The sequence below is a fragment of the Streptomyces minutiscleroticus genome, from assembly GCF_014650875.1.
GTDB classification, from domain to species: domain Bacteria; phylum Actinomycetota; class Actinomycetes; order Streptomycetales; family Streptomycetaceae; genus Streptomyces; species Streptomyces minutiscleroticus.
On sequence record NZ_BMVU01000001.1, the window covers coordinates 403701 to 461371 of the forward strand.

The following is a 57671-nucleotide window of genomic DNA, read 5'->3' on the forward strand; positions in this document are numbered from 1 at the left end:
TTGGGCCCGACCAGGGCGAGCACCTCGCCCGCGCGGGCCGCCACGTCCACCCCGGACAGCACCGCGCGGGAGCCGAGCCGGACGTGCAGCCCGGCCGCCTCGGTCAGCGGATCGCCGGGGGACACCGGCTCCGGCAGCGCGGGTCCCACGCGCAGCCACCCCGTGCCCGGCCACTTCATGCCCAGCCTCCCTGCTTGCGACGGGTCCTGCGCAGCAGCCAGAAGAAGAACGGGCTGCCGAGCAGTGCCGTGAGCACCCCGAGCGGCAGCTCGGCGGGCACGGCGACGGTACGGGCGGTCAGGTCGCCCGCGAGCAGCACCAGCGCACCGCCGAGCGCGCTGCCCGGGACGAGGAAGCGGTGCCGGGGCCCCGCCGTCATGCGCAGCAGGTGCGGCACGACCAGGCCGACGAAGCCGATGACGCCGGAGACGGAGACCGCGGCGGCGGTGAGCAGCGCGATGACCAGGACAAGGACGATCCGCAGCCGCTCCACGTCCACGCCCAGGTGCCGGGCCGGGCGCTCGCCGAGCGCGAGCAGGTCCAGGCGCCGGGCGTGGAACGGCGCGGCGATCAGGCCGACCGCGGCGCACGGCAGCACCGCGAGCACCTTGGGCCAGGTCGCCTGGGAGAGCGAGCCGAGCTGCCAGAAGGTGATCTGGTTGACGGCGGCGGTGTCGGCGAGGAAGAGGAACAGGCCGATCAGCGCGCCCGCGAAGGCGTTCACGGCGATGCCCGTGAGGATCAGCGTGACGACCTCCGTACGGCCGCCGGAGCGCGACATCACGTACACCAGCAGCACCGTGGCCAGGCCCGAGACGAAGGCGAGCGCGGGGACGGTCCAGGTGCCCAGGAAGTTCAGGCCGAGGGAGATCGCGGCGACCGCGCCGACCGCCGCGCCGGACGAGACGCCGATGACGCCCGGTTCGGCGAGCGGGTTGCCGAACACCCCCTGCATCAGCGCGCCCGCGCAGCCCAGCGAGGCGCCGACGAGCAGCGCCAGCACGATCCGCGGGAAGCGCACGTTCCACAGCACGGACTCGGGGACCCGGTCCAGCGCCGCGCCGCCGAGGCCCGCGCGGTGGGCCACCGAGGCCAGGACGTCCGTGGTGGGCACGGAGTACGCGCCGACCCCGGCGGCGACCGGCACCAGCACGAGCAGGGCCACGACCAGCCCGGCGATCAGCAGCCGGCCGGTGCGGTGCCGCGTTTGGGGTGCGGCGTCCTCGCGCGGTGCGCCGTCCTTCCGCGGCGCCCCGGCGCTCCCGTCGGGTCCGCCGGACTCGCCGGTTCCGTCGGTTCTGTCCAGCAAGGTCACTCGGTGCCCCCGTGCAACTGGTCGGTCGGGGACCGCGGTACGCGATCCGCGCGCGGGCCGCGGGCGGGCGGCGCGCCGTCCCCGGCGGTCGCCCTGCCGTCCACCGGCCGCGCGGTGGCCGGCAGTCCGGGCCCGGGCGCGCCTTCGGGCGGCCGGATCCTGTCGGCCGCCGCGGCCGTTCCGGCCGGACCCGCGGCCGACCGGGCGGCGGGGTCCGACGGGCCTCTGCCGCCCGCCGCGGTCAGGGGGAGGGGGGCCGCCACCTGGGCTCCCGCCGCTCGTCCGTGCAAGCGTCGCACCGCCGTGTCGTTCCTCTCCGCCTCGTGTGTCCCGACGGGTCCCTTCCGGAACCGGTGCCGCACAGCTTAGGTTAGCCTTACCTTTCTCGCTAGATCCGATCGGGTCGGGCCGCGCTCCCGCGTTCCGGAGGGCGACCGCACCCTGGCCCCCGCCTCCCCGTGCCGCCGTCCTCGCACTCCTCGCCCCGCGCCGGTGGCGGGCCGTCCGGCCTCGGACGACACGCGGTGCGCCCGCGCCGCGTCCGCCTCCCGGGCGGCAGCGGGTCCAGGCACCCGGTGATGTTTCAATGCCCGCGTGACGGATTACGACGTGCTGCGCGTCTTCTGCGGCCCGCGCGGCGGATACGGCGACGAACTGGGGGTCGTGCGGAACGGCGCGCTGGTCCCGGAGCCGGACGACCGGCAGGCGTTCGCGGCGGAACTCGGCTTCGGCGAGACGGTGTTCGTCGACGACCCCGAGCGCGGGGTCGTCGACGTCTACACGCCGACGCTGCGCCTGCCGTTCGCCGGGCGCGCGTGCGTCGGCACGGCCTGGCTGCTGGACGTGCCCGAGCTGGTCACGCCCGCCGGGGCGGTGGGCGCCCGGGCCGACGGGGAGTTCAGCTGGATCGAGGCCCGCCCGGAGTGGGCGCCGCCGTGCACGCTGCGGCAGTACGGCTCGGCGGCCGAGGTCGAGGAGCTGGCGGTGCCGCCGGCGGGCGTGGGAGCCCCTCCCGCGCCTTCCGGGCGGCGGGGAAGGCTCTACGCATGGGCCTGGGAGGACGAGGCCGCGGGGCGGGTGCGCGCCCGTTCCTTCCCGGGGCGGGCCGACGAGCGCGGCGACAGCCGCTCCGGCGGAGCCGATGCCCGCATCGGGGGCACCGACGAGGACGAGGCGACGGGGGCGGCGGCCCTGCTGCTCACCGAGCGGTTGGGCCGCGCCCTCAACATCGTCCAGGGCGGCGGCTCGCAGATCCTCACGGCGCCGCAGCCGGAGGGGTGGGTGGAGATCGGGGGGCGGGTGGTCCTGGAGCGCTGAGGGCCGTACGGCCGCGCGGGAGGGCGCGTGCGGCCGGTGGAGCCGCGGGGCCCGGCACCGGCTGCGTCACCCCCGCCGCACGCCGGGTGCGGCCGCGCCCGGACCGGTCCACCGGTTCCGCGGCGGTCCACCCGTTCCGGGGCGGTCGCCCTCCGTCGGCCCCGGTCGCCCCGGGCCGCCTCAGGCGCTCAGCGGGAACTCCTCGCCCAGCTCCCGGAAGACCGCCGTGTTCAGTGCGAACGCCCGCTTGCACTCGGCGACCACGCGCTGCTTCTCCAGGTCGTCCGCCCGCAGCCCGTCGAGCAGTTCGCGGTACTCCCGCTTGAACGCCGCCGGGTTGGCGATCTCCTCGAAGACGTAGAACCGCACGCCGTCGCCCTTGCGGGCGAAGCCCCAGGTCCGCTCGGCACGGTCGCGGATGATCTGGCCGCCGGAGAGGTCGCCGAGGTAGCGGGTGTAGTGGTGCGCCACGTAGCCGCCGGGCCAGGTCGCGGCGCACTCGGCGACCCGGGCCGCGTACTCCTCGGTGGCCGGCAGGGCGCTCAGTCCCGCGCGCCAGTCCGCGCCCCGCAGGTGCGCCAGGTCCCGCTCCAGTGCGGCGAGCCGCATCAGTTCGGGGCGCACGAACGGGCCCGCCACCGGGTCGCCGGCCAGCCGCGGCGCGGCCTCCTCCAGCGCCCGGTACACGAACCACAGCTGCTCGGTGTAGCGCGCGTAGGCCTCGACGCCGAGCCCGCCGCCGAGGAGGTCGCTCATGAACGTCGAGGTCTCCGCCTCCGTGTGCTGTTCGTGCGACGCGGTGCGGATGAGCGTCGAGAACGACGTGCTCGCCGGGTTCATGGTGGACCTCCGGGGCCGAAGGGGACGAGAGTCGACTCGATCTTCTATGGTTAGGCTTACCTAAGTCAACTGCTTTCCGACAGCCTGTCGGCAACACGCTACTCCGCCTCCCGGCCGGTTTCCCGGGAAACGAAGAGCCCGCTTCCGCCGGCGGACGCGTCGGCTGAAGCGGGCGGGGTGTCCGGAGGTGTCCGAAAGTCCTCGGTGCCGGTGCCGGTGCCGGTGCCGGTGCCGGTGCCGGTGCCGGTGCCGGTCCGATGCCGGTTCCGGTGCGGGTCCGGGGCTACGGCCTCAGGGCAGGGTGAGGATGTCGGCGCCGGTGTCCGTGACGACCAGCGTGTGCTCGAACTGGGCGGTGCGCTTGCGGTCCTTGGTGACGACCGTCCAGCCGTCGTCCCACATCTCGTACTCGTGCGTGCCGAGCGTCAGCATGGGCTCGATCGTGAAGGTCATGCCGGGCCGCATCACCGTCGTGGCGTGCGGGCTGTCGTAGTGCGGAATGATCAGGCCGGAGTGGAACGAGGAGTTGATCCCGTGCCCGGTGAAGTCGCGCACGACCCCGTACCCGAAGCGCTTGGCGTACGACTCGATGACGCGCCCGATGATGTTGATCTGCCGACCGGGCCTGACCGCCTTGATGGCGCGGTTCAGCGACTCGCGGGTGCGCTCGACGAGCAGCCGCGACTCCTCGTCCACGTCGCCCACCAGGTACGTCGCGTTGTTGTCGCCGTGGACGCCGTGGATGTACGCGGTGACGTCGAGGTTGATGATGTCGCCGTCCCGCAGCACCGTGGAGTCGGGGATGCCGTGGCAGATGACCTCGTTGACCGAGCTGCACAGCGACTTGGGGAAGCCGCGGTAGCCGAGCGTGGAGGGGTAGGCGCCGTGGTCGCACATGTACTCGTGGGCGACCCGGTCGAGCGCGTCGGTGGTGACGCCCGGGGCGATCAGCTTGGCGGCCTCCTCCATGGCCCGCGCCGCGATCCGTCCGGCGACGCGCATCGCCTCGATCGTCTCCGGGGTCTGGACCTCCGGCCCCGTGTACGGCTTCGGGGCGGGCTTGCCCACGTACTCGGGGCGTCTGATGTTTCCGGGTACGGAACGGGTGGGAGAGAGCTCCCCTGGTACGAGCAGCGACTGGCCAGACATGCCTGCGAGTCTATCCAGCGGGCATGGGAGACCATGTCCGAGGCGAAAGGAGCCGGTCATGGCCCTGTTCAAGAAGCGCGCGGCCGGGAAGCCGGGCGAGTGGTACTACTGCCTGGAGCACAAGAAGGTCGAGGAGGGGCCGGAGTGCCCCGCCAAGGAGCGGCTCGGGCCGTACGCCACCCGCGAGGAGGCCCAGCGGGCGGTGGAGACCGCGGCGGAGCGCACCGCGCAGTGGGAGAACGACCCCCGCTGGAGCGACTCCGGCAGGTCCGGCGCGCAGGACGACTGATCCCGGTGGGGTGGACCGGTCCCGGTGAGGTGAGCCGCGCGGCTCCGGGCGCCGGGTCCGCGCGAGGGCCCGCACGGGCGTCCCGAACCGCACGGCACCGTATGACGCCGCTCCGCCCCCGCCCCGTCGGCCGCTCCGCCTCCGGCCCCGCTACCAGCGGGCCGGAGGCGGAGCCGTCAGATGGTCCGTGAGGCGGGCGAGGCGGTCGCGGAAGCGGCGGCGGCCGCGCGGCGACGGCAGGGCGTTCTCGCCCGCCGCCGCGCTCACCAGGTGCTGGACCGTGTCCAGGTCCAGCACCGGCTCCTCGGGCACCGTCAGCGCCTCGTGCGCCAGCGCCTGGAGATCGCGGTCGCCCGCGTCGAGCGCCATGACCGTGGCCCCGGCCCGCCGGGCGTCGTGGATGCGTTCCAGGAGCGTGCCGTCGGGCGCGTCCGGCGCCACCACCAGCAGTGTCTCGCCGCGCCGCGCCGCCGCCAGCCGCCCCGGCCCCACCGACAGGTGCGGTGGGTCCTCCGGCCGCGCCCCGTGCCGCACCAGCGTCGGCGCCAGCTCGGGCGTCCCCGACCAGGCCGCCTCGTCCGCGAGGTGCGCCGCCAGGTGCCACGGCTCGTACTCCGGCGTGCCCACCAGCAGCAGCCCGCCGCCGTGCGACACGACCGAGCCCCGCATCGCCCGCGCGAACCGCCGCGTGGCGACCGGCCACTCGGTCCCGGCCAGCACTTCCCGCAGCAACGCGACCCGTACGGCATCCATGGGGCCGCATCCTGCCGCACCCCCCGGCCCGACAGCCGCGGTTCACCTCGAATTCGCCCGGAGCGGGCAGGAGGCGGAACCGACCGTGCACGCACAGGGCGGATCCGGGCTCGAAAGGGACAACGAACGCCCGCCAGCGGCCCTGAAGCGTGCGGAACCGATCACGAGCCGTAGAGGGCGCCGGCGATGACAGCACCGAGCCCGGGGACGGACCCGGCGGCAGGCCCGGAGACAGGTCCGGCGGCGGGTCCTGGGACAGGCCAGGGAGCCGGCACGGCGGCGGGTCCGGCGGGTCCGGCGGGTCCGGCAACGTCGACGAGACCACCGCCGCCGAACTCCCCGACGGGCGCGTCTGCTTCGACACCCGCAACGACGCGCCGTCCCCGGGCACCCGCGCCGACGCCCGCTCCCGCGACGGCGGCCGCACCCTCGTCAAGCCGTTCCGCCCGCAGGCCGGCCTCGTCGCCCCCGTCGTCGAGTGCAGCGTGCTCCAGCTGCGCGACCCCGACGTGCTGCTCCTCTCCGGCCCCGCCGACCCCGGCTTCCGCGCCCCGATGACGCTGCGCGCGAGCACCGACGGCGGCACCACCTGGCAGCCGGTCCGCACCGTGGACGGACTGCCCGCCGCCTACTCCGACCTCGTCCGCGTCGACGCGCGGACGGTCGGGCTCCTCCACGGGGCGGGCGACTTCGGCGTCTACGGGACGATCACCTTCCGGCGGGTTCCGGTGACGCGGCTCACCCGTTCCCTGCCCGGTGCCCCGGCGGACGTACAGTCGGCCCATGACCTCTAGCGACAGTGTGCAGAAGGCGCCCGCGAAGGACCCCTGGGACCTGCCCGACGTGTCCGGGCTCGTCGTCGGCGTGATCGGCGGGACCGGCCCGCAGGGCAAGGGGCTGGCCTACCGGTTCGCCCGGGCCGGCCAGAAGGTGGTCCTCGGCTCCCGGGCCGCCGAGCGGGCCCGGGCCGCGGCGGAGGAGCTCGGCCACGGCGTCGAGGGCGCCGACAACGCCGAGTGCGCGCGGCGCAGCGACGTCGTCATCGTGGCGGTCCCGTGGGAGGGGCACGGCGAGACGCTGGCGGCCCTGCGCGAGGAGCTGGCCGGCAAGATCGTCGTCGACTGCGTCAACCCGCTCGGCTTCGACAAGAAGGGCGCGTACGCCCTGCGGCCGGAGGAGGGCAGCGCCGCGCAGCAGGCCGCCGCCCTGCTCCCGGACTCGCGGGTCACGGCGGCCTTCCACCACCTCTCGGCGGTGCTGCTGCAGGACCCGGGGATCGAGGAGATCGACACCGACGTGATGGTGCTCGGCGAGGAGCGCGCGGACGTGGAGACCGTCCAGGCGCTGGCGAGCCGCATCCCCGGCATGCGCGGCGTCTTCGCGGGCCGGCTGCGCAACGCCCACCAGGTCGAGTCCCTGGTCGCCAACCTGATCTCCGTCAACCGCCGCTACAAGGCCCACGCCGGCCTGCGCCTGACCGACGTGTAGGGCGCGCGGGGCACGGGACGCGCAGGACACGCGGAGGACGTACGGACGGACGGGTGCGGGGAGCACTGCGCGCGTGGGGGACACTGGAGGCGCAAGACCCGCAGTGTCCCCCGACAGGAGCCGACCCCATGCCTCCCGTGCCCCAGCCCGCCCAGCACCGGCGCCTCGCCGGCTACGCCCTCGCCGTCTGCGTACTCGCCGTCGTGGCGGCCGTCGTCTCCTTCGTCCAGGGCAGCTGGCTGGGCGTCGTGTGGGTGCTGCTGGCCGGGCTGTCGTCCAACATGGCCTGGTACTACCTGCGCCGCGGACGCCCCGCCCGGAACGCCGTCGGCCACTGACCGGCGACCGGCCGGCCACTGACCGGCGACCGGCGGGAGCGCCGCGCGGGAGCGGGGTGCTCCCGCCGGAGCACCGGACCGGTTCCGTGGACCGGGTCCGCCGGTCCCGTGGACCAGGCCCGTGGATTCCGCGGACCGGATCCGCCGGTCCTGCCGGTCGGGCCCTCGGATTCCGCCGGGCCGGGTGCCGCGGGTCCCGTCGGGCCGGCCCTCAGGGCCCTCCCGCTCCTCCCGGCCCGGCCGTCACTGCGCGACGCAGAACTCCGGCGTCCCCTGCCAGAAGCGGTACAGCCACTGCCCGCAGTCGGCCTGGAACCCCTCGACGCCCAGGCCGCCCAGGACCGCTTCGACCGCGTCGAAGAACCAGCCGTTGACCTCGGGGATCCACAGCACCGCGAACACGGCGATCAGCCCGAACGGGGCGAACGGCTCCACCTGCCGCCTGACCTTGTACGACAGCCACGGCTCGATGACGCCGTAGCCGTCCAGGCCCGGCACCGGCAGGAAGTTCAGGATCGCCGCCGTCACCTGGAGCAGCGCGAGGAACGCCAGCGCGTACCGGAAGACGGGCGGCACGCCGTCCAGCGCGCCCAGCCAGAAGGGCGCCGTGCAGACGACCGCGAACAGCGCGTTCGTCAGCGGGCCCGCGGCCGAGATCAGGCTGTGCTTCCAGCGGCCCCGGATCCGGCCGCGCTCGATGAAGACCGCGCCGCCCGGCAGGCCGATCCCGCCCATGATCACGAACAGCACCGGCAGCACGATGCTCAGCAGCGCGTGCGTGTACTTCAGCGGGTTCAGCGTCAGGTAGCCCTTCGAGCCGATCGAGATGTCGCCGCTGTGCAGGGCGGTGCGCGCGTGCGCGTACTCGTGCAGGCAGAGCGAGACGATCCAGGCGGCCGTCACGAAGAGGAAGACGGCCACGCCGGGCTGCTCGGCGAAGCCGGTCCAGGTGGCCCAGCCGGTCACCGCCGCGACGGCCACGATCCCGACGAAGACGGGGCTGATCCTCCGGTCACTGTGCCGTGAGGCGGCGGTGGTCATGCGGGCGGACTCCCTGAGCTGTGCGTGCGGACCGGACTGCGGCGTACGGGTGGTGCGGGTAGACCGTAACCCGGGGTGGGGGAGAACGTCCGGGGAGTGGCACGGGTTCCGTCCGCGGGGTCCCGAAACCCGGAGGCGGTGTGTGCGGGCCGCCGGGGAGAATGGGGTCCGTGCGCTACCGCATCCTCGGCACCACCCAGGCACTCCGCTCCGACGGCACGCCCGTCACCGTCGGCGGGGCGCGGCTGCGCGCCCTGCTGACCGTGCTCGCCCTGCGGCCCGGGCGCACCGTCCCCGCCGCCGTCCTGGCCGACGAGGTGTGGGGCGCCGACCCGCCCGCCGACGCCACGGGCGCGCTGCAGGCGCTCGTCGGACGGCTGCGCCGGGCGCTCGGCGCGGACGCCGTCGCCTCGGCCGAGGGCGGCTACCGGCTCACCGCGGGCGCCGACGACGTGGACCTGCACCGCTTCGACCGGCTCGCCGGCGAGGGCACCCGGGCGCTCGCCGACGGCGACGCGGAGAAGGCCGCCGTCCTCCTCGACGACGCCCTCGCGCTGTGGCGGGGGCCGGCCCTGGCCGACCTCCCGGACGGCGCCGCCGAGGCGGCCCGCTGGGAGACCCGGCGCCTGGACGCGCGCCGCGCCCGCCTCGCCGCGGACCTCGCCCTCGGCCGCGCCGGGCAGGCCCTGCCGGAGCTCACCGCCCTGTGCGACGGCCACCCGCTGGACGAGTCCCTGCAGCTCCTGCGGTTGCGGGCGCTGCGCGACGCGGGCCGCCCGGCCGAGGCCCTGGCCGCGTACGAGTCCGTGCGCCGGACGCTGGCCGACCGGCTCGGCTCCGACCCCGGACCGGAACTGCGGGCGCTGCACGCCGAGTTGCTGAGACCGGCCGACGGCCCGGCACCCGCTCCCCCCTCGGGCGCCGGGCCGTCCGCCGGACACGGGGGGAGCGCGTACCGCCACCGCCCCGCGGCACCGGACCCGGCGTCCCCGGGGGCGGCGCCGGTCCCGTCCCCCGGCAACCTCCGCGCCCGCCTCACCTCCTTCGTCGGGCGGGCCGCCGACATCGAGGCCATCGGCGAGGACCTCGCGGGCGCCCGGCTCGTCACACTGCTCGGGCCCGGCGGGGCCGGGAAGACGCGGCTGTCGCAGGAGGCCGCCGAGGCGGTCCTGCACACCGTCCCGGACGGCGTGTGGCTGGCCGAACTGGCGCCGGTCGACGACCCCCAGGCCGTGCCGGAGGCGGTGCTCACCGCCCTCGGCGCGCGCGAGACCGTGCTGCGCGGCGCCGGCGCCGAGGAACTGCGGGTGGCCTCCGAACGGCACGACGACCCCCTCGTACGCCTCGCCGAGCACTGCGCCAAGCGCCGCATGCTGCTGATCCTCGACAACTGCGAGCACGTCGTGGACGCGGCGGCCCGCCTGGTCGAGCAGCTCCTTCAGCGCTGCCCCGGCCTGACGGTGCTGGCGACCAGCCGCGAACCCCTCGGCGTGCCGGGGGAGGTGCTGCGGCCCGTGGAGCCGCTGCCGGAGCCGTCCGCGCTGCGGCTGCTGGCCGACCGGGGCGCCGCCGCCCGGCCCGGCTTCCGGGTCGAGGACGACCCCGCGGCCGCCGCCGAGATCTGCCGCCGCCTCGACGGGCTGCCCCTCGCCATCGAACTGGCCGCCGCCCGGCTGCGGATGCTCACCCCGCGCCAGATCGCCGACCGGCTCGACGACCGCTTCCGGCTGCTCACCTCCGGCAGCCGCACCGTGCTGCCGCGCCAGCAGACGCTGCGCGCCGTCGTCGACTGGTCCTGGGAACTGCTCGGCGCGGACGAGCGGGACGTGCTGAGCCGCCTGTCCGTCTTCGCCGGCGGCTGCGACCTCGCCGCCGCCGAGGCCGTGTGCGGTCCGGCCGCCCTGGAGGCACTGGGCTCCCTCGTCGACAAGTCCCTGGTCGTGGCCGCCCCCGCGGCCGACGGCACGATGCGCTACCGGCTCCTGGAGACCGTCGCCGAATACGCGCGCGAGCGGCTGGAGGAGTCCGGCGCCCGGGCCGCCGCCGAGCGCGCCCACCTGACGTACTACCGCGAGCTGGCCCGCACCACCGACCCCGGGCTGCGCGGACCGGGGCAGCGCGCGGCGATGGAGCGCTTCCAGCTGGAGTACGAGAACCTCCGCACCGCGCTGCGGCACGCGGTCGCCGAGGAGGACGAGCAGGAGGCGCTCTGCCTCGTGCTGTCGATGGCCTGGTACTGGCAGATACGCGACCTGCGCGTCGAGGCGCGCAACTGGTCCCGGGAGGCCGTACGGCTCGGTCCCGACCCGTTCGCCCGGCCCGTGCGCCCGGCCGAGCCGCTGTACGAGCGCTGCACCGACGCGCCGCCGCCGATGGGCCCCCAGGTGCTGGCCGAGGCCCGGCGCGGCGTCCACCTGGTCCACCTGGCCTGCATGGACCTGGACCTGGACGCGTGGCAGACGCCGGCGGCCCGGGACAAGCTGCGCGCCGTCGCCGAGACCTACCGGCCGGGTCTGCCGCAGACCTGCCGCGCCCCCGGCAACCTGTGGTTCTTCGCCGTGCTGCTGACCGGCGACATGGACCGGCTGCGCACCGTCGTCGACGCGAACGTGGAGACCTGCCGGGAGCTGGGCCACGCCTGGGAGCTGGCCGCGGCCCTGCAGTGGCGCGCCACCATCCTGGCCAACCGCTCCGACTGGGCGGGCGACGCCGTCCGGGACGCGGACGAGGCGCTGGAGACCTTCCGGCGGATCGGGGACGCCTGGGGCACCGCCGAGGCGCTCTCCGCGCGCGGCGAGGCGTGGGAGCGCAAGGGCGCGTACGCGGCGGCCGCGGCGGACTTCGAGGAGGCGGTCGCGCACACGGAGCGGCTCGGCGCCCACGCCCAGACGGTCGTCCTCACCGCCCGGCTCGGCAACGTGCTGCTGGAGGGCGGCGAGGCGGAGCGGGGTGAGCGGCTCCTGCGCGAGGTGCTCGCCCGGGCCCAGGACACCGCCCACGAGGCCCTGTCCGCCGCCCGCCTCTTCCTCGTGGCGTGGCTCGGCCACACCGGCCGCACGGAGGAGGCGCGCGAGCAGCTGGTGTGGCTGCGCGAGGAGTTCCGTGCGGGCGCCTTCGTGACCTTCGAGGGGATCATCCTCGGCGTGGAGGCCTGCCTGGACGCGTTCGACGGCCGGTACGAGGAGGCGCTGGACGGGGTGCGCCGGGCCCTGACGCGCGCCCGGGACGCGCTGTCCCTGATGATCACGCCCCACCTCCCCTCCGTCCACCTCGGCGTGGCGGCCCTCGTCCTGGCCCGGGCGGACGGCGGCCGGCGGGCCGCCGACGCGGCCCGCTGCCTGGGCGCCGCCGACGCCATGCTGTCGGCCGATCACGTCACCGGCCTGGTGGAGCGCCGGGTGCACGCGGACGCCGAGGCGGCGGCGCGCGCGGTCCTGGGCGAGGAGGCGTACGGGGCCGCGTACACCGAGGGCGGCGGGCTCTCCCTGGAGGAGGCCGCCGCCCTGGTCTGACGCGCAGGGCGCCGCGAGGGCACCGGGGGTCAGCTCTTCGTGCGGAACTTGTGGATCGCGACCGGCGCCATCACCGCCGTCAGGGCCACCGACCAGCCCAGCGTCACCCACAGGTCGTGCGCGACGGGACCGCCCAGCATCAGGCCGCGCGCGGTGTCCGCGAGCGAGGAGAGCGGGTTGTAGTCGGTGAAGGCCTGCAGCCAGCCCGGCATCGAGTCGGTCGGCGCGAAGATCGACGAGCCGAACTGCAGCGGCATCAGCACCAGGAACCCCATCGCCTGCACGGACTGGGCGTTCTTCATGATCACGCCGAGGGTGAGGAACACCCACATCAGGGCCGAGCCGAACACCGCGGACAGGCCCACGGAGGCGAGCAGGCCGGCCCAGTCGGTGACGTCGAAGCCGACGAGGACGGCGACGACCAGCAGCACCGCGGTGGCGAACAGCATCCGCAGCAGCTCCACCGCGATCTTGGCGAACAGCACGGAGCCGCGCCCGATCGGCAGGGACCGGAAGCGGTCCATCACCCCGGAGTTGAAGTCCTGGTTGAAGCCGGTGCCGACCCCCTGGGCCATGTTCATGCCCATCATGGCCATCAGGCCGGGGACGACGTACTGCACGTACGCCTGCTGCCCGCCGCCCAGGGACTGCCCGATGGAGCCGCCGAAGACGTACACGAACAGCAGGGTGAAGACGACCGGGAACAGCAGGGCGTCGAACATCGACTCCGGGTCCTGGCGGATCCACAGCAGGTTGCGCCGGACCAGCGCGCCGGTGTGGCGCAGATGGGCGCGCAGCCCGATGCGGCCCTCGCCCTGCGCGAGCCGCGCGGCGGGCGCGGCGACGGTGGCGGAACTCATACGGGTACCTCTTCGCGGGTGTCGGCGGGCACGGCGTCCTGCGGGGCACCGGCGCGGTGGCCGGTGAGGGACAGGAACACCTCGTCCAGGCTGGGCAGTTCGGTGGTGACGGAGGCGAGCGTGATCTCGCGGGCGGTGACCGCGCCGACCACCGCCGTCAGCTGCTCGTCGCTCAGGACCGGCACCAGCACGGCGCCGCGCTCGGCGTCGACGGTGGTGCCGGCGAGCCCGGTGATGCCCAGGCCGTCCAGCGCGGCGGCGAGCGGGCGCAGCTGCGCCGGGTCGGCCGGGCGGACGCGCAGGGTGCGGCCGCCGACCCGGGCCTTCAGGTCCTCGATGCCGCCGTGGGCGATCACCTTGCCGCGGTCCACGACGGTCAGTTCGGAGGCGAGCTGCTCGGCCTCCTCCATGTACTGGGTGGTGAGCAGCACGGTGACGCCCTCGCCGACCATGCGCTCGACCTCGTCCCACACCTCGTTGCGGGTGCGCGGGTCCAGGCCGGTGGTGGGCTCGTCGAGGTAGAGGACCGCCGGGTGGCCGATCATGGAGGCGGCGAGGTCGAGGCGGCGCCGCATGCCGCCGGAGTACGTGGCCGCCGGGCGCCTGGCCGCCTCCGTGAGCGAGAAGCGCTCCAGCAGCTCGTCGGCGCGGGCGCGGGCCCGCTTGCGCGGCAGGTCGAGCAGCCGCCCGATCAGGTAGAGGTTCTCCCACCCGGAGAGCTTCTCGTCGACCGAGGCGTACTGGCCGGTGAGGCCGATCACGCGGCGCAGCTGCCGGGGCTGGCGCACCACGTCGTACCCGGCGACGGTCGCGTGCCCGGCGTCGGGCGTCAGGAGGGTGGACAGGCAGCGGACGAGGGTGGTCTTGCCGGCGCCGTTGGGGCCGAGCACCCCGAGGACCGTGCCCTCGCGGACGTCCAGGTCGACCCCGTCCAGCGCCTTGGTCGCGCCGAAGTGCTTGACCAGCCCCCGTACGGTGACGGCGGTGCCGCCGCCGGGCTTGTCGTCGATGTGTGTCATGCCCACCAAGCTGTCAGCCGCCGCCGACAGAACACCGACAGAACACCGATAGGCAACGACAGTAACCGATATGTCGTCCACGAAACCGTGGCAGACTCGTCGGCCGCTCCTCCCGGGCGGCTCCCGGCCTTCCCGCACGGCCCCGGACCCGCGCCCGCACGGCCCCCGGACAGGGGACGGCCCCGCCGACGGGGGAAGATCGGCGGGGCCGTCCGGGTGCGGCAGTGGCTTCGGGGGACCCGGCCGCGGGCCCCGTGTCCGCCCTAGTGGACGGAGTGCTCCTCCTGAGGGAACGTTCCGCCGACGACGTCCTCGGCGAAGGCGCGCACCGCGTCGCCCATGACGGTGCGCAGATCCGCGTACCGCTTGACGAACTTCGGCACGCGGCCGGAGGTCAGGCCGAGCATGTCGGTCCAGACGAGGACCTGCGCGTCGGTCCCGGCGCCCGCGCCGATGCCCACCGTCGGGATCTGCAGCGTGCGCGTCACCTCGGCCGCCAGCTCCGCCGGGACCAGCTCCAGGACGACCGCGAACGCGCCCGCGTCCTGCACCGCCTTGGCGTCGCGCAGCAGCTGCTGCGCCGCCTCCTCGCCGCGGCCCTGCACCCGGTAGCCCATCGCGTTCACCGACTGCGGGGTCAGGCCGATGTGCGCCATCACCGGGATGCCGGACTCCACCAGCAGCTCGATCTGGCGGTGCGAGCGCTCGCCGCCCTCCAGCTTCACCGCGCCGACCCCGGCCTCCTTCACCAGGCGGGTGGCCGAGCGCAGCGCCTGCACCGGGCCCTCCTGGTACGAGCCGAACGGCAGGTCGCCGACGATCAGGGCGCGCGAGGTGCCCCGGACGACGGCCGCCGAGAGCATCGTCATCTCGTCGAGGGTGACGGGCACGGTCGTGTCGTACCCCAGGTGGCAGTTGCCCGCCGAGTCGCCGACGAGCAGGACCGGGACGCCGGCCTCGTCGAAGACGGACGCGGTCGCCGCGTCGTAGGCGGTGAGCATGGGCCACTTCTCGCCGCGCTCCTTGGCGGCGGTGATGTCGCGGACGGTGATGCGGCGGGTGCCCTTGCCCCCGTACAGCGCCCTGCCGCTGTCGGAGGGCTTGAGCGGGGACTGCTTCTGGGCAGCCGGAAGCTGCGTCATCGCAACGGCTCCTTCTGTCATCTCGAGGCGCCCTGACGGCGTCCCCGGACCACCTCCATGGTGGCATCCGGCACCGCGGCCCGGCTAGGGCCCCTTGCCGCGTACGCCGCGCCCCGGTTCCCGGCGGACCGTATGTGAGCGTTTCGTCACAGATCCCGCACCCCGGGCGCGCGAGCGGAACTGCCGGCACCCGCCCGCTCGTCCTCGTTTCCCGTACGGCCGCCCCGGGGCGGCGGGAACCGCAGCGATCATCCCCTAGGGTTCTTGGGTACCGGGGACGAGGTGCACGGCAGGTTGTGAGGCGAGGCATGGCGCAGGCGTACATGACGGAGACCGGAAGCGGCGGCTCGGGACCCGAGCGCCGGGGGAACCGGTTCCGGCGCCTGGCGGACACGCTGCGCCGCGACCGCCGGATCTGGCGCCGCGGCCTGGTCGTGGCCGCGCTCGCGGTCGTCCTGGCCCTGGTGATGGTGCTGCACGCGCAGATCCCCAACTCCATCGGCAACACCGGCAGTCTGACGGAGACGTTCCTGCCCTGGTTCGGCCTGGGCGTGCCCGTGCTGCTGGTGCTCGCGCTGGTCCGCAGGTCGGCGACCGCGCTGATCGCGGTGGTGCTGCCCGCGCTCGTCTGGCTCAACCTGTTCGGCGGGCTGCTCACCACCAAGTCCACCACCGGCGGCGACCTCACCGTCGTCACGCACAACGTCAACGCGGACAACCCCGACCCGGCCGGCACCGCCCGCGACGTCGCCGCCTCCGGCGCCGACGTGGTGGCCCTGGAGGAGCTGCAGGCCTCGGCGGTCCCCGTGTACGAGCGGGCGCTCGCGTCGGCGTACAGGTACCACTCCGTGCAGGGCACCGTCGGCCTGTGGAGCAAGTACCCGATCAGCGGGGCGAAGCCGGTGGACATCAAGCTGGGCTGGACGCGGGCGATGCGCGCGACGGTCGCCGCCCCGTCCGGTGACGTCCGCTTCTACGTGGCCCATCTGCCGTCCGTGCGCGTCAAGCTGGAGGCCGGGTTCACCGCGCGGCAGCGCGACAAGAGCGCCGACGCCCTCGGCGAGGCCATCGCCGACGACCCGCTGGGCCAGAAGATCCTGCTCGGCGACCTGAACGGCACCATGAACGACCGCGCCCTGAAGGCCGTGACCTCCCAGATGCGCTCCACCCAGGGCGCGGCGGGCGACGGCTTCGGCTTCAGCTGGCCCGCGTCGTTCCCGATGGCCCGCATCGACCAGATCATGGTGGAGGGCGTGGAGCCGGTCGGCTCCTGGTCGCTGCCGGCCACCGGCAGCGACCACCTCCCGGTGGCGGCCCGCGTCAAGGTTTCCGCAACGGCCCCGTAACCCCGCGGAATACTTCACCTGCCACACTTTGTTCCGTACGTAAACTTAACGTGCCCGCGCCCCCGTGCGCGGGCACGTCCATGCGGGCGGCCCCGGCCCGTCCCGGCGGCCCGCGCCGCACCGCACGCACCGCGCCGCGTACGGCTCCCCGCCGCACGTGGTGCTCCGCCCGCTCGAACCCGTGAAAGGTGAAGGGATCCCCATGCCCCTGGCCCTGCTCGCCCTGGCCGTGGGTGCCTTCGGCATCGGCACGACCGAGTTCGTGATGATGGGCCTGCTGCCCGACGTCGCGGACGACCTGGACATCTCGATCCCCAGCGCCGGGCACCTCGTCTCGGCGTACGCGCTCGGCGTCGTCGTCGGCGCCCCGCTGCTCGCCGCGGTCACCGCGAAGCTGGCCCGGCGCACCGTACTGATCGGCCTGATGGTGCTGTTCGTCGCGGGCAACGCGCTGTCGGCCCTCGCCCCCGGCGAGTACTCCCTGCTGGCCGCCCGGTTCGTCAGCGGGCTGCCGCACGGCGCCTTCTTCGGCGTCGGCGCCGTCGTCGCCACCACCCTGGTCGCCCCCGAGCGCAGGGCCCGCTCGGTCTCGCTGATGTTCCTCGGCCTGACCGTCGCCAACATCGCGGGCGTGCCCGCCGCCACGCTGATGGGCCAGCACTTCGGCTGGCGCGCCACGTTCCTCGCGGTCAGCGTCATCGGCCTGGCCGCCATCGCCTCCCTGGCGCTGCTGGTCCCGCAGGACCGCACGCACGGCGCCGCGGGCGGTCTGCGCGGCGAGCTGGCCGCGCTGCGCTCGCTGCCCGTGTGGCTCTCGCTCGGCACCACCGTCGCCGGGTTCGGCGCCCTGTTCTCGGCGTACAGCTACATCACGCCCATGCTCACCGACTCCGCCGGGTACGCCGGGTCCAGCGTGACCCTGCTGCTCGCGCTGTTCGGCGTCGGCGCCACCGCGGGCAACCTGCTCGGCGGCCGGCTGGCCGACCACTCGCTGCGCGGCACCCTCTTCGGCGGCCTCGCCGCGCTCGTCGTGGTCCTCGGCCTCTTCCCGGTCCTGATGGCGGCGCAGTGGAGCGCGGCGGTCGCGGTCACCCTGCTGGGCACGGCCGCGTTCGTCACGGGCTCCCCGCTGCAGCTGATGGTGATGGAGAAGGCGTCCGCCGCCCCGTCGCTGGCGTCCTCCGCCAACCAGGCGGCGTTCAACCTCGCCAACGCGGGCGGCGCCTGGATCGGCGGCCTTGCCCTGGCGGCCGGCCTCGGCGCCACCTCCCCGGCGCTGGCGGGCGCGGTCCTGGCCGTGCTCGGTCTCGCGGTGGCGGGGGTGGCGTACGCGGTGGACCGCCGCGCGGCCGCCCCGGCGGACCGCACGGGCCGCCTGGTCGCCGCGCACGTCCCGCGCCACACGGGGACGGCCGCGGAGGCGGCGGAGACCGCCGGCCACTGAGACGGTGACGGACACGAAGGGGCGCCCGGTGCGAAGGCACCGGGCGCCCCTTCGCCGTGTCCGGCGTGCGCCGCGGGTCAGAGGCGCTCGCGCCACTTGTTGGTGATCGGCAGGCGGCGGTCCTTGCCGAAGCCCTTCGCCGAGATCTTGGTGCCCGGCGGGTACTGGCGCCGCTTGTACTCGGCCGTGTCGACCATGCGCAGCGTCTTCGCCACCAGCTCCGGGTCGTACCCGGCGGCCACGATCGCGTCCGCGCCCTGGTCCCGGTCGACGTACATCTCCAGGATCGTGTCCAGGACCGGGTAGTCCGGCAGCGAGTCCGTGTCGACCTGGCCCGGGGCCAGCTCCGCGCTCGGCGGCTTGCTGATGGAGTTCTCCGGGATCGGCGGCGTGTGGCCGCGCTCCTCGGCCGCGCGGTTGCGCCACTTCGCGAGCCGGAAGACCGACGTCTTGTACACGTCCTTGATGGGCCCGTACGCGCCCACCGAGTCGCCGTACAGCGTCGAGTAGCCCACCGCCAGCTCGGACTTGTTGCCCGGGGCCAGCACGATGTGGCCCTCCTGGTTGGAGATCGCCATCAGCATCGTGCCGCGCAGCCGGGACTGGAGGTTCTCCTCCGCGAGACCGGTCAGGCCGAGCGAGCCCATGTACGCGTCGAACATCGGCTCGATGGGCACGGTGCGGAAGTTGAGGCCCGTGCGGCGCGCCAGCTCGGCGGCGTCGCCCTTGGAGTGGTCCGAGGAGTACTTCGAGGGCATCGAGATGCCGTACACGTTCTCCGCGCCCAGCGCGTCGCACGCGATCGCGGCCACCAGCGCCGAGTCGATGCCGCCCGACAGACCGACGAGCACGGAGCGGAAACCGTTCTTCGCCACGTACGCGCGCAGGCCGGTCACGAGCGCGGAGTAGACCTCCTCGTCGTCGTCGAGGCGGTCGGCGTAGCCGCCGGTCAGCTCCGGCTCGTAGGCCGGGAGCGGGTCGGCGGACAGCACGACGTGGTCGACGCGCAGGCCGTCGTCCACGGTGCCGGACGGCGGCTCGGGCGCGGCGGCGGGCAGGTCCAGGTCGAGGACGACGCAGCCCTCCGCGAACTGCGGGGCGCGGGCGACGACCTCGCCGTGCCTGTCGACCACGATGGAGTCGCCGTCGAAGACGAGCTCGTCCTGGCCGCCCATCATGGCGAGGTAGGCGGTGGTGCAGCCCGCCTCCTGGGCGCGCTTGCGCACCAGCTCCAGGCGGGTGTCGTCCTTCTCGCGCTCGTAGGGGGAGGCGTTGACGGAGATCAGCAGGCCCGCCCCGGCGGAGCAGGCGGCCGGCACGCGGCCGCCGTCCTGCCAGAGGTCCTCGCAGATGGCGAGGGCCACGTCGACGCCGTGCACGCGCACGATCGGCATCGTGTCGCCGGGCACGAAGTAGCGGAACTCGTCGAAGACGCCGTAGTTCGGCAGGTGGTGCTTGGCGAAGGTGAGCACCACCTCGCCGCGGTGCAGGACCGCCGCCGCGTTCTGCGGGGCGCCGGCCGGCTGGCCGTACTTGGGCTGCGCGGTCTCGCAGCGGTCGAGGTAGCCGACGATCACCGGCAGCTCGCCGAGGCCCTCCTCGGCGAGGCGCGCGGCCAGCGCGTGCAGGGCGGCGCGCGACGCCTCCACGAAGGACGACCGCAGGGCCAGGTCCTCGACGGGGTACCCGGTCAGCGCCATCTCCGGGAACGCCGCCAGATGCGCTCCCTGGTCGGCGGAGTGCCGGGTCCAACGGACGATCGCCTCGGCGTTCCCGGAGAGGTCGCCGACGGTCGAGTCGATCTGATTCAGAGCGAGGCGTAGTTGAGGCACACGTCCAGTGTAATCGTCAGAGCGACACGATCGGGTGAAGGACGCGACGCCGGAGCGTCACGGGGGCACGTGAGGCGCTACGGTGCGCTCCCGCAGCGGGGGCCCGCTGCGGGAGCGCACCGTAGCGCCTCCTCCGGGGCCGCGGGCCCGGGCGGCGCCCCGGCCCGCGGCCCCGCCCTCACGGCCCCTGCGACGCCGGGCGGCACCGGTCGCAGGGGGAGCGGCGAGGAGTTGCCGTTCCCACGAGTGCGGTGCCGAGCGGCCGCCGGTCGCAGAGCGAGCGGCAGGAGCCGTCGTCCTCATGGACCCGGTGCCGCGCGGCCTCCGGCCGCGGGGGAGAGCCGCAAGGGGTCGCCGTTCTCACCAGCTCGGTGCCGCGCGGTCCCCGGTCGCAGGAGGGGAGCCGCGAGAGGGCCGCCGTTCTCATGGGCGCGGTGCCGCGCCCCGTTTCCGCAGCATGTCCGCCATCAGGTCGATCTCCGCCTCCTGCCCCTCGACCATGGTCCGCGCGAGCCGGCGCTCCGCGCCCACCTCGCAGCGCGCGGCACAGCCCTCGGCCATGTGGACGCCGCCCTTGTGGTGGTCGGTCATCAGCTGCAGGTACAGCACCTCGGCCCGCCTGCCGCGGAGCGAGCCCAGCCGCTCCAGCTCGGCGTCCGTCGCCATGCCCGGCATCAGCGCGCCGTCCTCGCCGGGCGGCATGCCGCCCATGCCCATCCAGGTCATCGGCGGATCGGCCGACACCTTCGGCAGCTCCCACAGGTCCAGCCAGCCCAGCAGCATCCCGCGCTGGTTGGCCTGCGTCTGCGCGACGTCGTACGCGAGCCGCCGCACCTCCTCGTCGTCGGTGCGGTCGCGCACGACGAACGACATCTCCACGGCCTGCTGGTGATGCACCGTCATGTCCCGTGCGAAGCCCGCGTCCGCGGAGTCCGCGGACGGCGTCCGCGGCCCGGAGCCGCGCCCGTCCGCGCCGGAGGCGTCCCCGTCCGCGACCGCGTACGTGATCGCCCCGGCCGTCACCAGCGCGGCCGCCATGACACCGGCCGCCAGGAACCGTCCGGCATGCCGCATCCCGCGTGTCCTCCTCGTCGGGTGTCGAGTGGCCCCCGGCCGGAGAGCCCCCGTCCGTGCCGCCCTCACTCCGACAGCCCGCCCGTGCAGGAGGCCCCCGGCTCGGGCGTCTGCTCGCCCTGGACGAACTCCGAGAAGAACGCGTCGAGGGCGGGGTCGTCCGCGCCCTTCACGGCGCGCTGTCTGCCCCAGGCGCTGAGCACGACGGGGTCCTTCTGCTCCGCCACCGGGCTCATCAGCGTGTACGGCGTCCTGCGGACCTTCTCGGCGAGCGCCTTCACCTCGGCCTCGGGCGCCCTGCCGTTGTACGTGACCCAGACGGCGCCGTGCTCCAGCGCGTGCACGGCGTTCTCGTCCCTGACCGCCCCGGCGTAGACGTCGCCGTCGCAGTTCATCCACACCGGGGCGTGGTCGCCGCCGACCGGCGGCGTCATCGGGTAGTCCACGTCCCCGGAGACGTGGTGGCGCGACAGCGTGCCCCGCCAGGTCCGTACGCCGTCCTCGCCCGTCACGAAGCGCCCCGGCGCGTCCGTCCCGCTCGCCCCGCCCGCCGCGTCCGCCCCGTTCCTGGCGTCGCCGCCCGCCGGGGTCCGCTCGTCGGCGGCGGACCGCTCCGAGACGACGTACGTGCCGCCGGCCACGAGCGCGGCGACCACCAGCACGCTCCCGGCGACGGCGCGGACACGGCCGCGGCGCGTCCCCTCGGCGCGGCTCGGGTGCGACGGCGTGCCGGAATCCGGGGCGGTACCCATGAAGTGCGTCCTTTACGGAGAGAGCAGAAGCGATCACCGATCGTAGCCAAGAATCGCGCGGAGGTGTGAGGGGAGGCGCGACTCCCGCCGGCAGGCCCGTTCCGCGCCCGCCTTGCCCCACTTGTCCGGGTGGTCGCCCGCGCGGCGGGCCGTACGGAGACCGCGTGGGGGTCGCCCGTTACGCGGGCGCGGGTGAGCAGGCAGTATGGGCGGTAGCGCAGTGCATCTGCCGTACGCGGGGCGTTCGGACCGGGGACGGTCGGCCGATCATGGTCCGCAACGCGCGTGAAATGGTGTTGTGGTGGGATGCTCAGGTGCCCGACTGCCCCCGGTGACGTGAGTGCAGGCAGCCTGACCAGCAAGGATGGGTGGAAGCGGAAGATGGACAAGCAGCAGGAGTTCGTGCTCCGGACACTGGAGGAGCGCGACATCCGGTTCGTGCGTCTGTGGTTCACGGACGTGCTCGGCTTCCTCAAGTCGGTCGCCGTGGCCCCGGCCGAGCTGGAACAGGCGTTCGACGAAGGTATCGGCTTCGACGGCTCGGCCATCGAGGGCTTCGCCCGGGTCTACGAGTCCGACATGATCGCCAAGCCGGACCCGTCGACGTTCCAGGTGCTGCCGTGGCGCGCCGAGGCGCCCGGCACCGCGCGGATGTTCTGCGACATCCTCATGCCGGACGGCTCGCCGTCCTTCGCGGACCCGCGCTACGTGCTCAAGCGGGCCCTGGCGAAGACCTCCGACCTGGGCTTCACGTTCTACACGCACCCGGAGATCGAGTTCTTCCTGCTGAAGGACAAGCCGGTCGACGGCGCGCGGCCGACCCCGGCCGACAACTCCGGGTACTTCGACCACACCCCGCAGAACGTCGGCATGGACTTCCGCCGCCAGGCGATCACCATGCTGGAGTCGATGGGCATCTCGGTGGAGTTCTCCCACCACGAGGGCGCCCCGGGCCAGCAGGAGATCGACCTGCGCTACGCGGACGCGCTCTCCACGGCCGACAACATCATGACGTTCCGCCTGGTCATGAAGCAGGTGGCGCTGGAGCAGGGCGTGCAGGCCACGTTCATGCCGAAGCCGTTCTCCGAGCACCCCGGCTCGGGCATGCACACGCACCTCTCCCTCTTCGAGGGCGACCGGAACGCGTTCTACGAGTCGGGCGCCGAGTACCAGCTCTCCAAGGTCGGCCGCTCCTTCATCGCGGGCCTGCTGAAGCACGCCGCCGAGACCTCCGCGGTCACCAACCAGTGGGTCAACTCCTACAAGCGCATCTGGGGCGGCACGGAGCGCACCGCCGGCGCCGGCGGCGAGGCCCCGTCCTACATCTGCTGGGGCCACAACAACCGCTCGGCCCTGGTCCGCGTGCCCATGTACAAGCCCGGCAAGACCGGCTCGGCGCGGGTCGAGGTCCGCTCCCTCGACTCGGGCGCGAACCCGTACCTGTCGTACGCGGTCCTGCTCGCCGCCGGCCTCAAGGGCATCGAGGAGGGCTACGAGCTGCCGCCGGGCGCCGACGACGACGTGTGGGCCCTGCGCGACGCGGAGCGCCGCGCCCTGGGCATCGAGCCCCTCCCGCAGAACCTCGGCGAGGCCCTGACCCTGATGGAGCGCAGCGAACTCGTCGCCGAGACGCTGGGCGAGCACGTCTTCGACTTCTTCCTGCGCAACAAGAAGCAGGAGTGGGAGGAGTACCGCTCCGAGGTCACCGCCTTCGAGCTGAGGAAGAACCTGCCGGTGCTGTAGGCGGGGCGGCCCGGTCCGCGGAACGCCGCGCCCCGCACCCGCACGACGGGTGCGGGGCGCGCGGCGTGTCCGCCGCCGGCACCTCCGGGAACCCCGCGCCCCCACCCGTGACCGTCCGGCCGGCGGCCGGCCCCGCGACGCCGTTCCCCAGGAGCTCCCCCCGGTGAAGACCCCCGCGACCGTCGACCCGGCCCCGCCGGGCGATCTCCACCCGACCCACGTCTGGTACACCTCGTACGGCTCCAACACGGACCTGGCGCGGCTCGCCTGCTACCTGCGGGGCGGCCGGCCGGCGGGGGCGGTCAGGGAGCAGCCCGGGTGCCGGGACCCGGGGATGCCCGCCCGCTCCCTCCCCGCCGAACTCCCCGGCGCCCTGTACTTCGCCACCGAGTCGCAGGTGTGGGGCGGCGGCAGGGCGTTCTACGACCCCCGGGCGAGCGGCCGCGTCCTGGCCCGGGCGCACCTGGTGTCCGCGGCCCAGTTCTCCGACATCGCGGCCCAGGAGATGTACCGCGCGCCGGGGGAGCCCCTGGACCTGGCGGAGGTCCTCACCCGCGGCCGGGCGACGCTGGGGCAGGGGCGCTACGAGACGCTCGTGCACGCCGGCCGGGTCGACGGCCTGCCCCTGCTGACCTTCACGGCCCCCTGGCGCATGGACGACGTGGAGCACACCCCTCCGTCGCCCGCCTACCTGCGCTGCCTGGTCTCGGGCCTGCTGTCGGCGGACGCGTGGTCCCCGGAGACGATCACCGCGTACGTCGCCGCGTGCCCGGGGGCGTACGGCCACTGGCCGGCGGACGCCGTGGCCGGCGTGGTGCGCGACTGCCGGGCCGGCGGCCCGGCGCGCACCCGGCACGCCGGGTGACCCGAATACGCGGACCACGCGGCCCCGCGGACGCGTGCTCCCGCGGGCCCGCCGCCCCGGCGCTTCCCGCTCCCCGTGCGGTTAGGCTCGGTCCGTACGACCTTGATCCGCTCGATCCACAGGAGGCCGGGGATGACGGCGCCGGGGCGCAGAAGCAGTACCTTCACGCGGCTGCTGCGGCACGGCTTCACCGATCCCTCCGCCGCCGAGCGGCTGCTGGAGAGCGGGGAGCTGGCGCCGATACGGAACGACCCGGTGCTGCTCGACGCGCTGGGCGCCACCGCCGACCCGGACCAGGCGCTGCTCGGGCTCGTGCGGCTGGCCGAGGCGCAGCCCGGGCCCAGCGGGCAGCGCGAGCTGCTGGACACGCTGATCGCGTCCAAGCCCCTGCGCGACCGGCTGCTCGGGGTGCTGGGCGCGTCCGAGGCCCTGGGGGACCACCTGGCCCGGCACCCGCTGGACTGGCAGGCGCTCGTCACCTACGAGGCGCGGGACCTGCACCCGGGGACGGCCGAGTTCGAGCGCGGGCTCGCCGAGGCCGACGACCCGGTGTCGCTGCGCGTCGCCTACCGGCGGTGCCTGCTGTCCATCGCCGCCCGCGACGTGTGCGGCACCATCGACGTCGTCGAGACCGCCGCCGAGCTGGCCGACCTCGCCACCGCCACGCTGCGCGCCGCGCTCGCCGTCGCGCGGGCCGCGGCGCCCGAGGACGCCGCGCTCGCCCGGCTCGCGGTGATCGCGATGGGCAAGACCGGCGGCCACGAGCTCAACTACGTCTCGGACGTCGACGTCATCTTCGTGGCGGAGTCGGCCGAGGGCGCCGACGAGCAGAAGGCGCTGCGGGCCGCGACCCGGCTGGCCTCCCACCTGATGCGGATCTGCTCCGAGACGACCGTCGAGGGGTCCATCTGGCCCGTCGACGCCAACCTGCGGCCCGAGGGGCGCAACGGACCGCTCGTGCGGACCCTGTCCTCCCACGTCGCGTACTACCAGCGGTGGGCGAAGACCTGGGAGTTCCAGGCGCTGCTCAAGGCCCGGCCCGTCGCCGGCGACATGGAGCTGGGCCGGGAGTACGCCGACGCGCTCTCGCCGCTCGTCTGGCACGCCGCCGAGCGCGAGAACTTCGTCGCCGACGTGCAGGGCATGCGCCGCAGGGTCGTCGCGAACATCCCCGCCGCCGAGATCGAGCGCGAGCTGAAGCTCGGCCCCGGCGGGCTGCGCGACGTGGAGTTCGCCGTGCAGATGCTCCAGCTCGTGCACGGGCGCGCCGACACGACGCTGCGCTCGGGCACCACGCTGGACGCGCTGAAGGCGCTGGCCGACGGCGGGTACGTCGGGCGCGCCGACGCCGAGCAGCTCGACGCGGCGTACCGCTTCCTGCGCTCCATGGAGCACCGCATCCAGCTTCACAAGCTGCGCCGCACCCACCTCGTGCCCGAGGACGAGGCCGACCTCAGGCGCCTGGGCCGCTCCCTCGGCCTGCGCACCGAGCCGGTCGCCTCGCTCACCCGGGAGTGGCGCCGGCACGCCGCCGTCGTGCGGCGGCTGCACGAGAAGCTCTTCTACCGGCCGCTGCTCGACGCGGTCGCCCAGCTCGCGCCCGGCGAGGCGCGGCTGAGCGCCGAGGCGGCCCGGGAGCGGCTGACCGCGCTCGGCTACGCGGACCCGGCGGCGGCCCGGCGCCACCTGGAGGCGCTGGCCTCGGGCGTCTCGCGCAAGGCCGCCATCCAGCGCACGCTGCTGCCCGTGCTCCTCGGCTGGTTCGCCGACTCCGCCGACCCGGACGCGGGACTGCTGAACTTCCGCAAGGTCTCCGACGCGCTCGGCAAGACCCCCTGGTACCTGCGGCTGCTGCGGGACGAGGGGGCCGCCGCCGAGAACCTCGCGCGCGTGCTGTCCGCCGGGCGGCTCGCCCCCGACCTGCTGCTGCGGGCCCCGGAGGCGGTGGCGCTGCTCGGCGACGGCACCGGCCTGGAGCCCCGCGGCCGCGTCCAGCTGGAACAGGAGATCCTCGCCGCGGTCAACCGCGCCTCCGGGGGCGAGGCGGCCGTCACCGCCGCCCGGGGCGTGCGGCGGCGCGAGCTGTTCCGCACCGCCGCGGCCGACATCATCGGCTCCTACGGGACCGAGGAGTCGCCGGCCGAGGCGGACCAGGGCGCGCTCGTGGACCTGGTGGGCGGCGCCGTCTCCGACCTGACCGCGGCGACCCTCGCGGGCACGCTGCGGGCGGTGGTGCGGGACCACTGGGGCGACGAACTGCCCACCCGGTTCGCCGTCATCGGCATGGGGCGCTTCGGCGGGCACGAGCTGAACTACGGCTCCGACGCCGACGTGCTGTTCGTGCACGAGCCCCGCGAGGGCGTCGACGAGCAGGAGGCGTCCCGGGCCGCGAACCGGGTCGTCTCCGAGATGCGGCGGCTGCTGCAGCTCCCCAGCGCCGACCCGCCGCTGATCGTCGACGCCGATCTGCGCCCGGAGGGCAAGTCGGGCCCGCTGGTGCGGACCCTGAAGTCGTACGAGGCGTACTACCGGCGGTGGTCGCTGGTGTGGGAGTCGCAGGCGCTGCTGCGCGCCGAGTTCGTCGCGGGGGACGAGGACCTGGGGCGGCGGTTCACGGAGCTGGTCGACCCGCTGCGCTACCCGGCCGGGGGGCTCGGCGAGGACGCGGTGCGCGAGATCCGGCGGCTCAAGGCGCGCATGGAGGCGGAGCGGCTGCCGCGCGGCGCCGACCCGACGCTCCACACCAAGCTGGGGCGCGGCGGCCTGTCCGACGTGGAGTGGACGGTGCAGCTGCTGCAGATGCGGCACGGCGCCGCCGAGCCGGGGCTGCGGACGACCCGCACCCGCGAGGCGCTGGCCGCCGCGCGGGCCGCCGGTCTGATCGGGGACGAGGAGGCGGCCACGCTGGACGAGGCATGGGTCCTGGCCACCCGCGTGCGCAACGCCGTGATGCTGGTCAGGGGCCGGGCGGGCGACACCTTCCCCCCGGACACGCGGGAGATGGCCGCCGTGGGCCGCTACCTGGGCTACGGGCCCGGTCACGTGGGCGACATGCTGGACGACTACCGGCGGACGACGCGGCGGGCGCGCGGCGTGGTGGACCAGCTCTTCTACGGCGCGACGGAGCGCTGAGCGGCTTCCGCGCCGTCGCCGCCTGCGGCGGCGCGGCGGCGGACCGCCACCCGGATCCGGACCCGGTCGCGTCCCGGGGTCCTCCCGGCCGCCTTCCCGGCGGCCCGCTCCGGGGACCCCTCCCGGCCCTGCGGCAGGCGCGGCAGCGCGTGGGGCAGCGCCCCGTACCAGAGGGAGGCGACCAGATAGCCGAAGGCGACGCAGAGCAGGCCGCCCACCGCGTCGAGCCAGAAGTGGTTGGCGGTGGCGACGATCACCACGAGCGTGGCCACCGGGTACAGCGCGCCCAGCACGCGCAGCCACGGCACCCGCGCCAGGGCGAGGACCGTGAGGCCGCACCACAGGGACCAGCCGATGTGCATGGAGGGCATCGCGGCGTACTGGTTCGACATGTGCTTCAGGTCGCCCGAGGCCATGGACCCCCAGGTGTCGTGCACCAGGACCGTGTCGACGAAACCGCCGCCGGGCACCAGGCGGGGCGGGGCCAGCGGATACAGGTAGTAGCCGACCAGGGCGACCGCGGTGGTCGCGAAGAGGGCGAGGCGGGCCGCCGCGTACCGGCCCGGATGTCTGCGGTAGAGCCACACCAGGACGGCGAGCGTGACCACGAAGTGCAGCGTGGCGTAGTAGTAGTTCATGCCGACGACCAGCCACGTCACGCCGTTCACGGCGTGGTTGACGGTCTGCTCGACGGCTATCCCGAGGCGCTGCTCCGCGGACCAGATCCAGTCGGCGTTGCGCAGGGCCTGCGCCTTCTGCTCCGGCACCGCGTTGCGGATGAGCGAGTACGTCCAGTAACTCACCGCGATGAGCAGGATCTCGAACCACAGGCGGGGACGGCTCGGCGTCCGCAGCCGGCGGAGCAGGGCAGGGGCGGCCCGCCCCGCGCCGGGCCCGTCGGCCTCGTCCGCGACGGGGGCCACAGCGGCCTGCTGCCGGCCGTCCGCAGTCGTCACGGTCGTCTCACCCATAGGGACAGAGTCTGCCAGATAACCTCTACCCCACAGATCATCCCCTGGGCGGGTGTCGACCGCATGTTCTACCCCCGGGGAGTCAGGGTCCTCTCCACCTCGGGGACGAGGCGGTCACCTAGGGGCGGAAGCGGTCGAACCGCGCACCACCAGTTCCGGCATGAACACGAACTCGCTGTGCGGGGCGGGCGTCCCGCCGATCTCCTCCAGGAGCGTGCGCACGGCCGCCTGGCCCATGGCGGGCACCGGCTTGCGGACCGTGGTCAGCGGCGGGTCGGTGAAGGCGATCAGCGGGGAGTCGTCGAAGCCGACGACCGAGACGTCGCGGGGGACCTCCAGGCCGCGCTGGCGGGCCGCCCGGATCGCGCCGAGCGCCATCATGTCGCTCGCGCACACCACGGCCGTACAGTCGCGGTCGATGAGGGCGGCGGCCGCGGCCTGCCCGCCCTCCAGGGTGTACAGCGAGTGCTGCACGAGCCGCTGCTCGATCTCCTCCGTGCCCAGTCCCAGCAGGTCCTGCACGGTGCGCACGAAGCCCTCGATCTTGCGCTGGACCGGCACGAACCGCTTCGGGCCCAGCGCGAGCCCGATACGGGTGTGGCCGAGCGAGACGAGGTGGGTGACGGCGAGCGACATGGCGGCCCGGTCGTCGGGCGAGATGAAGGGCGCCTGCACCTTGGGGGAGAAGCCGTCGACGAGGACGAACGGCACGCCCTGGCCGCGCAGCCGCTCGTAGCGCTGCATGTCGGCGGAGGTGTCGGCGTGCAGTCCGGAGACGAAGATGATGCCGGCGACGCCCCGGTCGACCAGCATCTCGGTCAGCTCGTCCTCGGTGGAGCCGCCGGGCGTCTGGGTGGCGAGCACCGGGGTGTAGCCCTGCCGGGTCAGCGCCTGCCCGATGACCTGGGCCAGGGCGGGGAATATGGGGTTCTCCAGCTCCGGGGTGATCAGGCCCACCAGACCCTCGCTGCGCTGGCGCAGCCGGACGGGGCGCTCGTAGCCGAGCACGTCCAGGGCGGCCAGTACGGACTGGCGGGTGGTGGCGGCGACGCCCGGCTTCCCGTTCAGGACGCGGCTGACGGTCGCTTCGCTCACCCCCGCCTGAGCAGCGATGTCGGCAAGCCGTGTGGTCACGGGATGGGACTGTACCGGCCGGGTCTGCCGTTGCCCACCGGCCGGACGCCGTGTGCGGGCGGTCGAACGGCCCGCGGCGGGCTGCTGCGTCATCGCGCTCCCTCGTGTACTGGTCGGCGTCCGACGCGCGCGCCGGAAGGAGTGGGGTCCTGCCGTCCTTGACGGGGCGATGATCCTCGCACCGGACCGGTGTGGCAAGAGCTTGCAGAGTCTTGCACAAGACTCGTCCACCCCTGCGAGCGGCGTCAACTCCGGGTCTCTACGGGGGCGCGGCCGGATCACGGCCGGGTAACTGTCGCCCCCTCTTGCACTTTTTTGCTGCAAGGTCTTTCGGATCGCTTACATCGCTGTTACGTTCACGTCGCCCGGCCGCCCCGCAACGGCGCAGTCGGCAAGTCGGCAGAGGAACGGCGGACGGGACCGTTCCTCGACCACACGGGCTTTCACCCTCAAGGAGAACTCATGCGGCGTGGCACAGCGGCCACCGCGCTGGTGGCGTCCCTCGCCCTCGCGGCGACGGCCTGCGGCGGAAGCGACGGCGGCGACAGCGCCGAGGGTCCGGTCACCCTCACCTACTGGGACACGTCCAACGCCACCAACGAGGCGCCGACGTACAAGGCCTTGGTCCAGGAGTTCGAGGCCGCCCACAAGGACATCAAGGTCAAGTACGTCAACGTCCCCTTCGACCAGGCGCAGAACAAGTTCGACACCGCCGCCGGCGCCTCGGGCGCCCCGGACGTGCTGCGCTCCGAGGTCGGCTGGACCCCGGCGTTCGCGAAGAAGGGCTACTTCCTGCCGCTCGACGGCACCGAGGCCCTCGCGGACCAGGACAAGTTCCAGGCGAGCCTGATCGAGCAGGCCCGGTACGAGGGCAAGACCTACGGCGTCCCGCTGGTCACCGACACCCTGGCCCTGGTCTACAACAAGCAGCTCTTCGAGAAGGCCGGCGTCGAGGTCCCCAAGACCTGGGACGACCTGAAGAAGGCCGCCGCCACCATCAAGGAGAGGACCGGCGTCGACGGCTACCAGGGCTCCGCCGCGGGGTACTACGGGCAGCCGTTCCTCCACGGCGAGGGCACCGACACGGTCGACGCCGAGGGCAAGAAGATCACCGTCGCCTCGGCCGAGGCCAAGAAGGGCTACAAGACCTGGCTCGGCCTGTTCGACGGCAAGGGCCTCGGCAAGGCCGACACCACCGCCGACGCCTACGCCCACAAGCAGGACGCGTTCGTCAACGGCAAGGTCGCCTCGATCATCGAGGGCCCCTGGGAGATCACGAACTTCTACAAGGGCTCGGCCTTCAAGGACAAGGAGAACCTGGGCATCGCCACCGTCCCGGCCGGCTCCACCGGGAAGGCGGGCGCCCCGACCGGCGGCCACAACCTCTCCGTGTACGCGGGCTCGGACAAGGCGCACCAGGAGGCGGCGCTGAAGTTCGTGAACTTCATGACCTCGGCGAAGTCCCAGGAGACCGTCGCCCTGAAGAACTCCACGCTGCCCACCCGCGAGGACGCCTACACGGACGAGGTGAGGGCCGACCCGGGCATCGCCGGCTACCAGGGCGTGCTCGCCGCGGCCCAGCCGCGTCCGGCGCTGCCCGAGTACAGCTCCTTCTGGACCCCCCTCGACGACGAGCTGCCCGCGATCGCGAGCGGCAAGAAGTCCCTCGACAAGGGGCTGAGCGACGCGGAGACGGCGATCGCCGAGCTGGTGCCGGACTTCGGCAAGTGATCCGCGCGGCCGCCGCGTCCTTCCCCGGACCCCGGGTGAACGGCCGCGGCGGCCTCCGCCCGGTGCCGTGCGGCCCGCGACGCCGCCCGCGCCTGGCTCCACCGGCCGCCCCGGGCCGTACCCCTGAACACGCAGAAGGTGTCGAACCATGACAGTCGCCATCGACCGAGCGACCGGCAAGCGGCGCGGTGGGCCGGCCCCGCGCCGCGGCCCGCTCCAGCGCCTCAGGCAGGGCTACCAGAAGTACTGGTACGCGTACGCGATGATCGCCCCGGTGGTCGCCGTGATCGGCGTCCTCGTGCTCTACCCGCTGGCCCGGGGCCTCTACCTGACGTTCACGAACGCCAACAGCCTCAACTCCGCCCGCACCATCGGCGTGAACGAGATCGAGGCCACCTACGAGTGGATCGGCCTCGACAACTACGCCGACATCCTGTGGGGCCCGACCGCCTACGACCGGTTCTGGTCGCACTTCATCTGGACGATCGTCTGGACGGCGCTCTGCGTCACCCTGCACTACGTCATCGGCCTCGGCCTCGCGCTGCTGCTCAACCAGAAGCTGCGCGGCCGCACCCTGTACCGGCTGATCCTGGTGCTGCCGTGGGCGGTGCCCACCTTCGTCACCGTCTTCGGCTGGCGCTTCATGCTCGCCGACTCCGGCGTCATCAACAACGCGCTGGACTCGATCGGCCTGCCGACGCCGCTGTGGCTGGAGGACAGCTTCTGGCAGCGGTTCGCGGCGGTCATGGTGAACACCTGGTGCGGTGTGCCGTTCATGATGGTCTCGCTGCTCGGCGGGCTCCAGTCCATCGACTCCTCGCTGTACGAGGCCGCCGAGATGGACGGCGCGAACGCCTGGCAGCGCTTCCGCCACGTCACCCTGCCGGGTCTGAGGTCCGTCAGCTCCACCGTGGTGCTGCTCGGCGTGATCTGGACGTTCAACCAGTTCGCGGTGATCTTCCTGCTCTTCGGCAACACCGCGCCCGACGCGCAGATCCTCGTCACCTGGGCCTACCAGCTGGGCTTCGGCCAGCAGCCGCGCGACTACGCGCAGTCGGCCGCCTACGGCATCCTGCTCCTCTCCATCCTGATCGTCTTCACCTCCGTCTACCGCCGCTGGCTGGACCGCAACGGGCAGCAGCCCGCGCTCTGAGGCAGGAGTTCCCATGAGCACCACGACCCTCCCGACCGCCGCGCCCGCGGACCGGGCCCCCGCGGCGGCCGCTCCACCGCGCAAGGGGCGCGGGCGGCGCGGCCTCGCCGGCTCCCTCGTCTCGCACGCGGTCCTGATCGTGGCGAGCTTCGCCGCGCTCTTCCCGATCGCCTGGCTGGTCTTCCTCTCGCTCGGCCCCGACAAGGACGACTACCTGCACCCCGGGCGCATCTTCGGCAGGATGACGCTCGACAACTACACGTTCGTGCTGACCGAGACGAACTTCTCGGACTGGCTGGTGAGCACGCTCGTCGTCTCGCTCGGCACCACCGTCATCGGCGTCCTCGTCGCCGCCACCACCGGCTACGCGGTCTCCCGCATGCGCTTCCCGGGCTACCGCAAGTTCATGTGGGTGCTGCTGGTCACGCAGATGTTCCCGGTGGCCGTGCTGATGGTGCCGATGTACGAGATCCTCTCCGAGCTCCGCCTCGTCGACAGCTACCTCGGCCTGGTCCTCGTCTACTGCTCGACCGCGGTGCCGTACTGCGCCTGGCTGCTCAAGGGCTACTTCGACACCATCCCGTTCGAGATCGACGAGGCCGGACGCGTCGACGGACTGACCCCCTTCGGCACGTTCGCCCGGCTGATCCTGCCGCTCGCCAGGCCGGGCCTGGCCGTCGCCGCCTTCTACAGCTTCATCACGGCGGTCGGCGAGGTCGCCTTCGCCACCACGTTCCTGCTCTCCGACACGAAGTACACCTTCGCCGTCGGCCTGCAGAGCTTCGTCAGCGAGCACGACGCCCAGCGGCAGTACATGGCCGCGACCGCCGTGCTGGTCGCCGTCCCGGTCTCCGCCTTCTTCTACCTTGTCCAGAAGAATCTGGTGACCGGTCTCACCGCGGGCGGCACGAAGGGCTGACGCCCTAAGCTCCCGTGCGCGCTCACCGCGCGCGGGCGGCGGCCGCGGCGGCACCATCCGACCCCGCCACCCGCCGCGGCCGCCTCGTCATCCGCACGTGCACCCGCAGGTGCGCCCGCAGGTGCGCCCGCAGGTGCGTCCGCACCCGTGCACCACCGACCGAATCCGTCTCGCATCAAGGACGCCATGAGCCAGCACTCCGCCGACCCGGCCCCGACCTCCGCCCTCGCCACCGTCGCCGCCCACCGCGACTGGTGGCGGGACGCGGTGATCTACCAGGTCTATCCGCGCAGCTTCGCCGACAGCGACGGCGACGGCATGGGCGACCTGGAGGGCGTGCGCGCCCGACTGCCGTATCTGCGCGATCTCGGCGTCGACGCCGTGTGGCTGAGCCCGTTCTACGCCTCGCCGCAGGCCGACGCCGGCTACGACGTGGCGGACTACCGGGCCGTCGACCCCATGTTCGGCTCCCTCCTCGACGCCGACGCGCTGATCCGCGACGCCCATGCGGTGGGGCTGCGCGTCATCGTCGACATCGTTCCCAACCACTCCTCCGACCAGCACGAATGGTTCAAGCGCGCCCTCGCCGAGGGCCCTGGTTCGCCGCTGCGGGAGCGCTACCACTTCCGGCCCGGCAAGGGCGCGGACGGCGAACTGCCGCCCAACGACTGGGAGTCCGTCTTCGGCGGGCCCGCCTGGACCCGGGTCACCGAGCCCGACGGCACCCCCGGCGAGTGGTACCTGCACCTCTTCGCGCCCGAGCAGCCCGACTTCAACTGGGATCACCCGGCCGTGGGAGACGAATTCCGGTCGATCCTGCGGTTCTGGCTCGACATGGGGGTGGACGGCTTCCGTATCGACGTCGCGCACGGTCTCGTCAAGGCCGAGGGCCTGCCGGACCTGGGTTCCCATGATCAGGTTAGGCTTCTCGGCAACGATGTCATGCCGTTCTTCGACCAGGACGGCGTGCACGAGATCTACCGGCAGTGGCGGACGATCCTCGACGAGTACTCCGAAAAAGAGGAGCGGCCCGAAGGGCCTTCCGGAGAAGGGCGGTGGTGGGCGACGGGCGGGCGGATCTTCGTCGCCGAGGCCTGGACGCCGACCGTCGAGCGCACCGCCCACTACGTGCGCCCCGACGAGCTGCACCAGGCGTTCAACTTCCAGTACCTGAGCACCCACTGGGACGCCGACGAGCTGCGCTCGGTCATCGACCGGACCCTGGACGCCATGCGGCCGGTCGGCGCCCCCTCGACCTGGGTGCTGTCCAACCACGACGTGACCCGGCACGCCACCCGGTTCGCCAACCCGGCCGGGCTCGGCACCCAGATCCGCCTCGCCGGCGACCGCGAGCTGGGCCTGCGCCGGGCCCGCGCGGCCACCCTGCTGATGCTGGCCCTGCCCGGCTCGGCCTACCTCTACCAGGGCGAGGAGCTGGGCCTGCCGGACGTCGTCGACCTGCCGGACGAGGTGCGCCAGGACCCGGCGTACTTCCGCGGCGCCGGGCAGGACGGCTTCCGCGACGGCTGCCGAGTGCCGATCCCGTGGACCCGCGAGGGCTCCTCGTACGGCTTCGGCGACGGTGGCAGCTGGCTGCCCCAGCCCGAGGGGTGGGGCGAGCTGAGCGTCGAGGCGCAGACCGGGGTCGCCGGCTCCACGCTGGAGCTGTACCGCTCGGCGCTCGCCGTCCGCCGCGAGCACCCGGACCTCGGTGCGGGCGACGCGGTGGAGTGGCTGCCGGCGCCCGCGGGCGTCCTGGCCTTCCGGCGCGGGGACTTCGTGTGCACGGCGAACACCGGCGACAAGGCGGTGACCGTCCCCGCGTACGGGCGGGTGCTGGTCGCCAGCGCCGAGCCGGCGGTCGAGGGGCCCGAGGCCGAACTGCCCGCGGACACCACGGTGTGGTGGGCGGTCTGACCCGGTCCTGACGTACGACGGCGGCGTCCCGGTCCTGTGCGGACCGGGGCGCCATCGCGTTGCGGTGGTCTTCACGACGGCCCCACGGGGCGCCGTGCGGGCCGAATGTCCGTGTGATCAACCAGCAGTTCGGGCAAGGTCGTTGAAATCTGTTACGACATATTGCTGAAACTTGCCTGCAAGGGATACGGTCCCGCTCACATCCGGATCCGTTCACGGCCGAACCGTCCGAGGAGCCGGACGCGATCCCGTGCGATCCCCCCACCCACCCGCACAAGGCTGTGCAGGAGGACCAGATGATCAAGAGATCCCTCGCCGCGGCGCTCGCCCTCGTCGCCGGCGCCGCGGCCGTCGTGGCCGCACCGCAGGGCACCGCCCAGGCGTCGCCCCCCGGAACCAAGGACGTCACCGCCGTCCTGTTCGAGTGGAAGTTCGCCTCCGTCGCCAAGGAGTGCACCAACCGCCTCGGCCCCGCCGGCTACGGATACGTGCAGGTCTCACCGCCCGCCGAGCACATACAGGGCGCGCAGTGGTGGACCTCGTACCAGCCGGTGAGCTATAAGATCGCCGGCCGGCTCGGCGACCGGACCGCCTTCAAGAACATGGTCGACACGTGTCACGCGGCCGGCGTGAAGGTCGTCGCCGACACGGTCGTCAACCACATGTCGGCCGGCTCGGGCACCGGCACCGGCGGCAGTTCGTACACGAAGTACAACTACCCCGGTCTGTACTCGTCGTACGACTTCGACAACTGCACGAGCCGGATCAGCAACTACCAGGACCGCGCGAACGTGCAGAACTGCGAGCTGGTCGGGCTCGCCGACCTGGACACCGGCGAGGAGTACGTCCGCAGGACCATCGCCGGGTACATGAACGACCTGCTCTCCCTCGGGGTCGACGGCTTCCGCGTCGACGCGGCCAAGCACATGCCCGCGGCCGACCTCGCCAACATCAGGTCGCGGCTGACCAACCCCTCCGCGTACTGGAAGCAGGAGGTCATCCACGGCGCCGGGGAGGCGGTCCAGCCGACCGAGTACACCGGCAACGGCGACGTCCAGGAGTTCCGCTACGCCTACGACCTCAAGCGGGTCTTCACCAACGAGAACCTCGCCTACCTGAAGAACTACGGCGAGGGCTGGGGCTACCTGAACAGCTCGTCGGCGGGCGTCTTCGTCGACAACCACGACACCGAGCGCAACGGCTCCACGCTCACCTACAAGGACAACGCCGCCTACACCCTGGCCAACGTCTTCATGCTGGCCTGGCCGTACGGGGCGCCCGACATCAACTCCGGCTACGAGTTCTCCGACACGGACGCGGGCCCGCCCAACGGCGGCACCGTCAACGCCTGCTGGCAGGACGGCTGGAAGTGCCAGCACGCGTGGCCGGAGATCCAGTCGATGGTGGCCTTCCGCAACGCCACGCGCGGCCAGGCGGTCACCGACTGGTGGGACAACGGGGGCGACGCGATCGCGTTCGGCCGCGGGAACAAGGGCTTCGTGGCCGTCAACCACGAGTCCTCGTCGCTGACCCGCACCTACCAGACCTCGCTCCCGGCGGGCACGTACTGCAACGTGCAGAACAACACGACGGTGACCGTGAACGGGTCCGGGCAGCTCACCGCGACCCTGGGCGCCCACACGGCGCTGGCCGTCCACAGCGGCAGGACGAGCTGCTGACGGCTCCCGCGCGGCGGCCGTAGCGGCGGCGGCCGCACGGGCGCCACGCGAGCACCGCCGGCCCGGCCCGCCCCTTCCCGGCGGGCCGGGCCTCCGGCGTCCCCGGACACCGGGGTCCCACCCGTGACCTCGGAAGAAAACTCTTTCCGTTACTTGCAAGCATCTTGCTGTAAGCCTTGCGAGGGCGGTACGTTCACGCCGCGCCGGACGGAGCAGTCCGCGTCCCGGCGCAGGGGTCGGACCCACAAGAGCCGTATGTCGCTAGGAGTTCACACCTGTGGCCCTGATACCGAGATGGCCGGCGCCCCGGACGCGCCGCGCCGCGTACCGCGGGCGGACCGCGGCCGTGGCCGCCGCCGCGCTCGCCGCCACCCTCGTCCAGCCGCTCGCGGCACAGGCCGCGGCGCCGCCCGCGCCCCCGTCGGACGCGAGGCTCGCGGCCGAACCGGCCCGTCACGACCTGACGCGCGAGCAGTTCTACTTCGTCCTGCCGGACCGTTTCGCCAACGGCGACCCGTCCAACGACAAGGGCGGCCTGACCGGTTCGCGCGCGTCCACCGGGTACGACCCCACCGACAAGGGCTTCTACCAGGGCGGCGACCTCAAGGGCCTGACGAAGAGGCTCGACTACGTCAAGGGCCTCGGCACCACCGCCATCTGGCTGGCCCCGATCTTCAAGAACCAGCCCGTGCAGGGGACCGGGGAGAACGCCTCGGCGGGCTACCACGGCTACTGGATCACCGACTTCACCCAGGTCGACCCGCACTTCGGGACCAACGCCGACCTGGAGAAGCTGATCGACAAGGCCCACGCCAAGGGCATGAAGGTCTTCTTCGACGTCATCACCAACCACACCGCCGACGTCGTCGACTACGAGGAGAAGTCCTACGGGTACCTCTCCAAGGGCGCGTTCCCGTACCTGACGGAGGACGGCGAGCCCTTCGACGACGCCGACTACGCGGACGGGAGGAAGAAGTTCCCGAAGGCCGACACGGGCTCCTTCCCGTACACGCCCTCCGTGCCCGCCGCCAAGAAGGACGCCAAGGTCCCGTCCTGGCTGAACGACCCGGCGATGTACCACAACCGGGGCGACTCCACCTGGGCCGGCGAGTCCGCCACGTACGGGGACTTCAACGGCCTGGACGACCTGTGGACCGAGCGTCCCGAGGTCGTCGGGGGCATGGAGAGGATCTACCAGCGGTGGGTCAGGGACTTCGACATCGACGGCTTCCGGATCGACACCGTGAAACACGTCGACATGGAGTTCTGGACCCAGTGGGCCACCGCACTCGACGCGTACGCGGCCAAGAAGGGCCGCGACGACTTCTTCATGTTCGGCGAGGTCTACTCCGCCGACACCTCGGTCACCGCGCCGTACGTCACCCAGGGGCGGCTCGACTCCACGCTGGACTTCCCGTTCCAGGACGCGGCCCGCGCGTACGCCTCGCAGGGCGGCAGCGCCCGGAAGCTGGCCGCGCTCTTCGGTGACGACTACAAGTACACGACCGACAAGGCCAACGCGTACGAGCAGGTCACCTTCCTCGGCAACCACGACATGGGCCGCTTCGGCACCTTCCTGAAGCAGGACGACGCCGACGCCTCCGACGCCGAGCTGGTGAAGAGGGCGAAGCTCGCCAACGAGCTGATGTTCCTCAGCCGCGGCAACCCGGTCGTCTACTACGGCGACGAGCAGGGCTTCACCGGCGCGGGCGGCGACAAGGACAGCCGCCAGACGATGTTCGCCTCGAAGGTCGCCGACTACCTGGACGACGACCTGCTCGGCACCGGCCGCACCCACGCCGAGGACGCCTACGACACCAAGGCGCCGCTCTACCGCCAGATCGCCGCGCTGGCCGAGCTGCGCAAGGCCAACCCCGCCCTCGCCGACGGCGTGCAGACGGAGCGGTACGCGGCCGACGGCGCGGGCGTGTACGCCTTCTCCCGCACGGAGGCGAGGACCGGCACCGAGTACGTCGTCGCCTTCAACAACGCGGACGAGGCGAAGACGGCGACGTTCGCGACCGGCTCCGCGGGCATGACGTTCCGCGGCATCCACGGCACCGACGCCTCCGTGAGGAGCGGCTCGGACAAGAAGGTCACCGTCACCGTCCCGGCCGGTTCGTCGGTCGTGTTCAAGGCGGCCGGCCGGCTGGGCAAGCCGGACACCAAGCCGTCCGTGACCCTGAAGGCCCCGGACGCGGGCGCCACCGGCACCGTCGAGCTGACGGCGGACGTCGACGGCGGGCAGCTCGACCGCGTCGTCTTCGCCGCCCGGACCGGCGACGGCAAGTGGCAGGTCCTCGGCTCCGCCGACCACGCCCCGTACAAGGTCACCCACACCATCGGGAAGGACGTCCCGGCCGGGACCGCCCTGCGCTACAAGGCCGTGGTCGTGGACTCGGCGGGCCGTACGGCGAGCGCGACGGCCGCCTCCACCACCGGCACCCCGCCCGACGGGGAGGTCCCCACCGCGTCGTCCCGTGACTACGCGATCGTCCACTACAAGCGCGAGGACGGCGACTACGACGACTGGGGCCTGTACGCCTGGGGCGACCTCGCCGACGGCGAGGCGACCACCTGGCCCGAGAGCCACCCGTTCACCGGCCGGGACGCGTACGGCGCCTTCGCCTACGTCAAGCTGAAGCCGGGCGCCTCGAACGTGAGCTTCCTCGTCATCGACAAGGACGGGAACAAGGACGTCTCCGCCGACCGGACCGTCGACGTCACCAGGACGGGCGAGGTCTGGATCGAGCAGGGCAAGGAGACCGTGCTCACCGAACGGCCCTCCGGCGCGTACCCCGAGCAGGACAAGACCAGGGCCGTCCTCCACTACCACCGCGCCGACGGGGACTACGACGGCTGGGGACTGCACGTCTGGGGCGGCGCGGCGAATCCGACGGACTGGGCGAAGCCCCTGCAGCCGGTGAAGACTGACGCCTATGGCGCTGTCTTCGAAGTACCGCTCACCGAGGGTGCCACGAACCTCGGCTACATCATCCACAAGGGCGACGAGAAGGACCTCCCCAGCGACCGGGCGCTGGACCTCAAGGCCGACGGCCACGAGGTGTGGCTGGTGAGCGGCCAGGAGGAGTACCTGCTCCCGCAGCCCGCGGGCAGTGCGGCGGCCCTGGACCTGACCACCTCCGAGGCGGTCTGGATCGACCGGGACACCCTCGCCTGGGACGGCAGCCCGAGCGCCGCGTCCACCCAGCTGCTGTACGCGCGCGACGGGTCGATCGCGGTCGAGAACGGCACGCTGACCGGTGACGCGAAGGTGCTCCGGCTGTCGAGGTCCGAGCTCACCGACGCGCAGAAGGAGAAGTTCCCGCACCTGAAGGCGTACACCGCCTGGACCGTCGACCCGCGCGACCGCGACCGGGTGCGCGAGGCGCTGCAGGGCCAGGTCGTGGCCGCGCAGAAGGCCGCGAACGGTGCCGTGCTCGCGGCGACGGGCGTGCAGCTCGCCGGGGTGCTCGACGACCTGTACGACGCGACGGAGGCGGACCTCGGGCCGACGTTCGACCGCAAGGGCCGGCCCACGCTCGCCGTGTGGGCGCCGACGGCGCGGTCCGTGTCGCTGGAGCTGGGCGGCAGGACGGTCGCCATGAAGCGGGACGGCGGTACCGGCGTCTGGTCCGTCACCGGCCCCTCGTCCTGGAAGAACAAGCCGTACCGGTACGTCGTCAAGGTGTGGGCGCCGACCGTCGGCAAGATCGTCACCAACAAGGTCACCGACCCGTACTCCGTCGCCCTGACCACCGATTCCGAGCACAGCCTCGTCGTCGACCTGGGGGACAGGTCCCTGGCGCCCAGCGGCTGGTCGGACCTGACCAAGCCCAAGGCCGTGCCGCTCAAGGACGCCCAGATCCAGGAGCTGCACATCCGGGACTTCTCGGTGGAGGACAAGACCTCCCCGGCCGAGCACCGGGGCACCTACCTCGCCTTCACCGACAAGAACAGCGACGGCTCCGAGCACCTGCGGAAGCTGGCCGAGTCCGGTACGTCGTACGTGCACCTGCTGCCCGCCTTCGACATCGCCACGATCCCGGAGCGGAGGGCCGACCGGGCCACCGTCGACTGCGACCTGGCCTCCTACGCGCCCGACTCGGACGAGCAGCAGAAGTGCGTGGCGAAGGCCGCCGCGAAGGACGCCTACAACTGGGGCTACGACCCGTACCACTACACGGTCCCCGAGGGTTCCTACGCGACCGACCCCGACGGCACCCGGCGCACGGTCGAGTTCCGGCAGATGGTCAAGGCGCTGAACGAGGACGGCCTGCGGGTCGTCATGGACGTCGTCTACAACCACACCGCCGCGAGCGGCCAGGCGGACACCTCCGTCCTGGACCGGATCGTGCCCGGCTACTACCAGCGGCTGCTCGCCGACGGCTCCGTGGCGACCAGCACCTGCTGCGCCAACACGGCGACAGAGAACGCCATGATGGGCAAGCTGGTCGTGGACTCGATCGTCACGTGGGCCAAGGAGTACAAGGTCGACGGCTTCCGCTTCGACCTCATGGGCCACCACCCGAAGGCCAACATCCTCGCCGTGCGCGAGGCCCTGGACGCGCTGACCGCGGCGGAGGACGGCGTCGACGGGAAGTCGATCATCCTGTACGGGGAGGGCTGGAACTTCGGCGAGGTCGCCGACGACGCGCGCTTCGTCCAGGCCACGCAGAAGAACATGGCCGGTACCGGCGTCGCGACCTTCTCCGACCGGGCCCGCGACGCCGTGCGCGGCGGCGGCCCCTTCGACGAGGACCCCGGCGTCCAGGGCTTCGCCTCCGGCCTCTACACCGACCCCAACGCCTCGTCCGCCAACGGCACCCCGGCCGAGCAGAGGGCCCGTCTGCTGCACTACCAGGACCTGATCAAGGTGGGCCTGACCGGCGGCCTCGCCGGCTACCGCTTCACCGGCACCGACGGCAGGGAGGTCACCGGCGCCCAGGTCGACTACAACGGCGCCCCCGCCGGGTACGCGCAGGCCCCGGGCGACGCCCTCGCCTACGCCGACGCGCACGACAACGAGTCGCTGTTCGACGCCCTCGCCTTCAAGCTGCCGAAGGACACCTCCGCGAGCGACCGGGCCCGTATGCAGGTGCTGGCGATGGCGACGGCCGCCCTCTCGCAGGGCCCGGCGCTCTCCCAGGCCGGAACCGACCTGCTGCGCTCCAAGTCCCTGGACCGCAACTCCTACGACAGCGGCGACTGGTTCAACGCGATCCACTGGGACTGCGCGGACGGCAACGGCTTCGGGCGCGGCCTGCCGCCGGCCGCCGACAACGAGGCCAAGTGGCCCTACGCCCGGCCGCTGCTGACCTCCGTGAAGGCGGACTGCCCGCAGATCGAGGGGGCGTCGGCCGCCTACCGCGATCTGCTGAGGATCCGTACGTCGGAGGGGGCGTTCTCGCTCGGCACGGCCGACCGGGTCCAGGAGCGGCTGTCCTTCCCGCTGTCGGGCCGGGACGAGACGCCCGGTGTGATCACGATGCAACTCGGTGACCTGGTCGTGGTGTTCAACGCGACCCCCGAGCGGCGTGACCAGCGGGTGGCCGCGCTGGCCGGCGCGGACTACGCCCTGCACCCCGTGCAGGCGGCGGGGGCCGACCCCGTGGTGAAGGAGGCGGCGTACCGGACGGCGTCGGGCACCTTCACCGTTCCCGCTCGTACTGTCGCCGTATTCACCCGGGCCGCCCGTTAGGGCACTAATTTGGTGGGGCGGGATCCGGTTCCGGCGCCCGCCCCACCGAAGCGGGTTTCGAGGGACGGCGCATGCAGGTCAACGGCGAGCCGACGGACTGCACCGTGCTGGTGGTGGACGACGCCGCCGCCGGCCGGTACGCGATGGGCGCGGTGCTGCGCCGGGCCGGGCACCGGGTCGTCCTGACCGCCAGCGCCGGCGAGGCGCTCGTCGAGCTCGACGCCCGGCTGCGCGCGGGCAGCCTCCCCGACGTGGCGCTCATCGACGTCGGCCTGCCCGACATGAACGGCTTCGACCTGTGCCGCAGGCTCAAGGCGCTGCCGCCCATGGCCGCCCTGCCCGTGGTGCACTTCTCCGCCGCGGCCGTGGGGCCGCTGGACCGCTGCCGGGGCCTCGACGTGGGCGGCGAGGCATATCTGACGGTGCCCGCCGAGCCCGAGGAGATCCAGGCGGTCGTCCGCGCCGCCGTGCGCCACGCCCGGATGCGCAGCGGGGCGGAGAACCGCGTCCGGCGGCTGACGCTGCTCGCCGAGACCATCGTCGCCGTGCAGGCGGCGCGCTGCCTGGGCGAACTCGCGGACGCCGCCGCCGAGGGCGCCGCCCGGCTCACCGACGGCCCGGCCGCGGTGTTCGTCCTCGGCGAGGACGGCGAACTCCACGTCGGCTCCTCCCGCACGGGCGTCTCCTACGGGATCAGGGCGCCGATCGCCGCCGGGGTCGGCGGGGCCGGCGGGCGGAGTCCGGGGTCGGGCGGCGTCGGCCCGCCCGACCGCAGCGCGTACGACGCCGTGAGACGGCTGATGCAGCGGGGCATGGCGGGACGGACCGGGGTGCGCCGGATCGTCGTGCCCGCGCCGCTGTGGCCCCGCGGCTTCTTCCGGCCCGCCGTGCCCGACGACGCCCGGCTGGTGCTCGCCCGGCACCAGGACGGCACCTCGCTGGTGTGCCTGGCCACCCCGGTGGACGCCCCGCCGGGCAACGGCGGGCCGGGCGGCCACCACGACCCCGACGGCCTGGTGCCCCGGCTCGCCACGGCCACCGCGCTCGCCGCCGAACCGCTCCTGATGTACCAGGTGGAGCGGCGGGTCGCCCTCACGCTCCAGCACAGCTTCCTGCCCAAGCGGCTGCCCGAGCTGCCGGGCGTCGACGTCGTGGTGCGCTACGTCCCCGCGTCCCGGCAGGCCGAGATCGGCGGCGACTTCTACGCGGCCCTGCGGACCCCCGACGGCGTGCTCGCCCTGGTCGGCGACGTCGTGGGCCACTCGCTGGAGGCGGCCACCGTCATGGTGGAGATCCGGCACGCGCTGCGCGCCTACTGCGTGGAGGACTCCGAGCCGAACCGGCTCGTGAGGCGGCTCGACCGGATGCTCCAGCGCTACCACCCCGACGCCACGGCCACCGTCTGCATGGCCGTCGTCGACCCGGCCACCGGGCACACCCGCATCGCCAGCGCCGGGCACATCCCGCCGCTGCTCGTGCGCGAGGGCCGGGACGCCGAGTACGTCGAGGTGTCCGGGCCGCTGCTGGGCCTGGGCCTGGACCGGCCGCCGCCGGCCGAGGTCGTGCTGGGCCGCGGCGACCGGCTCCTGCTCGTCACCGACGGACTGATCGAGACGCGCGGCACGGACCTGTCGGTCTCCCTGGAGCAGCTGCGCACGGCCGCCGCCGACGCCCCCGAGGGCGTGGGCCCGCTGTGCGACACGCTCCTCGACTGCTTCGGGCGCGACCGGGAGGACGACATCGCCCTGCTGGCGCTGCGGCTGGAGTGAGACCCGCGTCCGCCATGCGGGAAGAGGTTGTGCCGCCCGGCGAACGGCGTGAAGGTGAAGATCCACGGCAGGGCCCGGCGCGGGGTCCGCGGCGGCGGTCCCGGACGGGCCCGCCGCCGCCCCGCGTCCCGGCACCCGCCACCCGCGATCCGCACAGGAGACCTCATGCCGCAGATCACCGTCGACCACCCCGTGTCGCTCACCGGCGCCTTCGACCGCACGGGCTTCGCGCTCGCCCTGCACGCGGTGGTCGTCGACCTCGCGAACGCCCGGATCGAGGCGTGCAAGACCCGGTTCCGGCCCACGGAGGACAACGTCGTCGGCGGCGACGGCGAGGGCCACGACATCGTGCACGTCGGCCTCGCCCTGCTGCCGGGCCGCAGCGAGGAGACCAAGGCCCGGCTGACCGAGGCGGTCCTGGAGCTGGTGCGCGCGCACGTGAGGCCGGCGCCGGGCCGCGGCCTGCACGTCTCGGCCGAGGTGCGCGAACTGGACGCCTCGTACCGGAAGTCCGAGGAGTAGGGGCGCAGGACGCCGAGGCGCAGGGAGCAGGGGAGCCGCCCGCCGCGCGCGGCCGGGACGCCGGGGCGGGCGCGGTCAGGACGCCAGGGCGACGAGCCGGGTGACGAGGTCGGTGAACGGCCCGTCGGCCGGCTCGTCCGCGAAGACCCGGCGCAGCAGCGCGCCCATCTCCTCGTCGTGGGCGGCGCTCACCGCCGCGAGCGCCCCGAAGTCGTGCACGAGCTGCACCTCCAGCTCGCGGCGCGGGACGCGGCGGCCGTCCAGCCAGATGAGGGCGGTGGACTCGGCGAGGGAGATCCAGGAGCGCACGACCAGCTCCAGCCGGGCGGGCGGCGGGCCCTCGACCCCCAGGTGCGACAGGATCTGCAGGTACGCGGCCTGCCGTACGCCGTCGATCAGGGCGTTCGTCGTCGACGAGCCCACCGCGGGGCCGCCGCGCATGAGCGCCGAGAAGCCGGGCCCGTGCTCGTCCACGAAGTCGAAGTACCGGCCCATGACCCGCAGCAGCCGGGAGCCCAGCGGCCCCTCGTGCGGCTCCACGAACCGCTGCGCCAGGTCGTCGGAGGCGCGCTTCAGGGCGGCCTCGTACAGGCTGAGCTTGCCGGGGAAGTAGTGGTACACCAGCGGGCGGGAGATACCGGCGGCCGCCGCTATCTCGTCGATGGACACCTCGTCGGGCGACCGGCGGCTGAACAGGTCGAGCGCGACGCCGATCAGCTGCTGGCGCCGCTCCTCCACGGCCATCCTGCGGCGCACCCCGGTTGTCATAAGAACACTTTACCGATCGGAATCGGCCGCCAACCGGGCCGCCACGCACAAGATGTTCGCCAACGGGACACGAAACGCTCACGCAGAGGGCCCGCCGGGCGGGTGGCCCCACCAGGACTAGCGCAATCCCGTGATCTCCTGACCGTCCGTCAGCCGCCCCTTCAGGGTGGCCTGCGCGCCCTTCTCCGCCGGTGCGGTGAGGAGGTTGCCCGCGGCCCGGGCCTCGACCGCGCCCGTCGTGGCGACCGACGCCGTGTCCGGGTCGCCCGCCGCCAGCAGGTGCCACTCGCCCGTGCCGGACTTCCACAGCACGCCCGCCAGCACGTGCGGGTCGCGCGGGCCGCAGGCGGCGGAGTCCGCGGCCCTGGCCGCCACCGCCGCGTACGGGCCGCCGGGCGTGCGGAACTGGGCGAGGACCCCGGCGCCGGTGCCGCGCCAGGTCTCGGCGCGCGTGCACAGCCAGGCCGCAGTGCCGCTCCCGTCCGGCAGCGGCTGCGCGGCGAACTGCCAGGCGTTCACCGAGCGCACGCCCTGGCCCCGTACGGCGGCGAGCGAGCAGGCGAGCGGCGACCAGGCCGCCGGGTCCGCCTCCTGCGGCGCTCCCGGGCGGCCCGACGTCAGGTGCGCCGGGACGAGTTCACCGAGGTCGGAGGTCATGCGGGTGCCTCCGGCATCGGTCAGCTCCAGCACGTTCCAGGAGCGGCACGCGCCGGTCCGCTCCGCGGGGCCCGCCAGCGGGTCGGTCACACCGTCCGCCGAGCGGCCCAGGCGCGCGGCGCCGCTCCCGGGCTTCAGCAGGTCGCGGACGGCCGTGCCGGTCACCCAGGGGGCCGTCAGATAGCGGACGTTGCCGTCGGTGCGGTCCAGGACCACCGCGGCCGCCTCGGCGCCGTCCGCGCCGTCCACGCGCGCGAAGTCCAGGGCCGCGCCGCTCGTGCCGCTCCTCGGCTCGGCGTAGCGGGCGACGCGCAGCCCGTCGTACAGCAGCACGACCCGCGACCGGTCGACCTCGCCCGCGTACAGGAGCTGCGGCGGACCGGCCGGACCGCCGGCCGGGGTGCCCGCGGTCGCCGAGACGCGCACCGATGCGCCCGGGCGCGCCCACACCGCGAGCGCGCGGCGCAGCAGGGCCTTGTCGTCGGTCAGACCGCCGCGTGCCGGCCACACGGCGAAGCCGCGCCGGGTGGCCGTCTTCCACGCCGCCGGGGCGGCCCTGGTCAGCCTGTCCGGTTCCAGGGCCGCCTGGGCGGCGGCGTTTCGCGCGTACGGGGGCGCCGCGGGGCCGTCGGAGCCCCAGCCGTCGCCGGGCAGCGCCAGCAGCGTTCCGCACACGGCCGCCGCGACGGCCGCGGCGAGCGCCGCCCGCGTCCTGCGGCGCCGGGCCACCAGGTCCGTCGGCCGCGCCTGCAGCGAGCACGGGTCGAACTCGGGGGAGTCCAGCAGCGCGTACTCCTGCCCTCCGTCGCCGGCCTCGCGCAGCGCCGCGTCCGGGTCGTCGACGCCGGCCATGGCGAGCACCTCGCGCACGTACGCGTCGGGCAGCTGCTCCAGGGCGCGCAGCGCGCAGGCGGCGCGGGCCGGTCCGGAGAGGGCCGCGAGGCGCTGGTCGAGGGCGAGTTCGTCCGCGCCGCCGGAGCGCGGGAACAGCCGCAGGCCCCACACCTGCGGGAGCAGCGGCGGCAGCTGCGCGCGCCTGGGGAGGCCGCCGCGCAGGAGCGGCCGGGCCGCCTCCAGCGCCGTGCGCACCACCTGCAGGCGGACGAACGCGTAGCCGGCGTCGCCGTGGCGGCCGGCCGCCTGCTGGGCCGGGACGACGGGGGCGGCCGGTGCCTGGGCGCCGGCACGGCCCCGGGGCAGGGCCCGCTGGACGAGCGCGTGCGCGGTCAGCACCCGGCGCTTGCGGCCGAGGCGCGGCGGCAGCACCAGATAGGCGAGCCGGACGAGCCGCGGGTAGTGCTCGACGAGCGCGGCTTCGGCGCGCTCGACGTCGACGACCGGGTCTGCGGAGGGGCGCGTGACGACATCCTGTGGCTGCACGTTCAGCAGAACGAGCGAACCGCCGGACGGTCACTGACCTCCGCGCCCGCCGCACGGCGGCCGGATCGTCAACTGGCAGTCGCAGACGACGCGTTGCGGCCGCACGACGCACCGGATGCACGGACCGCAGGACGCGCGCCCCGGCCCACCGCCCGCGTGCGCCGCCCGCCTCACGCGTTCCCGAGCGCGCCGTCGCCTCACACGTCCCCGGGCGCCCCGGCCCGCCGTCCGTGCGCCCGCCGCGCCGCCGCCCGCGTCCTCAGGAGGCCGCTCGGCCTTCCGTGTCCTGGGCCACCAGCGCCCGCGCGTAGTTCGCCATCGACCGCTGGTAGCGCGGCAGGTGCGGGGCGAGGGCGCCCAGGGCCAGGGAGAGGCCCTCGCGCTCGCGGCCGAGGTTCGCCAGGCACAGGGCGAGCGTCGCGCGTACGGCGTCGTCCAGTTCGTCGGACGGCGCGTCGAGTTCGGGGGTGAGCAGGGCGACACCGTCCTCCGCGCGGCCGACGTTCCGCAGCGAGCTGGCGAGCTGGATCTTCGTCCGGCGGGCGCGGTAGCCGCTCGGCCCGCGCGCCAGCGCCTCCTCGTAGAGCGCGCACGGCGCGGTCGGAGTGCCCGGTCGGGTCCCAGGCGCAGGCCCGCTCGAAGGGGTCGGCCGGGCTGTCCGGGGGCAGCTCGGCCACCAGGCCGTCGATCACGGCGCGGAAGTCCGCCGCGCGCTCCTCGCCGTAGGCGTCGAACGCGGCCCGGGCGGCGGTCACGCGCTCTTCCCAGTCCTCGGGCGTCGTCGCAGTCGTGGTCACGGGCCCACCCTCGCACGGGCGGATCCGTGGCCGCACCACGTTCGTTCTGCCGGTCCCGGGGGCGTCCCGCCGCCCCCGGGGTCACTCCAGCCGCCAGCCGCTGAATTCCACCGTGCCGCGCGTCCCGTCGCCGCCGTCGGCGGCGCTCATGAACAGCCCCACGTCCTGGGCGGCCGCCGCTCCCGGCACCCGCACCTGGGCGACGGTCCGCCAGGTCGCCCCGCCGTCCGTCGAGCAGGCACCGGTGTACGCGCCGCCGGACCGGGCCAGCCGCAGCAGGACCGGCGCTTCGACGCCGGTGATCCGCCGGTAGGTGTCCAGGGTGCCGTCGCCGGTGGTGTCGTACGAGAGCACGACGCCGTTGACGGGCGTGACGGCCAGGTTCAGGAAGCCGGGGGAGCCGGGCACGGCGAGGGCGTCACGGGCGACGATCCCGGCGCGCGCCCACGGGCCGGTGGCGGCCTGGGAGTCGACCCGCACCGTCACCGCGGCGCCGTCCGCGAGAGCGCCCTCGCGGTAGGCCGTGCCGAACTCCGCCGTGCCCTTCCACAGGTCGGCGCCCGCGCCGTCGATCGCGAACCGGCCGTCCAGGTGCCCGAAGACGGCCCCGTTGCCCGTGTACGTCCGCCAGCCCTCCGGGAGCGGTCCCGCCTCGAAGAGCGTGCCCGCGTGCTCCGTGCGCACCCGGTCCTCGCCGCGCGGCCCGTACGTCACCGCGAGCGTGTACGGCAGGGGGCGCAGCGGCCGGTCCAGCGGGGTGCCCGGGGCGCTCGCCCGCCAGCGGACGGTGCCGCGCCCGGCGGCCGGGACGCCGGCGAGGGAGGTCGGCCCCTCGGGCTCCGCGTCGGGGCCGGACAGCGCGAAGTCCACGCGCCCGGTCGCCCGCAACCCGCTGACGTTGGTGAACACGGCCTCCACGCGCGCGCTCCCGCCGGGCGGGAAGGCGGGTGGTTCGGCGGTCACCTCCAGAAGGCCCTGGTACGGCGCCCGGCTGAGCACGTCGTGGACCCGGGCGGCCGTCCGGTACGGATCGCCCACCGGCCGCAGCGGGTAGTCCTTGCGCTCCCGCGTCCACGGCTCCTCGAACGCGTACCAGTCGACGGCCGCGGGCGGCGTCCCCGTGTCGAGGGCGTCCTGGAGCGCGTCGAGCCACTTCTGCCAGCGCGGCACGTAGAAGTCGGCCATCAGGCCCTGCCACTCGCGGTTGCCGTACTCGTGCAGGGTGTCCGCGGTGGCCCGGCCGCCCCACACCGTGATCAGCGCCTTGGCGGTGCGCTCGAACGCGGCGCGCTCGGCGTCGTCCGTGGCCGTGCGGCGGGCGTCGGCGATCCAGCGGCCCAGCAGGAAGTCGGGCCGGGCCCCGGTGACCTCGTCCGACAGCCGCATCAGCCGCAGCCACAGCGTCGCCAGCGCCCGGAAGGTGTCCGCGTCCCCGCGCTCGTACGCCGCCTTCAGCTGCGGCAGGTACCGGCGGCTGCGGTGCGCCAGCGCCTGCCGCGCCACGTCCACCAGGTCGTACCGGTACGCCGAGCTGCCCCGCAGGTCCGCGGGGACGCCGAGCAGGCCGGTGAAGGCCGCGTCGAAGCGGCCCGGGTCGTAGGTCAGGGCCCGCGGCGCGTACTCGGCGGCGCGGTCCGCGGACAGGTCGGGGCGGGCGCAGAACAGCGAGTCGTGAGGGTCGCTGCGCTCGACGGCCCGGTGCTGGTACGCGGTGTCGTGCAGGGCCCGCCAGGCCGCCCGCGCAAAACCGTTCCGTCTGCCGTACCGGAAGTCCGCGTACCCGTCGAACCAGGCCGCCCGGTCGATCCGCTCCTCCCGCCAGGCCAGCTCCGAGAACAGCTCGAAGGCGGCCGGGTCCCGGTCGGTGGCCTCCGGCATGTAGGCCGTGCCGGCGAGCGCGCTGCCCGGCTTGTCGCGCCAGGCGAAGAACTTCTCCTCCCAGACGTGGGCGCGGGCGCCGAGCGTGGTGCGGCCGCCGAAGTTGGGGATCGTGCCGAACGCGTACGGCGTGCCGCCCCAGTCCCGCTCCCGGTCCGTGACGCCCGCGTAGCGGTCGGAGACCCCGTCGACGATCAGCATCCGGTCCCTGTCGACGGCGTCCAGCAGCTCCGGCAGCGGGTTCTCCTGCCAGCCGAGGATCACCCACGTCGCCTCCGGGTGGGCCTCGCGCAGCGCCCCCTCCACGCCGCGCGCCGCGTCCGGCACCGGTACGTCGCCCGCCGTGCCGCCCTCGTGCAGCAGGTCCATCTTGAAGTGCGCGGCCGGGCCGAGGACGTCCTTCTGGTGGGCGTAGAAGGCGGCGGCCACCTTCGCGAACGCCTCGGTGCGCGGGTCCAGCCAGTCCGGGCGCCGGAAGCCGTGCCAGGTGCCCTGCGGCACGACGCGCGCGTCCCCGCCGTTGCGCGCCGCGAACTCCTGGGGCACGTGCCCGTAGTAGCCGGGCAGGACGGGCGCCATGCCCAGCTCGCGCAGCCGGTCCGTGATCCTGCGGCCCAGCTCCGCCCGTTTCGCGATCAGCCCGGGGGAGAGCGGGCCGCCGTAACCGGACAGGTTCTGCAGCAGCCACCACGGCTGGTGGGAGGGCGCGGGCAGCCAGGCCCGCGCCTCCGCGTCGCTGTAGCCGAAGTCCTTCAGGAGCCGGTGGTAGACCGCCTCCATGCCCGCGATCACCAGCACCTCGTTGCAGCCGTGCAGCGCGAGGACGTCGATCATGCGCTCCCAGTACGGCCAGTCCGCGTACGGGGCGGTGTAGCCGTCGTTGGTGTCGTTGAGCGCGAAGCGGTGCGGCAGGGCCGTGGCGCGGGCCAGCGGCCGGGACGGCGCGGGCAGCCGCCGCGGCAGGCCGAGCCGGTCGCCGTTCCAGGAGATGTGCGCGTTGCACGCGTACTTCAGGTACCAGTGGACCCCGGTGAGCAGGACGGCGGGCGTGGTGCCGGTGACGGTGACGGCCCCGGCGGTGCCGGTGACGCGGAAGCGGTCGCCGGCGCCGTCCCGTTCGGCGGCGACGAGGCGGATCTGGCCGGCGTGCCCGGGGAGCAGCCGATTGAGCGCGGCGCGCGCGGGAGCCGTATCGAAGGCGGGGCCCCCGCCGGGCCCCTTCGCGGCGTGGGCCGGGACCGCCACCCCCAGGGCGGTGCCGAGGCCGACGGCACCGGCCGTGCCCAGCACCGAGCGTCGCGACGGACGGTTCATCTGCGTGCCCCCTGTGTCGACTGCTGCGGCACGCTAACGGGAGGGCTGTCCGTGCTCAACGGTGCTCACGAAGACGGCGCGATCACGTCGCCGGCCGGACCGGAGGAAACGCATGAGGTTGACACGTACGGGAGTCGCGGCCCTGGGCGCCGCCCTGCTGCTCACGGGCTGTGCGGGCGGCGGGGGCGGTGACGCCGGCGCCGTTCCGGAGACGGCCACGGGGAGCCTGGAGCACCTGGCCGCCGAGGTGCGCTGCGAGCCCGACATGCAGACCGACGCGGACGAGTTGCGCCAGGCCATCTGCGAGAACGACGACGGGAAGTTCGTCCTGGCGACCTTCGCGACCGACCGCGGCCAGCGCGAGTGGCTCAATCAGGCGAAGGACTACGGCGGTTCCTACCTGGTCGGCGCGAAATGGGTGGCCGTCGGCGAGGAGGAGGTCGTCACGGCGCTGCGCGGCCGGCTCGGCGGGACCGTGGAGGAGGGGACCTCGCACCACTCGGGGAACAGTGGCGGTGGGGGGGACGAGGCCACGCACTCCGGTCACCGCTCGGGCTGACCGCGCAGGTTCGGGGACGGCAGGGCCGGCGGCGGATCACCGCAGCCGGCCCCTCGCGGCGTCATGTGCGCCTCACGGCGTCACGTGCGTCCTACGGCGTCACGTGCAGCGCTTGCCGGTGTTGATGCACTTGACCATCTTGTTCATCAGGTTCTCGTCGAAGACGTTGATGAAGTCGTCGTGGTCGGTGATCGGCTTGTGCAGCTGCTCGGGGAAGCCGTCGACGGCGTAGGGGTTCTGCACCTGGCCGTTCTCGACCGTCGGCGCCGGGATGTCGTACACCAGGCGCATCTGCAGCTGCGGGATCGCCTTGAAGCCGTTCGCGCAGTTGCCGCCGGCGTCCGCGAAGGCCACGTGGGAGCGGTGGTTGGCGCTGTCGGTGTTCTGGCCGTCCCAGCAGCTCTGGAACTTGAAGGTGCGCACCACGCTGCTGCCCTCGGGGCAGATCGGGTACTTGTCGCTCAGCTGCCGGTTCTCGAAGCCGGTGCAGCTCCAGTTCGCGTTGGCGTTCGCGGTGCCGTTGGTGAATGCCTTGGCGTCACCGGTGATGATGCGCAGGAACTTCGGCATCGCGACGACCTTGCTGCGCGGGTTGCCGACGAACTTGATCTCGGCCTGGGTGGCCTTGAGGATCTTTCCGACGTTGCCTTCCTTGCCGCCGCCGTCGTTGTTCGCGTCGAAGTCGCTCGACCCGTCCTGGACGCGCACCACCGGCCAGTAGTACGAGGACTTGTCGCCCTGGTTGGTGCAGCTGGTCTCGGCCGCGGCGAAGGTGTCGTTGTTGGCGAACGCGTCGTTCGACTGGTTGCCCACGTAGTCGTGCAGGTGGTGCGCGCCGTTGGCCACGCCGGGCGCCACGATCACGTTGTCGGTGTTGTGGTTGCCGTTCTCGTTGACACCGCAGGACGTGGTGAAGGTGCCGGTTGAGCCGCCGCGCTTGGTGCGCACCTTCTTGACGTTGGGCTGGACGGTGGTGATGTCCACGAAGTCGTCGGCCGCCGGGCCGTTGCCCGCCTGGCCGCCGTTGCCCTGGTTCTGGTCCTGGCCGCCGCCGTCCTGGCCGCCGCCCTCCTGACCGCCGCCGTTCTGGTCCTGCCCGCCGCCGTTCTGGCCGTCGCCGTTCTGACCGTCCTGGCCGCCCTGGTCCTGGCCGTTCCCGGCCTGGCCGTCGGTGGTCTCCGGCTGGTCCGCGGGGCGGCCGGAGCACGGCGCGAGCCGGTCCAGGTCGGCGTGGGCCGGCCCGCCGACCCGGGTGATCTCCAGCTGGATCCGGTCGATGATGGCCTGCCGCCGGTCCTTCAGCGGCCCGAGGATCGCGTTCTGCACGTAGCCCGCGTCCCGGGTCTGGGCGTCGCGCGTGGCCGCCAGCCGCTGGTACGCCTCGGTGATCTGCTGGTCCAGGGTGGCCAGTTCGCCGTCCACCTCGCCGCGCGCCCTGTCCGGCACGTCGGACAGCTGCTGACCGACGTCGGGGCAGTCGATCGTCGCCGTCCGCGCGGCGGTGGTCGTCGCGTTCCGCGTCGAGGCAGAGTTCTCCTCGTGCGCCGAGGCGTAGAAATTCGCCGCGATCAGACCGCCGCCGCCCAGCGCGAGAGCCGCCGATGCGGCTATCGCCCGGTTGGCGAGCGTGGAGCGGCGTTTTCGTGATGTGCGTCCCATGGAACTCCTCATGGCTTCCTTGCGGGGCATCGAGGCGCCCGACAGGAGTTGAAGCGGCTCCATTCCATACGGAGAGGGTCGCGCACGTGTTCAGCCGTCTCGGAAACAGGTAAGAGTTTCGTGGAGCGATTCCGGCACAACAGCCCCAGACCCCCCGGATTCGCCGCGCGCGGTCGAAGATCCTTGAATCCTCTTCAAAGAAGTGCGCCGTTTTTCGGCTGCTTTCCGGCGGCAGCTCCGAAAAAAGAGGGGAAGGGCCGGAACGCGGCGGTCGCCGCACCGGGCGGGACGGCGCCGGGACCCGGCACCGCCGGACGCGGCGCGGCGGGCGGCCCCGGGCCCGGCGCGGTGTCAGTCGCCGGTCGGCGGGGCGTACTTGTAGCCGACGCGGCGGACCGTACGGATCACCTGGCGGTGCTCCGCGCCGAGCTTGCGGCGCAGCCGGGCGACGTGGACGTCGACGGTGCGGCCGTCCCCGACGTGCCCGTAGCCCCACACCGTGGTGACCAGCTGGTCCCGCGTGTGCACCCGGTGCGGGTGCGCGACCAGGTGCGCCAGCAGCTCGAACTCCAGGTACGTCAGGTCGAGCTGCCGCCCGGCGACCTCGGCCGTGCGCCGCACGGTGTCGACGCGGATCAGCGGCGCGTCCCCGGCGTCCGCCGCGGCGTCGCCGGCCGGGTCCCCCGCGGCCCCCTCGTCCGGGGCCCCGGCTCCGGTCCGGGTCCCCTCGGGCGCGGGCACCGGGAACAGCGGCTGCCGGTCGGCCGGCACCAGGACCAGGTAGCCGACCATCGGTGGCCGGCCCGGCAGCGCGGGCAGGGCGTGCGGGGGAGCGGGCAGCCAGGTGGTGCCCGGCGGGAGGAGGTCGGTGACGTCGACGGTCTCGTCCCGGTCGACCGCACGCAGCCGGTGCCGGGCGGGGTGGCCGGCCGGGGCGTGGGGAACGGCGACGGACGAGAAGGAACGGGTGTTCGCCATGAGAGGTCAGCTCTTTCGCGCGAAGAAGTCGTCTGGGAGGCCGACGCCCGAGGACTCGTGGTCGAAAGGCGTCAGGGACGTACGTCGTGCGCGACGGCCGGAAGCCGGGAAGGGGAGGAGATACGGCTCACCGGGCGCGCGCGGTCGTCGCGCGGCAACACACCCGGTCGAAGTCGTGGTGCTGACGGGAGGGCCAGAAGGGCTCGAGGTCGCAACGACCCGTCGCGGTGTTCCTCCGGAAGCCTGCCATGGGCCCATTGAAGCAGACGGCGCCCGGACGGAGGAGATCTCCTCCCCACCTTCTCGGCAGGTGATACGGGCGCCCGGCCCGGGCGCGGCCGCGGAGCGGGCACGGCGCGGGGGTGTCCGCGGACACGGCGCAGGGGCGCCCGCCGGATCGGCGGACGCCCCTCGCGTGTGGATCCGTGCCCGGCGGCGCCGGAGGATCAGACCTGGCCGGCCTTCTCCAGCGCGGAGCAGCAGGTGTCGACGAGCAGCCGCGTCACGACGTACGGGTCGACGTTGGCGTTCGGGCGGCGGTCCTCGATGTAGCCCTTGCCGTCCTTCTCGACCTGCCACGGGATGCGGACCGAGGCGCCGCGGTCGGAGACGCCGTAGCTGTACTCGTTCCACGGGGCGGTCTCGTGCAGGCCCGTCAGACGGTCGTCGATGCCGGCGCCGTAGTTCTTGACGTGGTCCAGCGGCTTGGAGCCCTCACCGAGCGACTCGGCGGCGGTGATGATCGCGTCGTAGCCCTCGCGCATCGCCTTGGTGGAGAAGTTGGTGTGCGCGCCGGCGCCGTTCCAGTCGCCCTTGACCGGCTTGGGGTCGAGGGTGGCGGAGACGCCGAAGTCCTCGGCGGTGCGGTAGAGCAGCCAGCGGGCCACCCACAGCTGGTCGGCGACCTCCAGCGGGGCCAGCGGGCCGACCTGGAACTCCCACTGGCCGGGCATGACCTCGGCGTTGATGCCGGAGATGCCCAGGCCCGCCTTGAGGCAGTTGTCCAGGTGAGCCTCGACGATCTTCCGGCCGAAGATCTCGTCGGCGCCGACGCCGCAGTAGTAGCCGCCCTGCGGGGCCGGGAAGCCGCCCGCGGGGAAGCCGAGCGGGCGGGTGCCGTCGAAGAAGGTGTACTCCTGCTCGATGCCGAAGATCGGCTCCTGCGCGGCGAACTTCTCCGCGACCTCGGTGAGCGCGGCACGGGTGTTGGACTCGTGCGGCGTCATGTCGATGTTCAGGACCTCGCACAGCACGAGGACGTCGTCGCCGCAGCGGATCGGGTCCGGGCAGGTGAAGACCGGCTTGAGCACGCGGTCCGAGGCATGGCCCTCGGCCTGGTTCGTGGAGGACCCGTCGAAGCCCCAGATCGGCAGCTCGGCGCCCTTCGCGTCGTCCGCGAGGATCTTCGTCTTGGAACGGAGCTTGGCCGTCGGCTGGGTGCCGTCGATCCAGATGTACTCAGCCTTGAAGGTCACGGGCCACATCCTTCGGGGTGGGTCTCGACTGCGCGGTGCGCGGGCGCGGCGCTGCGGCACCGGGGCGCCGCGGTACGACCGGCAGCCTGTCAACGGGCGATTTCCCGCCCATTGCCCGCACGTGAACCCCGTGTTACCCGGGGAGGGTGTGCCCGGAGTCACGGCGCGGGCGGCGTTCGCATCCGTGACCGCGGCGGTCCGTGAGGCCCGGGGAGCGTCGCTCCGGGGCGGCGCGCGCCGCCCCGCGCGGCCCGGACCGTCCCTTCCCCGGGACGGCCCGGTGGCTCGTATGCGATGGGTTTCGGCGGGCGGGGCCGGGTCCCGGCGCGGCCGCGGGGCGACGCCGGGCCCGGGTCCCGCCGGTGGCGGGCCTCAGCCCGCCCGCTCGACGCGGGCGTTGCGGACCAGGAACCTCCCGGCCTCGCGGACCTGCTCGAACGCCGCGTCGTTCAGCAGGACGCAGCTGCCGGAGACCGAGGTGACCTCCACGGTCGTCGACCTGCCGTTGTCCAGGTTGGTCACCTTCAGCCGCGTACCGGCCGGGAACCGGTCGCTGGAGGCCGCCGGGGCCCCCGCCTCGCCGGACAGCGTCACGGTGGAGCCGGCGCACACCTGCTCACCGGCGGATCCCGCGCCGTCCCCGGCCCCGGATCCCGCACCCTTCCCGGCTCCGGCTCCGTCCCCGGAGCCCGCGCCCGCCTCGCCGCCGGTCCCGGTGCCGTCCGCCGGCGCGCTCGCGGCCGACGAGGGGGCGGCGGTCCCGGCGGCCGCTCCGCCCGCCCCGCCGTCCCCGGCCCCGATCGGGCAGCCCGACGCCGCCTGCTTGCGCTGGATCTCCTCGACCACCGCCTCGCGGTTGGCGATCCGGGCCTGCGACTGCGCGTCGGGGGCGGCGCGCTGCTGCTCGATGAACCGCTCGTTGTCGGCCAGGGCCGTGGCCAGCCCCTGGCAGACCACGGAGGACCCGGCCCGCTCTGCGGGCGCCGCGTTCGAGGTGCTCGCCAGTGCGAAGGCCCCGCTCCCGGCGACGGCCGCGGCGCCCATCAGCAGCGCGAGCTTCTTCTTCGGGCCGAGCGTTCTCCTGCGCGACATGCGGGCCTCCTGCTCCGGGCCGCCCGCGACGGCGGTCCGGCGACGACGACGGGGGGTGCCCCCGCCCGGGCGGCGGGGGAGCGTACGCCGCTGGGTACGGAATCCCGGACGGGATTGCTCACCATCCCGCCCGGACCACCCGCGCGACGTGCCGCGCACGGCCCCGCCGCCGCCCCTTCCGGCCACCGGGGCAGCGCCTCCCGGCCACCGGGACAGCGCCTTCCGGCCACCGGGGCAGCCCCTCCCGGCTACCGGGACAGCGCCTCCCGCACCGCCTCGTCCGTGCGGGCCACCACCGCGCTGCCGTCCTCGGCGGTGATGATCGGCCGCTGGATGAGCTTCGGGTGGGCGGCCAGCGCCGCGATCC

General features: G+C 73.9%; 41 protein-coding genes and 2 pseudogenes (2 of these 43 cut by a window edge). 20 read left to right on the forward strand and 23 right to left on the reverse strand.

The window, feature by feature from the left end:
• Together IE271_RS01585 and IE271_RS01590 are read right to left on the reverse strand one after the other, a co-directional pair.
• Nucleotides 1–179, reverse strand: the 5' end (the start) of a protein-coding gene (locus tag IE271_RS01585; protein WP_190188257.1) for a heme ABC transporter ATP-binding protein. The gene continues 661 nt to the left of window position 1, outside the view; the window shows 179 of its 840 coding nt (coding positions 1–179); it begins with the start codon at nucleotides 177–179; the stop codon falls past the left edge of the window.
• Nucleotides 176–1186, reverse strand: coding sequence for a FecCD family ABC transporter permease (locus tag IE271_RS01590; RefSeq protein WP_229919096.1), 1011 nt, complete (start codon nucleotides 1184–1186; stop codon nucleotides 176–178). Before IE271_RS01590 ends, IE271_RS01585 begins: the two co-directional genes overlap by 4 nt.
• A gap of 723 nt (nucleotides 1187–1909) precedes the next feature.
• Between IE271_RS01590 and IE271_RS01595 the strand changes: the two genes are divergently transcribed.
• Entirely contained in the window at nucleotides 1910–2632 is a 723-nt protein-coding gene (locus IE271_RS01595) for a PhzF family phenazine biosynthesis protein (protein ID WP_190188258.1), read from the forward strand.
• 180 nt (nucleotides 2633–2812) lie between these two features.
• Here IE271_RS01595 and IE271_RS01600 read toward each other — a convergent pair whose 3' ends face one another.
• Together IE271_RS01600 and map are read right to left on the reverse strand one after the other, a co-directional pair.
• Nucleotides 2813–3472, reverse strand: coding sequence for a biliverdin-producing heme oxygenase (locus IE271_RS01600; RefSeq protein ID WP_190188259.1), 660 nt, complete (start codon nucleotides 3470–3472; stop codon nucleotides 2813–2815).
• 291 nt (nucleotides 3473–3763) lie between these two features.
• Nucleotides 3764–4621, reverse strand: a complete 858-nt coding sequence (map, locus tag IE271_RS01605) for a type I methionyl aminopeptidase (RefSeq protein WP_190188260.1) — start codon at nucleotides 4619–4621, stop codon at nucleotides 3764–3766.
• Between the two features lie 58 nt (nucleotides 4622–4679).
• Between map and IE271_RS01610 the strand changes: the two genes are divergently transcribed.
• The gene (locus IE271_RS01610; RefSeq protein ID WP_190188261.1) at nucleotides 4680–4910 is read left to right on the forward strand and encodes a hypothetical protein; all 231 of its coding nucleotides are present in this window, start codon (nucleotides 4680–4682) and stop codon (nucleotides 4908–4910) included.
• Between the two features lie 150 nt (nucleotides 4911–5060).
• Here IE271_RS01610 and IE271_RS01615 read toward each other — a convergent pair whose 3' ends face one another.
• Nucleotides 5061–5663 (reverse strand): hypothetical protein, encoded by a 603-nt coding sequence (locus IE271_RS01615; protein ID WP_190188262.1) that lies wholly within the window; start codon nucleotides 5661–5663, stop codon nucleotides 5061–5063.
• A gap of 299 nt (nucleotides 5664–5962) precedes the next feature.
• Here IE271_RS01615 and IE271_RS01620 point away from each other — a divergent pair.
• From IE271_RS01620 to IE271_RS01630, 3 genes and pseudogenes are all read left to right on the forward strand, one after another.
• Nucleotides 5963–6457, forward strand: a pseudogene (locus tag IE271_RS01620) (exo-alpha-sialidase); the annotation flags it as partial.
• Nucleotides 6447–7151, forward strand: a complete 705-nt coding sequence (npdG, locus tag IE271_RS01625) for an NADPH-dependent F420 reductase (RefSeq protein WP_190188263.1) — start codon at nucleotides 6447–6449, stop codon at nucleotides 7149–7151. The pseudogene IE271_RS01620 and the gene npdG, both read left to right, overlap by 11 nt.
• A 128-nt stretch (nucleotides 7152–7279) precedes the next feature.
• A complete protein-coding gene (locus IE271_RS01630; RefSeq protein WP_190188264.1) occupies nucleotides 7280–7489 on the forward strand; it encodes a hypothetical protein in 210 nt (69 codons plus the stop codon).
• A gap of 243 nt (nucleotides 7490–7732) precedes the next feature.
• On the opposite strand, the gene IE271_RS01635 is transcribed toward IE271_RS01630, so the two are convergent.
• Nucleotides 7733–8530, reverse strand: coding sequence for a site-2 protease family protein (locus IE271_RS01635; RefSeq protein WP_190188265.1), 798 nt, complete (start codon nucleotides 8528–8530; stop codon nucleotides 7733–7735).
• Between the two features lie 161 nt (nucleotides 8531–8691).
• On the opposite strand from IE271_RS01635, the gene IE271_RS01640 reads away from it, so the two are divergent.
• Nucleotides 8692–12042, forward strand: coding sequence for an AfsR/SARP family transcriptional regulator (locus IE271_RS01640; protein ID WP_190188266.1), 3351 nt, complete (start codon nucleotides 8692–8694; stop codon nucleotides 12040–12042).
• A 29-nt stretch (nucleotides 12043–12071) separates the two neighbouring features.
• On the opposite strand, the gene IE271_RS01645 is transcribed toward IE271_RS01640, so the two are convergent.
• The 3 genes from IE271_RS01645 to panB all read right to left on the reverse strand — a co-directional run bounded on the left by IE271_RS01645 (nucleotide 12072) and on the right by panB (nucleotide 15063).
• Entirely contained in the window at nucleotides 12072–12902 is an 831-nt protein-coding gene (locus IE271_RS01645; protein WP_190188267.1) for an ABC transporter permease, read from the reverse strand.
• Nucleotides 12899–13921, reverse strand: a complete 1023-nt coding sequence (locus tag IE271_RS01650; protein ID WP_190188268.1) for an ATP-binding cassette domain-containing protein — start codon at nucleotides 13919–13921, stop codon at nucleotides 12899–12901. Before IE271_RS01650 ends, IE271_RS01645 begins: the two co-directional genes overlap by 4 nt.
• A 263-nt stretch (nucleotides 13922–14184) precedes the next feature.
• Nucleotides 14185–15063, reverse strand: a complete 879-nt coding sequence (panB, locus tag IE271_RS01655) for a 3-methyl-2-oxobutanoate hydroxymethyltransferase (RefSeq protein ID WP_190188269.1) — start codon at nucleotides 15061–15063, stop codon at nucleotides 14185–14187.
• A 308-nt stretch (nucleotides 15064–15371) separates the two neighbouring features.
• Here panB and IE271_RS01660 point away from each other — a divergent pair, with 308 nt between their 5' ends.
• Nucleotides 15372–16409, forward strand: a complete 1038-nt coding sequence (locus IE271_RS01660) for an endonuclease/exonuclease/phosphatase family protein (RefSeq protein ID WP_190188270.1) — start codon at nucleotides 15372–15374, stop codon at nucleotides 16407–16409.
• A 202-nt stretch (nucleotides 16410–16611) separates the two neighbouring features.
• Nucleotides 16612–17853 carry an MFS transporter gene (locus IE271_RS01665; RefSeq protein WP_190188271.1) on the forward strand — a complete coding sequence of 414 codons (1242 nt, stop codon included), beginning with the start codon at nucleotides 16612–16614 and terminating at the stop codon, nucleotides 17851–17853.
• Between the two features lie 77 nt (nucleotides 17854–17930).
• On the opposite strand, the gene IE271_RS01670 is transcribed toward IE271_RS01665, so the two are convergent.
• The 3 genes from IE271_RS01670 to IE271_RS01680 all read right to left on the reverse strand — a co-directional run bounded on the left by IE271_RS01670 (nucleotide 17931) and on the right by IE271_RS01680 (nucleotide 21511).
• Nucleotides 17931–19685: an NAD+ synthase gene (locus IE271_RS01670; RefSeq protein ID WP_190188272.1), complete on the reverse strand. Its 1755-nt coding sequence runs from the start codon at nucleotides 19683–19685 to the stop codon at nucleotides 17931–17933.
• A gap of 423 nt (nucleotides 19686–20108) precedes the next feature.
• The gene (locus IE271_RS01675; RefSeq protein ID WP_190188273.1) at nucleotides 20109–20759 is read right to left on the reverse strand and encodes a DUF305 domain-containing protein; all 651 of its coding nucleotides are present in this window, start codon (nucleotides 20757–20759) and stop codon (nucleotides 20109–20111) included.
• 65 nt (nucleotides 20760–20824) lie between these two features.
• Nucleotides 20825–21511, reverse strand: a complete 687-nt coding sequence (locus IE271_RS01680; protein ID WP_190188274.1) for a thioredoxin-like domain-containing protein — start codon at nucleotides 21509–21511, stop codon at nucleotides 20825–20827.
• Between the two features lie 381 nt (nucleotides 21512–21892).
• Here IE271_RS01680 and glnA2 point away from each other — a divergent pair, with 381 nt between their 5' ends.
• From glnA2 to IE271_RS01695, 3 genes are all read left to right on the forward strand, one after another.
• Nucleotides 21893–23254 carry a gamma-glutamylpolyamine synthetase GlnA2 gene (gene glnA2 / locus IE271_RS01685; RefSeq protein ID WP_190188275.1) on the forward strand — a complete coding sequence of 454 codons (1362 nt, stop codon included), beginning with the start codon at nucleotides 21893–21895 and terminating at the stop codon, nucleotides 23252–23254.
• A gap of 163 nt (nucleotides 23255–23417) precedes the next feature.
• Nucleotides 23418–24119, forward strand: coding sequence for a histone deacetylase (locus tag IE271_RS01690; protein ID WP_190188276.1), 702 nt, complete (start codon nucleotides 23418–23420; stop codon nucleotides 24117–24119).
• 132 nt (nucleotides 24120–24251) lie between these two features.
• Nucleotides 24252–27251, forward strand: a complete 3000-nt coding sequence (locus IE271_RS01695; RefSeq protein ID WP_190188277.1) for a bifunctional [glutamine synthetase] adenylyltransferase/[glutamine synthetase]-adenylyl-L-tyrosine phosphorylase — start codon at nucleotides 24252–24254, stop codon at nucleotides 27249–27251.
• Here IE271_RS01695 and IE271_RS01700 read toward each other — a convergent pair.
• Together IE271_RS01700 and IE271_RS01705 are read right to left on the reverse strand one after the other, a co-directional pair.
• Nucleotides 27230–28222 (reverse strand): phosphatase PAP2 family protein, encoded by a 993-nt coding sequence (locus tag IE271_RS01700; RefSeq protein WP_190188278.1) that lies wholly within the window; start codon nucleotides 28220–28222, stop codon nucleotides 27230–27232. The genes IE271_RS01695 and IE271_RS01700 overlap by 22 nt on opposite strands.
• A 114-nt stretch (nucleotides 28223–28336) precedes the next feature.
• The gene (locus tag IE271_RS01705) at nucleotides 28337–29356 is read right to left on the reverse strand and encodes a LacI family DNA-binding transcriptional regulator (protein WP_190188279.1); all 1020 of its coding nucleotides are present in this window, start codon (nucleotides 29354–29356) and stop codon (nucleotides 28337–28339) included.
• 462 nt (nucleotides 29357–29818) lie between these two features.
• On the opposite strand from IE271_RS01705, the gene IE271_RS01710 reads away from it, so the two are divergent.
• From IE271_RS01710 to IE271_RS01745, 8 genes are all read left to right on the forward strand, one after another.
• The gene (locus tag IE271_RS01710; protein WP_190188280.1) at nucleotides 29819–31087 is read left to right on the forward strand and encodes an extracellular solute-binding protein; all 1269 of its coding nucleotides are present in this window, start codon (nucleotides 29819–29821) and stop codon (nucleotides 31085–31087) included.
• 148 nt (nucleotides 31088–31235) lie between these two features.
• A complete protein-coding gene (locus IE271_RS01715) occupies nucleotides 31236–32240 on the forward strand; it encodes a carbohydrate ABC transporter permease (RefSeq protein WP_190188281.1) in 1005 nt (334 codons plus the stop codon).
• A gap of 13 nt (nucleotides 32241–32253) precedes the next feature.
• Nucleotides 32254–33159: a sugar ABC transporter permease gene (locus IE271_RS01720; RefSeq protein WP_190188282.1), complete on the forward strand. Its 906-nt coding sequence runs from the start codon at nucleotides 32254–32256 to the stop codon at nucleotides 33157–33159.
• Between the two features lie 186 nt (nucleotides 33160–33345).
• Nucleotides 33346–35076, forward strand: a complete 1731-nt coding sequence (locus tag IE271_RS01725; RefSeq protein ID WP_190188283.1) for a glycoside hydrolase family 13 protein — start codon at nucleotides 33346–33348, stop codon at nucleotides 35074–35076.
• Nucleotides 35077–35372: 296 nt separating this feature from the next.
• Nucleotides 35373–36755 (forward strand): alpha-amylase, encoded by a 1383-nt coding sequence (locus IE271_RS01730; RefSeq protein WP_190188284.1) that lies wholly within the window; start codon nucleotides 35373–35375, stop codon nucleotides 36753–36755.
• Between the two features lie 283 nt (nucleotides 36756–37038).
• Nucleotides 37039–42456 carry a pullulanase-type alpha-1,6-glucosidase gene (pulA, locus tag IE271_RS01735; RefSeq protein ID WP_190188560.1) on the forward strand — a complete coding sequence of 1806 codons (5418 nt, stop codon included), beginning with the start codon at nucleotides 37039–37041 and terminating at the stop codon, nucleotides 42454–42456.
• A 71-nt stretch (nucleotides 42457–42527) separates the two neighbouring features.
• Entirely contained in the window at nucleotides 42528–44225 is a 1698-nt protein-coding gene (locus IE271_RS01740; RefSeq protein ID WP_190188285.1) for a fused response regulator/phosphatase, read from the forward strand.
• A gap of 165 nt (nucleotides 44226–44390) precedes the next feature.
• Nucleotides 44391–44747: a 5-carboxymethyl-2-hydroxymuconate Delta-isomerase gene (locus IE271_RS01745; RefSeq protein ID WP_190188286.1), complete on the forward strand. Its 357-nt coding sequence runs from the start codon at nucleotides 44391–44393 to the stop codon at nucleotides 44745–44747.
• Nucleotides 44748–44822: 75 nt separating this feature from the next.
• Here IE271_RS01745 and IE271_RS01750 read toward each other — a convergent pair whose 3' ends face one another.
• The 4 genes and pseudogenes from IE271_RS01750 to IE271_RS01765 all read right to left on the reverse strand — a co-directional run bounded on the left by IE271_RS01750 (nucleotide 44823) and on the right by IE271_RS01765 (nucleotide 51541).
• Nucleotides 44823–45515: a TetR/AcrR family transcriptional regulator gene (locus IE271_RS01750; protein WP_190188287.1), complete on the reverse strand. Its 693-nt coding sequence runs from the start codon at nucleotides 45513–45515 to the stop codon at nucleotides 44823–44825.
• A gap of 117 nt (nucleotides 45516–45632) precedes the next feature.
• Nucleotides 45633–47552, reverse strand: a complete 1920-nt coding sequence (locus IE271_RS01755) for a hypothetical protein (protein WP_190188288.1) — start codon at nucleotides 47550–47552, stop codon at nucleotides 45633–45635.
• A 259-nt stretch (nucleotides 47553–47811) separates the two neighbouring features.
• Nucleotides 47812–48373: pseudogene (locus IE271_RS01760) on the reverse strand (tetratricopeptide repeat protein).
• Between the two features lie 57 nt (nucleotides 48374–48430).
• Nucleotides 48431–51541, reverse strand: a complete 3111-nt coding sequence (locus IE271_RS01765; protein ID WP_190188289.1) for an alpha-N-acetylglucosaminidase — start codon at nucleotides 51539–51541, stop codon at nucleotides 48431–48433.
• A gap of 112 nt (nucleotides 51542–51653) precedes the next feature.
• Between IE271_RS01765 and IE271_RS01770 the strand changes: the two genes are divergently transcribed.
• The gene (locus tag IE271_RS01770; protein WP_190188290.1) at nucleotides 51654–52100 is read left to right on the forward strand and encodes a hypothetical protein; all 447 of its coding nucleotides are present in this window, start codon (nucleotides 51654–51656) and stop codon (nucleotides 52098–52100) included.
• A gap of 99 nt (nucleotides 52101–52199) precedes the next feature.
• On the opposite strand, the gene IE271_RS01775 is transcribed toward IE271_RS01770, so the two are convergent.
• The 5 genes from IE271_RS01775 to IE271_RS01795 form a co-directional block, all read right to left on the reverse strand.
• The gene (locus IE271_RS01775; protein ID WP_190188291.1) at nucleotides 52200–53759 is read right to left on the reverse strand and encodes a DUF1996 domain-containing protein; all 1560 of its coding nucleotides are present in this window, start codon (nucleotides 53757–53759) and stop codon (nucleotides 52200–52202) included.
• Nucleotides 53760–54110: 351 nt separating this feature from the next.
• Complete coding sequence (locus tag IE271_RS01780) at nucleotides 54111–54737, reverse strand: winged helix-turn-helix domain-containing protein (RefSeq protein ID WP_190188292.1); 627 nt, start codon at nucleotides 54735–54737, stop codon at nucleotides 54111–54113.
• A gap of 446 nt (nucleotides 54738–55183) precedes the next feature.
• Complete coding sequence (gene glnII / locus IE271_RS01785; protein ID WP_190188293.1) at nucleotides 55184–56212, reverse strand: glutamine synthetase; 1029 nt, start codon at nucleotides 56210–56212, stop codon at nucleotides 55184–55186.
• Between the two features lie 372 nt (nucleotides 56213–56584).
• On the reverse strand, nucleotides 56585–57304 hold the full coding sequence (locus IE271_RS01790; protein ID WP_190188294.1) for an SCO2207 family protein: 720 nt from the start codon (nucleotides 57302–57304) through the stop codon (nucleotides 56585–56587).
• A 248-nt stretch (nucleotides 57305–57552) separates the two neighbouring features.
• On the reverse strand, nucleotides 57553–57671 hold the 3' end of the coding sequence (locus tag IE271_RS01795; protein ID WP_190188295.1) for an arsenate reductase family protein. Its footprint extends 241 nt past the window's final position; 119 of the gene's 360 nt are visible here — the last part of the coding sequence; the start codon falls outside the window, past its right edge; the stop codon is at nucleotides 57553–57555.

Bases quoted from the DNA above. Each gene is read 5' to 3' on its own strand.
- IE271_RS01600 (WP_190188259.1), bottom strand. From the start codon at position 3,472: ATGAACCCGGCGAGCACGTCGTTCTCGACGCTCATCCGCACCGCGTCG.
- map (WP_190188260.1), bottom strand. From the start codon at position 4,621: ATGTCTGGCCAGTCGCTGCTCGTACCAGGGGAGCTCTCTCCCACCCGT.
- IE271_RS01610 (WP_190188261.1), top strand. From the start codon at position 4,680: ATGGCCCTGTTCAAGAAGCGCGCGGCCGGGAAGCCGGGCGAGTGGTAC.
- IE271_RS01615 (WP_190188262.1), bottom strand. From the start codon at position 5,663: ATGGATGCCGTACGGGTCGCGTTGCTGCGGGAAGTGCTGGCCGGGACC.
- npdG (WP_190188263.1), top strand. From the start codon at position 6,447: ATGACCTCTAGCGACAGTGTGCAGAAGGCGCCCGCGAAGGACCCCTGG.
- IE271_RS01630 (WP_190188264.1), top strand. From the start codon at position 7,280: ATGCCTCCCGTGCCCCAGCCCGCCCAGCACCGGCGCCTCGCCGGCTAC.
- IE271_RS01635 (WP_190188265.1), bottom strand. From the start codon at position 8,530: ATGACCACCGCCGCCTCACGGCACAGTGACCGGAGGATCAGCCCCGTC.
- IE271_RS01640 (WP_190188266.1), top strand. From the start codon at position 8,692: ATGGGGTCCGTGCGCTACCGCATCCTCGGCACCACCCAGGCACTCCGC.
- IE271_RS01645 (WP_190188267.1), bottom strand. From the start codon at position 12,902: ATGAGTTCCGCCACCGTCGCCGCGCCCGCCGCGCGGCTCGCGCAGGGC.
- IE271_RS01650 (WP_190188268.1), bottom strand. From the start codon at position 13,921: ATGACACACATCGACGACAAGCCCGGCGGCGGCACCGCCGTCACCGTA.
- panB (WP_190188269.1), bottom strand. From the start codon at position 15,063: ATGACGCAGCTTCCGGCTGCCCAGAAGCAGTCCCCGCTCAAGCCCTCC.
- IE271_RS01660 (WP_190188270.1), top strand. From the start codon at position 15,372: ATGGCGCAGGCGTACATGACGGAGACCGGAAGCGGCGGCTCGGGACCC.
- IE271_RS01665 (WP_190188271.1), top strand. From the start codon at position 16,612: ATGCCCCTGGCCCTGCTCGCCCTGGCCGTGGGTGCCTTCGGCATCGGC.
- IE271_RS01675 (WP_190188273.1), bottom strand. From the start codon at position 20,759: ATGCGGCATGCCGGACGGTTCCTGGCGGCCGGTGTCATGGCGGCCGCG.
- IE271_RS01680 (WP_190188274.1), bottom strand. From the start codon at position 21,511: ATGGGTACCGCCCCGGATTCCGGCACGCCGTCGCACCCGAGCCGCGCC.
- glnA2 (WP_190188275.1), top strand. From the start codon at position 21,893: ATGGACAAGCAGCAGGAGTTCGTGCTCCGGACACTGGAGGAGCGCGAC.
- IE271_RS01695 (WP_190188277.1), top strand. From the start codon at position 24,252: ATGACGGCGCCGGGGCGCAGAAGCAGTACCTTCACGCGGCTGCTGCGG.
- IE271_RS01700 (WP_190188278.1), bottom strand. From the start codon at position 28,222: ATGGGTGAGACGACCGTGACGACTGCGGACGGCCGGCAGCAGGCCGCT.
- IE271_RS01710 (WP_190188280.1), top strand. From the start codon at position 29,819: ATGCGGCGTGGCACAGCGGCCACCGCGCTGGTGGCGTCCCTCGCCCTC.
- IE271_RS01715 (WP_190188281.1), top strand. From the start codon at position 31,236: ATGACAGTCGCCATCGACCGAGCGACCGGCAAGCGGCGCGGTGGGCCG.
- IE271_RS01720 (WP_190188282.1), top strand. From the start codon at position 32,254: ATGAGCACCACGACCCTCCCGACCGCCGCGCCCGCGGACCGGGCCCCC.
- IE271_RS01725 (WP_190188283.1), top strand. From the start codon at position 33,346: ATGAGCCAGCACTCCGCCGACCCGGCCCCGACCTCCGCCCTCGCCACC.
- IE271_RS01730 (WP_190188284.1), top strand. From the start codon at position 35,373: ATGATCAAGAGATCCCTCGCCGCGGCGCTCGCCCTCGTCGCCGGCGCC.
- IE271_RS01740 (WP_190188285.1), top strand. From the start codon at position 42,528: ATGCAGGTCAACGGCGAGCCGACGGACTGCACCGTGCTGGTGGTGGAC.
- IE271_RS01745 (WP_190188286.1), top strand. From the start codon at position 44,391: ATGCCGCAGATCACCGTCGACCACCCCGTGTCGCTCACCGGCGCCTTC.
- IE271_RS01750 (WP_190188287.1), bottom strand. From the start codon at position 45,515: ATGACAACCGGGGTGCGCCGCAGGATGGCCGTGGAGGAGCGGCGCCAG.
- IE271_RS01765 (WP_190188289.1), bottom strand. From the start codon at position 51,541: ATGAACCGTCCGTCGCGACGCTCGGTGCTGGGCACGGCCGGTGCCGTC.
- IE271_RS01770 (WP_190188290.1), top strand. From the start codon at position 51,654: ATGAGGTTGACACGTACGGGAGTCGCGGCCCTGGGCGCCGCCCTGCTG.
- IE271_RS01775 (WP_190188291.1), bottom strand. From the start codon at position 53,759: ATGGGACGCACATCACGAAAACGCCGCTCCACGCTCGCCAACCGGGCG.
- IE271_RS01780 (WP_190188292.1), bottom strand. From the start codon at position 54,737: ATGGCGAACACCCGTTCCTTCTCGTCCGTCGCCGTTCCCCACGCCCCG.
- IE271_RS01790 (WP_190188294.1), bottom strand. From the start codon at position 57,304: ATGTCGCGCAGGAGAACGCTCGGCCCGAAGAAGAAGCTCGCGCTGCTG.